Annotated in this window: 63 protein-coding genes, 2 tRNA genes and 1 pseudogene (2 of these 66 running past the window's edge); 60 read left to right on the forward strand and 6 right to left on the reverse strand. The window is 61.8% G+C overall.

The features are described from left to right. The 57 genes from CHEID_RS02205 to CHEID_RS02480 form a co-directional block, all read left to right on the forward strand. On the forward strand, window positions 1-290 hold the 3' portion of the coding sequence (locus CHEID_RS02205; RefSeq protein ID WP_112768599.1) for a hypothetical protein. The gene continues 61 nt to the left of window position 1, outside the view; only the last 290 of its 351 coding nucleotides appear in the window; its start codon lies beyond the left edge, outside the window; it ends in the stop codon at window positions 288-290. 73 nt (window positions 291-363) lie between these two features. Continuing rightward, window positions 364-732 (forward strand): HNH endonuclease, encoded by a 369-nt coding sequence (locus tag CHEID_RS02210; protein WP_146743799.1) that lies wholly within the window; start codon window positions 364-366, stop codon window positions 730-732. Further along, window positions 716-949, forward strand: coding sequence for a hypothetical protein (locus CHEID_RS02215; protein ID WP_146743800.1), 234 nt, complete (start codon window positions 716-718; stop codon window positions 947-949). Before CHEID_RS02210 ends, CHEID_RS02215 begins: the two co-directional genes overlap by 17 nt. Further along, window positions 942-1,133 carry a hypothetical protein gene (locus CHEID_RS02220; RefSeq protein WP_112768602.1) on the forward strand — a complete coding sequence of 64 codons (192 nt, stop codon included), beginning with the start codon at window positions 942-944 and terminating at the stop codon, window positions 1,131-1,133. The genes CHEID_RS02215 and CHEID_RS02220 overlap by 8 nt, the downstream gene beginning before the upstream one ends. After that, entirely contained in the window at window positions 1,130-1,672 is a 543-nt protein-coding gene (locus CHEID_RS02225; RefSeq protein ID WP_146743801.1) for a hypothetical protein, read from the forward strand. Before CHEID_RS02220 ends, CHEID_RS02225 begins: the two co-directional genes overlap by 4 nt. Window positions 1,673-1,859: 187 nt before the next feature. Further along, window positions 1,860-2,060 (forward strand): hypothetical protein, encoded by a 201-nt coding sequence (locus CHEID_RS02230; RefSeq protein ID WP_112768604.1) that lies wholly within the window; start codon window positions 1,860-1,862, stop codon window positions 2,058-2,060. Then, complete coding sequence (locus CHEID_RS02235; protein WP_112768605.1) at window positions 2,057-2,344, forward strand: hypothetical protein; 288 nt, start codon at window positions 2,057-2,059, stop codon at window positions 2,342-2,344. The genes CHEID_RS02230 and CHEID_RS02235 overlap by 4 nt, the downstream gene beginning before the upstream one ends. Further along, window positions 2,341-3,138, forward strand: coding sequence for a helix-turn-helix domain-containing protein (locus tag CHEID_RS02240; protein WP_112768606.1), 798 nt, complete (start codon window positions 2,341-2,343; stop codon window positions 3,136-3,138). The genes CHEID_RS02235 and CHEID_RS02240 overlap by 4 nt, the downstream gene beginning before the upstream one ends. Beyond that, complete coding sequence (locus tag CHEID_RS02245) at window positions 3,131-3,505, forward strand: hypothetical protein (protein ID WP_112768607.1); 375 nt, start codon at window positions 3,131-3,133, stop codon at window positions 3,503-3,505. Before CHEID_RS02240 ends, CHEID_RS02245 begins: the two co-directional genes overlap by 8 nt. Window positions 3,506-3,627: 122 nt before the next feature. Continuing rightward, complete coding sequence (locus tag CHEID_RS02250) at window positions 3,628-4,065, forward strand: single-stranded DNA-binding protein (protein ID WP_181645838.1); 438 nt, start codon at window positions 3,628-3,630, stop codon at window positions 4,063-4,065. Between the two features lie 35 nt (window positions 4,066-4,100). Then, the gene (locus CHEID_RS02255; RefSeq protein WP_112768609.1) at window positions 4,101-4,361 is read left to right on the forward strand and encodes a glutaredoxin family protein; all 261 of its coding nucleotides are present in this window, start codon (window positions 4,101-4,103) and stop codon (window positions 4,359-4,361) included. A 10-nt stretch (window positions 4,362-4,371) separates the two neighbouring features. Further along, window positions 4,372-4,728, forward strand: coding sequence for a hypothetical protein (locus CHEID_RS02260; RefSeq protein ID WP_112768610.1), 357 nt, complete (start codon window positions 4,372-4,374; stop codon window positions 4,726-4,728). Next, window positions 4,725-4,991: a hypothetical protein gene (locus CHEID_RS02265; protein WP_112768611.1), complete on the forward strand. Its 267-nt coding sequence runs from the start codon at window positions 4,725-4,727 to the stop codon at window positions 4,989-4,991. Before CHEID_RS02260 ends, CHEID_RS02265 begins: the two co-directional genes overlap by 4 nt. Window positions 4,992-5,070: 79 nt before the next feature. Continuing rightward, a complete protein-coding gene (locus CHEID_RS02270) occupies window positions 5,071-6,369 on the forward strand; it encodes a DnaB-like helicase C-terminal domain-containing protein (RefSeq protein WP_112768612.1) in 1,299 nt (432 codons plus the stop codon). Between the two features lie 19 nt (window positions 6,370-6,388). Then, window positions 6,389-6,814 (forward strand): dUTP diphosphatase, encoded by a 426-nt coding sequence (gene dut / locus CHEID_RS02275; protein WP_238599214.1) that lies wholly within the window; start codon window positions 6,389-6,391, stop codon window positions 6,812-6,814. A 236-nt stretch (window positions 6,815-7,050) separates the two neighbouring features. Further along, window positions 7,051-7,656: a hypothetical protein gene (locus CHEID_RS02280; protein ID WP_112768615.1), complete on the forward strand. Its 606-nt coding sequence runs from the start codon at window positions 7,051-7,053 to the stop codon at window positions 7,654-7,656. Beyond that, the gene (locus tag CHEID_RS02285; RefSeq protein WP_112768616.1) at window positions 7,653-7,874 is read left to right on the forward strand and encodes a hypothetical protein; all 222 of its coding nucleotides are present in this window, start codon (window positions 7,653-7,655) and stop codon (window positions 7,872-7,874) included. Before CHEID_RS02280 ends, CHEID_RS02285 begins: the two co-directional genes overlap by 4 nt. Then, window positions 7,871-8,974 carry a metallophosphoesterase gene (locus CHEID_RS02290; protein ID WP_112768617.1) on the forward strand — a complete coding sequence of 368 codons (1,104 nt, stop codon included), beginning with the start codon at window positions 7,871-7,873 and terminating at the stop codon, window positions 8,972-8,974. Before CHEID_RS02285 ends, CHEID_RS02290 begins: the two co-directional genes overlap by 4 nt. After that, window positions 8,975-9,190 carry a DUF3310 domain-containing protein gene (locus CHEID_RS02295; protein WP_112768618.1) on the forward strand — a complete coding sequence of 72 codons (216 nt, stop codon included), beginning with the start codon at window positions 8,975-8,977 and terminating at the stop codon, window positions 9,188-9,190. Further along, complete coding sequence (gene thyX, locus CHEID_RS02300; RefSeq protein WP_238599215.1) at window positions 9,177-9,911, forward strand: FAD-dependent thymidylate synthase; 735 nt, start codon at window positions 9,177-9,179, stop codon at window positions 9,909-9,911. Before CHEID_RS02295 ends, thyX begins: the two co-directional genes overlap by 14 nt. Next, a complete protein-coding gene (locus tag CHEID_RS02305; protein ID WP_146743803.1) occupies window positions 9,904-10,152 on the forward strand; it encodes a hypothetical protein in 249 nt (82 codons plus the stop codon). Before thyX ends, CHEID_RS02305 begins: the two co-directional genes overlap by 8 nt. A 419-nt stretch (window positions 10,153-10,571) precedes the next feature. Next, complete coding sequence (locus CHEID_RS02310) at window positions 10,572-10,829, forward strand: hypothetical protein (protein ID WP_112768620.1); 258 nt, start codon at window positions 10,572-10,574, stop codon at window positions 10,827-10,829. Beyond that, entirely contained in the window at window positions 10,816-11,238 is a 423-nt protein-coding gene (locus CHEID_RS02315; protein WP_112768621.1) for a RusA family crossover junction endodeoxyribonuclease, read from the forward strand. The genes CHEID_RS02310 and CHEID_RS02315 overlap by 14 nt, the downstream gene beginning before the upstream one ends. A gap of 8 nt (window positions 11,239-11,246) precedes the next feature. Then, complete coding sequence (locus CHEID_RS02320; RefSeq protein ID WP_112768622.1) at window positions 11,247-14,339, forward strand: ribonucleotide reductase N-terminal alpha domain-containing protein; 3,093 nt, start codon at window positions 11,247-11,249, stop codon at window positions 14,337-14,339. 10 nt (window positions 14,340-14,349) lie between these two features. Then, complete coding sequence (locus CHEID_RS02325) at window positions 14,350-15,021, forward strand: helix-turn-helix domain-containing protein (protein WP_112768623.1); 672 nt, start codon at window positions 14,350-14,352, stop codon at window positions 15,019-15,021. Window positions 15,022-15,356: 335 nt separating this feature from the next. Further along, window positions 15,357-15,430: transfer RNA gene (locus CHEID_RS02330), tRNA-Trp, on the forward strand. 272 nt (window positions 15,431-15,702) lie between these two features. Next, window positions 15,703-16,002: a DUF2283 domain-containing protein gene (locus tag CHEID_RS02335; protein ID WP_112768624.1), complete on the forward strand. Its 300-nt coding sequence runs from the start codon at window positions 15,703-15,705 to the stop codon at window positions 16,000-16,002. Window positions 16,003-16,589: 587 nt separating this feature from the next. Beyond that, window positions 16,590-17,021, forward strand: coding sequence for an ImmA/IrrE family metallo-endopeptidase (locus CHEID_RS10530; RefSeq protein WP_369126445.1), 432 nt, complete (start codon window positions 16,590-16,592; stop codon window positions 17,019-17,021). 318 nt (window positions 17,022-17,339) lie between these two features. Beyond that, the gene (nrdI, locus tag CHEID_RS02340) at window positions 17,340-17,750 is read left to right on the forward strand and encodes a class Ib ribonucleoside-diphosphate reductase assembly flavoprotein NrdI (RefSeq protein WP_181645840.1); all 411 of its coding nucleotides are present in this window, start codon (window positions 17,340-17,342) and stop codon (window positions 17,748-17,750) included. Between the two features lie 19 nt (window positions 17,751-17,769). Next, window positions 17,770-17,955, forward strand: coding sequence for a hypothetical protein (locus CHEID_RS02345; RefSeq protein ID WP_112768627.1), 186 nt, complete (start codon window positions 17,770-17,772; stop codon window positions 17,953-17,955). Then, window positions 17,952-18,365, forward strand: coding sequence for a hypothetical protein (locus CHEID_RS02350; protein WP_112768628.1), 414 nt, complete (start codon window positions 17,952-17,954; stop codon window positions 18,363-18,365). Before CHEID_RS02345 ends, CHEID_RS02350 begins: the two co-directional genes overlap by 4 nt. Before the next feature lie 852 nt (window positions 18,366-19,217). After that, window positions 19,218-19,562, forward strand: coding sequence for a hypothetical protein (locus CHEID_RS02355; RefSeq protein WP_112768629.1), 345 nt, complete (start codon window positions 19,218-19,220; stop codon window positions 19,560-19,562). Between the two features lie 97 nt (window positions 19,563-19,659). Then, the gene (locus tag CHEID_RS02360) at window positions 19,660-21,048 is read left to right on the forward strand and encodes a hypothetical protein (protein ID WP_146743805.1); all 1,389 of its coding nucleotides are present in this window, start codon (window positions 19,660-19,662) and stop codon (window positions 21,046-21,048) included. A 12-nt stretch (window positions 21,049-21,060) separates the two neighbouring features. Next, complete coding sequence (locus tag CHEID_RS02365; protein ID WP_112768631.1) at window positions 21,061-22,326, forward strand: phage portal protein family protein; 1,266 nt, start codon at window positions 21,061-21,063, stop codon at window positions 22,324-22,326. Continuing rightward, window positions 22,301-23,452: a head maturation protease, ClpP-related gene (locus tag CHEID_RS02370; RefSeq protein ID WP_181645841.1), complete on the forward strand. Its 1,152-nt coding sequence runs from the start codon at window positions 22,301-22,303 to the stop codon at window positions 23,450-23,452. Before CHEID_RS02365 ends, CHEID_RS02370 begins: the two co-directional genes overlap by 26 nt. A 24-nt stretch (window positions 23,453-23,476) precedes the next feature. Then, window positions 23,477-23,872: a DUF2190 family protein gene (locus CHEID_RS02375; protein WP_146743806.1), complete on the forward strand. Its 396-nt coding sequence runs from the start codon at window positions 23,477-23,479 to the stop codon at window positions 23,870-23,872. Between the two features lie 22 nt (window positions 23,873-23,894). Continuing rightward, window positions 23,895-24,818: a phage major capsid protein gene (locus CHEID_RS02380; RefSeq protein WP_112768634.1), complete on the forward strand. Its 924-nt coding sequence runs from the start codon at window positions 23,895-23,897 to the stop codon at window positions 24,816-24,818. Window positions 24,819-24,820: 2 nt separating this feature from the next. After that, complete coding sequence (locus tag CHEID_RS02385; RefSeq protein ID WP_112768635.1) at window positions 24,821-25,021, forward strand: hypothetical protein; 201 nt, start codon at window positions 24,821-24,823, stop codon at window positions 25,019-25,021. Between the two features lie 15 nt (window positions 25,022-25,036). Continuing rightward, a complete protein-coding gene (locus tag CHEID_RS02390; protein WP_238599216.1) occupies window positions 25,037-25,462 on the forward strand; it encodes a Gp19/Gp15/Gp42 family protein in 426 nt (141 codons plus the stop codon). Beyond that, entirely contained in the window at window positions 25,459-25,794 is a 336-nt protein-coding gene (locus CHEID_RS02395) for a hypothetical protein (protein WP_146743807.1), read from the forward strand. The genes CHEID_RS02390 and CHEID_RS02395 overlap by 4 nt, the downstream gene beginning before the upstream one ends. Beyond that, the gene (locus tag CHEID_RS02400; protein WP_112768637.1) at window positions 25,794-26,063 is read left to right on the forward strand and encodes a hypothetical protein; all 270 of its coding nucleotides are present in this window, start codon (window positions 25,794-25,796) and stop codon (window positions 26,061-26,063) included. Before CHEID_RS02395 ends, CHEID_RS02400 begins: the two co-directional genes overlap by 1 nt. 1 nt (window position 26,064) lies before the next feature. Next, complete coding sequence (locus tag CHEID_RS02405; protein ID WP_112768638.1) at window positions 26,065-26,442, forward strand: hypothetical protein; 378 nt, start codon at window positions 26,065-26,067, stop codon at window positions 26,440-26,442. Beyond that, window positions 26,442-27,074 (forward strand): hypothetical protein, encoded by a 633-nt coding sequence (locus CHEID_RS02410; RefSeq protein ID WP_112768639.1) that lies wholly within the window; start codon window positions 26,442-26,444, stop codon window positions 27,072-27,074. Before CHEID_RS02405 ends, CHEID_RS02410 begins: the two co-directional genes overlap by 1 nt. A 148-nt stretch (window positions 27,075-27,222) precedes the next feature. After that, window positions 27,223-27,537: a hypothetical protein gene (locus CHEID_RS02415; protein WP_112768640.1), complete on the forward strand. Its 315-nt coding sequence runs from the start codon at window positions 27,223-27,225 to the stop codon at window positions 27,535-27,537. Then, window positions 27,507-27,932 (forward strand): hypothetical protein, encoded by a 426-nt coding sequence (locus CHEID_RS02420; RefSeq protein WP_112768641.1) that lies wholly within the window; start codon window positions 27,507-27,509, stop codon window positions 27,930-27,932. Before CHEID_RS02415 ends, CHEID_RS02420 begins: the two co-directional genes overlap by 31 nt. A gap of 8 nt (window positions 27,933-27,940) precedes the next feature. Further along, window positions 27,941-32,731: a phage tail tape measure protein gene (locus CHEID_RS02425; RefSeq protein ID WP_112768642.1), complete on the forward strand. Its 4,791-nt coding sequence runs from the start codon at window positions 27,941-27,943 to the stop codon at window positions 32,729-32,731. A gap of 3 nt (window positions 32,732-32,734) precedes the next feature. Then, a complete protein-coding gene (locus CHEID_RS02430; RefSeq protein WP_146743808.1) occupies window positions 32,735-33,865 on the forward strand; it encodes a phage tail family protein in 1,131 nt (376 codons plus the stop codon). After that, on the forward strand, window positions 33,850-35,511 hold the full coding sequence (locus tag CHEID_RS02435) for a Gp37-like protein (RefSeq protein ID WP_112768644.1): 1,662 nt from the start codon (window positions 33,850-33,852) through the stop codon (window positions 35,509-35,511). Before CHEID_RS02430 ends, CHEID_RS02435 begins: the two co-directional genes overlap by 16 nt. Continuing rightward, window positions 35,511-35,894: a phage gene 29 protein family protein gene (locus CHEID_RS02440; protein ID WP_112768645.1), complete on the forward strand. Its 384-nt coding sequence runs from the start codon at window positions 35,511-35,513 to the stop codon at window positions 35,892-35,894. Before CHEID_RS02435 ends, CHEID_RS02440 begins: the two co-directional genes overlap by 1 nt. Beyond that, the gene (locus tag CHEID_RS02445) at window positions 35,869-36,693 is read left to right on the forward strand and encodes a hypothetical protein (protein ID WP_112768646.1); all 825 of its coding nucleotides are present in this window, start codon (window positions 35,869-35,871) and stop codon (window positions 36,691-36,693) included. The genes CHEID_RS02440 and CHEID_RS02445 overlap by 26 nt, the downstream gene beginning before the upstream one ends. Window positions 36,694-37,012: 319 nt before the next feature. Continuing rightward, window positions 37,013-38,713, forward strand: a complete 1,701-nt coding sequence (locus CHEID_RS02450) for a hypothetical protein (RefSeq protein WP_273661223.1) — start codon at window positions 37,013-37,015, stop codon at window positions 38,711-38,713. Between the two features lie 11 nt (window positions 38,714-38,724). Next, the gene (locus CHEID_RS02455) at window positions 38,725-39,777 is read left to right on the forward strand and encodes a hypothetical protein (protein WP_112768650.1); all 1,053 of its coding nucleotides are present in this window, start codon (window positions 38,725-38,727) and stop codon (window positions 39,775-39,777) included. After that, entirely contained in the window at window positions 39,778-40,872 is a 1,095-nt protein-coding gene (locus CHEID_RS02460) for a pyroglutamyl-peptidase I (RefSeq protein WP_112768651.1), read from the forward strand. It begins immediately after the preceding gene. A 20-nt stretch (window positions 40,873-40,892) separates the two neighbouring features. After that, window positions 40,893-42,254: a C39 family peptidase gene (locus CHEID_RS02465; RefSeq protein ID WP_238599217.1), complete on the forward strand. Its 1,362-nt coding sequence runs from the start codon at window positions 40,893-40,895 to the stop codon at window positions 42,252-42,254. Then, a complete protein-coding gene (locus CHEID_RS02470) occupies window positions 42,254-42,607 on the forward strand; it encodes a hypothetical protein (protein WP_112768652.1) in 354 nt (117 codons plus the stop codon). The genes CHEID_RS02465 and CHEID_RS02470 overlap by 1 nt, the downstream gene beginning before the upstream one ends. Before the next feature lie 3 nt (window positions 42,608-42,610). Continuing rightward, a complete protein-coding gene (locus CHEID_RS02475; RefSeq protein WP_112768653.1) occupies window positions 42,611-43,147 on the forward strand; it encodes a hypothetical protein in 537 nt (178 codons plus the stop codon). Next, window positions 43,119-43,553, forward strand: a complete 435-nt coding sequence (locus tag CHEID_RS02480) for a hypothetical protein (protein WP_112768654.1) — start codon at window positions 43,119-43,121, stop codon at window positions 43,551-43,553. The genes CHEID_RS02475 and CHEID_RS02480 overlap by 29 nt, the downstream gene beginning before the upstream one ends. A gap of 269 nt (window positions 43,554-43,822) precedes the next feature. Here the strand turns inward: CHEID_RS02480 and CHEID_RS02485 are convergent. The 5 genes and pseudogenes from CHEID_RS02485 to CHEID_RS02505 form a co-directional block, all read right to left on the reverse strand. Beyond that, a tRNA-Arg gene (locus CHEID_RS02485) sits at window positions 43,823-43,895 on the reverse strand. Window positions 43,896-44,112: 217 nt separating this feature from the next. After that, window positions 44,113-44,652 (reverse strand): annotated as a pseudogene (locus CHEID_RS02490) (sodium:solute symporter family transporter); the annotation flags it as partial. Between the two features lie 12 nt (window positions 44,653-44,664). Continuing rightward, window positions 44,665-45,327 carry a dihydrofolate reductase gene (locus CHEID_RS02495; protein ID WP_112768655.1) on the reverse strand — a complete coding sequence of 221 codons (663 nt, stop codon included), beginning with the start codon at window positions 45,325-45,327 and terminating at the stop codon, window positions 44,665-44,667. A 27-nt stretch (window positions 45,328-45,354) separates the two neighbouring features. After that, window positions 45,355-46,194 (reverse strand): thymidylate synthase, encoded by an 840-nt coding sequence (locus CHEID_RS02500; protein ID WP_112768656.1) that lies wholly within the window; start codon window positions 46,192-46,194, stop codon window positions 45,355-45,357. Between the two features lie 164 nt (window positions 46,195-46,358). Next, window positions 46,359-47,123 (reverse strand): 3'(2'),5'-bisphosphate nucleotidase CysQ, encoded by a 765-nt coding sequence (locus CHEID_RS02505; RefSeq protein WP_112768657.1) that lies wholly within the window; start codon window positions 47,121-47,123, stop codon window positions 46,359-46,361. 188 nt (window positions 47,124-47,311) lie between these two features. Here CHEID_RS02505 and CHEID_RS02510 point away from each other — a divergent pair, with 188 nt between their 5' ends. Continuing rightward, entirely contained in the window at window positions 47,312-52,558 is a 5,247-nt protein-coding gene (locus CHEID_RS02510; RefSeq protein WP_273661225.1) for a DEAD/DEAH box helicase, read from the forward strand. An 85-nt stretch (window positions 52,559-52,643) separates the two neighbouring features. After that, window positions 52,644-53,528, forward strand: a complete 885-nt coding sequence (locus tag CHEID_RS02515) for a DNA-formamidopyrimidine glycosylase family protein (protein WP_273661226.1) — start codon at window positions 52,644-52,646, stop codon at window positions 53,526-53,528. A gap of 8 nt (window positions 53,529-53,536) precedes the next feature. Here CHEID_RS02515 and pgi read toward each other — a convergent pair whose 3' ends face one another. Beyond that, window positions 53,537-55,237, reverse strand: a complete 1,701-nt coding sequence (gene pgi / locus CHEID_RS02520; protein WP_112770328.1) for a glucose-6-phosphate isomerase — start codon at window positions 55,235-55,237, stop codon at window positions 53,537-53,539. Between the two features lie 185 nt (window positions 55,238-55,422). Here pgi and CHEID_RS02525 point away from each other — a divergent pair, with 185 nt between their 5' ends. Next, a protein-coding gene (locus CHEID_RS02525; RefSeq protein ID WP_112770329.1) for an NAD-dependent succinate-semialdehyde dehydrogenase crosses the window boundary here: on the forward strand, window positions 55,423-56,484 show its 5' portion. It continues 615 nt past the right edge of the window; the window shows 1,062 of its 1,677 coding nt (coding positions 1-1,062); it begins with the start codon at window positions 55,423-55,425; its stop codon lies beyond the right edge, outside the window.

Below are 56,484 nucleotides of genomic sequence, written 5' to 3' on the forward strand. Positions count from 1 at the left end.
TCGCTAAGGGGATCGGTGTTTTCTCGAAGCGCTATGCGGCTTTCTTAGAGGCTGACCGCGCATTCGACCGGGCCTATGCGCAGAATTACAAGGATGCTGAGGGGTCAATCAAGGACCGTGAGTATGAGGCGGACTTATTGACGATGGGCGAGCGCGAAGCGAGGGACGTTGCGGATATCGCATTCAAGCACGCGGACAAGCTTCTGAAGGCGCTTGACTTGGAGTTGCGGGCGTATCAGTCAATCGGCGCGTCTGTTCGTGCAATGTATGGCAACGCGGGGAGGACATGAATGCTTGACCTGCTAGCTATCTGGTTTGGGGCCGCCGCTGTTATGGTGGCCCTTTTGCATTGGCGGGATGAGGATGACTAAACGCCCATTCCCTAAGCACGTGTATGAGGCGGTGCGTGAGCGCGCGAGTGATTACGGTGAGCCGTCGTGCGAGGTGATGATCGCCCCTGGCTGTACGGGGTGGGGGACTGATTGGCATCACCGGCAGATGAAGTCGCAGGGCGGCCAGGACACTATCCCCAACGGATTGTTTTGCTGCCGCCATTGTCATTTAGTCGGCATTCACAAAGACCCCAAACGCGCCTACGAAAACGGGTGGCTGGTTCATGGCTGGGATAACCCAGACCAGCAACCGGTGCTACGCCGTGGCCGCTGGGTACTACTAGACGAAATCGGCGGGTTTACCGCCTACAACAAGGAGAACTATGACAACGAAAACTGAGCGCCCTCACGTGGGCAGGATGCCCGTGACGTGGCCTAATGCGCGTGGCGCTGTGCAGGCTGGGTGGATGGATATGCATGTGGGTTTTGAGCCGCATGATCGTTCGTTTAGCTTGCATACGGATAGCGCGAAGATTTACATCCCGGAGGACGTGTTTCATTTGCTGGTTGCTGCTGTGGATGAGGCGCAGGAGTTGTGGGGGTGGGAGCGTGAGTGACCCGCATTTGGATGAGGTGGACCGCTACATGGACCCGAAGATGAATTACTACTGGGTATCTTTTTCGGGAGGAATGAGTGTGCAGGCGGTGGACAGGGAGACAGCTATTGATGCAGCGGCGGAGTGTATCTGCGATGACCCGGGAACATTCCTTGTTTTCGACACTGAAATGGATGGTGAGTGATGGAGACGTACACAGCGGATCGTATCCGAGAGGTGCTGGGCGAGGAAGCCCTTGCCAAACTCATCACACCGACTAAATGGGTGCCGCGCCATGTTGAGGGCGCGTGGGCGTCTGAGTACGCGGTTCCGGGTGTGGTTGTGCAGGACGTATTCGGCCATCGTGCTCGCTTTGAGAGCACGGACGATAGGCCTTTCCCTCATTGGGAATGCGACGGCAGGAACCCAAAGGTGGACCACATGGAGAACTTCACGGTCTTGGAGTGGCCGGGCGCGGAGATTCGGGACATCATCCCGGACGGCCCGCAGCCCATTGAGCCGGAGAAAACGAGGCCCTACATTGGGCAGATCATCACCACTGCAGAGGAATTGAAGGCATTGCCGGAGAACACTCGGATAGGCGGCGATGAAGCCATTGCGTTTCGTAAGAAAAAGGGCGGTAAGTGGATTAGTCCTCTTAACGGGCCGATTTGTGACGCCACAGTGCTTGAAGAGGTAGGTGGCACCGCCGTTATTACGGCACTACTAGCGGACTACGAATGAGCGGCACGGGTATTTGGGTGCACCGCGTGCGGAACCGGTTTTACGTGTGCACCACACCGAACCGACCACGCAACGGTTCCCTGCCTGAGATAGCGCGGTGCGGGATTCATTTCGATTGCGGGAGCCGTGAGATGGCTGATGCCACTGCCCGGCGGCCACACGAAGCACGAATAAAGGAGAACCCCAAATGAACATCACTCCGGAGCAGATGGAAGGAATGCGGTGGGAATACGCCGTGCAACTGAAAAGTGAACCAGATGAGGAGTGGCGCACAGTCACGAAGTGGTGTCCGAACGTGGACGGTATGCTGCTGCCCGAAGGCCGCGCATTAGCCCCCCATGAGCGCATCATCCGACGCCTCGTCACCGAACCGGAGGTAGTCGAATGAGTGACGATGACACGCTTCTGGGCATGTCTCCGGAGGAGCGGGAGCAGTGCGTTGGGATGCGCGCCATAGTGCCGGGAACCGGACTGTGCGCGGTTATTCTTCGGATCCTTGATGATGATGGGGTGGAGTTGCAATTCCCCGAAGAGCGGAACGCGCGGCTTTATTACCCCCATTGCGAGGTTATCCCTGATTTCAGTGTGCCCCGCGCGTGGATGCCGGATGGTTCGCCCCCTGATGCCCACGTGGTGCGCCGTTTGGTGAGTAAGCCGGAGGTGGAGCCATGAGCCTGAGGGCAATGCTGTGGGCGCTGGATGAAGCCCCAGTGGATAGCCAAGGCCAACTCGTAACCCTCATCGCCCTAGCAGACCACGCCAGCGACAACGGAACGGGCGCGTGGCCCTCGCAAGCCAGCATCGCTGAGCGCGCCCGGTGCTCACCCCGCACAGTCCGCAGATACCTCAACGAGCTGGAGCAGTCCGGCCTCATCCGCCGGGGGGATCAGCAGCACGTTGCGCACCTCCGCAAGGACGTGCGCCCGGTGGTGTGGGACCTGTGTCTGGAGGCCCGGAAGGGACGGGCGGACAATTTGACCGGGCGGTCATTTGGTGCAGAACGGGCGGACAACTCGTGCACAACGGGCGGTCATTTCGTGCATGACGGGCGGTCATCTCGTGCACTACCCCCGGACACTGGTGTCCTACAAACCATCCATAACCCCCCTGAACCATCAAGGAACCATCCTGAACCACATTCGGGCGGCTTCGATGAGTTCTGGCGGGTGTATCCACGGCGCACGGGAAAGAAGAAAGCCCGTGAGGCTTGGGACAAGGCGGTGACTGATACTGACCCCTCGGTGATCATCGACGGGGCACGCCGCTACGCGCAGCACATCGAAGCTGAGCAGACGGAGCAGCGGTTCATCAAGTGGCCGCAAGGCTGGCTGAACGACAAGCGCTGGGAGGACGATCTGGTCCCGTCGAAGCCAGCACCGCAGTCGAAAGCTGATGCTTGGCTAGCCCTCGCTGACGGGAACTGCCAAGCGGAGTTCGTTGACGGGGAGGTGGTGGAGGTTGAGTGACCCCGCCTATCTGAAGCTCGCCACGCAGATCCTCGCTAAGGCCGCGGACCTGTGCCCTGATCGTTGCCCTAAGCCCAGTCGTCAGCGCGCTGAGGCGTGGGCTGAGGTGCTTGCTTCCATGCAGGTGCCGGATGAGGTGTGGTCTGAGGCTGTCACCTGGTGGTCGCTGAACGGGGATCTGTCGCATCAGATCAACCCGCAGGAGATGAAGCGTGCTGCTTTGGCTGTGCGTGACAGGTGGGAGCAGGATCCGGTGAAGCGCCGGTGGTTGGAGGCTGCGCGTGAGCAGAAGCGGTTGGAGCGTGATGCGCTTATCCAGCCGGTGTTGGAGCAGAAGCGTAAGGAGGTGAGGGCGATAGGCCCTTAACCGTGTCAGAATCGCGCCCGTTGGGGGCGTAGACCGAGTTTTACCCCGTTGCCGCGTACTGGGTGGCGGGGTTCTTTTTCATGCCCGCAAACGGGCTTACAACAAGTTTCAAGGAGAACAGCATGTCCCTGCCCAACATTTCCGGCATCGGCAACCTCGTCGCAGACCCCGAACTGCGCTACGCACAAAACGGGAAAGCCATTCTCAATCTACGGATCGCCTTCAATCGTCGCCGCAAGACCGACAGCGGCCAGTGGGAGGACGCAGACTCCGCATACGTGAGCGCCGCCCTCTTCGACCAGCAAGCGGAACGCATGGCACAGCACCTCACTAAGGGCGACAAGGTAGCCGTCATGGGCCAACTGAAGCATCGCGAATACGAAACCAAGGAGGGTCAGAAACGAACCTCCACGGAAGTCCAATTCCCCATCGTGGAGAAGATCGAGAAGGCACCACAGGCCGGGGGGAATGGCGGCGGATGGTCGCAGAACCAGCAACCCCAGCAGCAGCCGCAGCAGCAAGGTTTCGGCGGGTTCGGCAACGATGAACCCCCATTCTGAATCAACCATTTAGCAACAAACGAAAAGGACAAACAATGCGAGACGGATTAACCATTTACACCCAGCCGGGATGCTCACACTGCACCGCAGTGAAGCGCATGTTCACTAAGGCTGGAGCGCCATACGATGAGCTGCGGATCACCGATGAGGTGAGGGAGTGGGCGATTAGCGAGGGGCTTACGGTAGCCCCGATTGTGACCGCGAAGAACGGTGATAAGGAGTACCGGTTCTGTGGTTCCCGGCCCGGTGATGTGGCGCACGCTATCGACGTGATTGAGGGTGATCACGGTGACTAGGCCACGGACGTTGAGCGGCACCTCAGACTACGAGCGGCCCGTACCTGAAGGAACCATCGCCGCAGCACCCGGGGCGGCACCGATCTGGTCCAGCAACGAGCAGTGGTGGCAGGCGGGCCACAACGGCCCACTCACCCCACAGCAGCTAGGCCCCACCACGCGGTACATCCTCCGCTGGGGGCAGGACGAACAACCCCGTGAAGAGTTCATCGCCGAATGGCAGGAGCCAGGCAGCGACAAATGGATGCGGGCCGGGATGCCAGTGCCCCGCTGCCAGGACGCGCTAGTGCCCAGCTTCATCGCGGGCAGCGGAAGCGAACAACGAATCATGCGGCGAACAATCACAGAATGGGAGCAAGTGAAATGACAGAACACAACCGCACACTCCTGGACATGACCCCGGAGGAGCGGGAGCAGTGTGTTGGCATGTGGGTAAATGCAACATGCGGATTAGGGATCCTGAAGAGCAGCACCATATCCGACGAGCGCTTCAAGGGGTTCGCCTACGTCGAATACACAGATGACTGTGACGAGGCTGCCGAAGAGCCGTATCGCGTTCTGGCCCCACGCTTCGACCTCCCCCGCGCCTGGAACCCGGATGGCACCCCACCATCACCGAGCCGGAGGTAGTCGAATGAGAATGCTAAGCAAACTGATTGATCTCATCACGCGCCCCCGCACTGGCCCCTGGACCTACCTGAGATAACCAATGGCGGGAGACAGTGAGAAAGCAATCCTCGGATGCCTACTCAACTCACCCGCCACAATCCCAACCACAGTAGAAACACTCAAACCCACAGACCTCCTTAAGCCCTCACACGCGGCGATCTACCAAGCCATCATCACCCTCTGGAGAGACGGCAACCCGGTAGACCCCATCACCACAGCCAGCGAGCTAGACCGGCGCGGCGACCTCGACCGCGTAGGCGGGGCACTCTACCTCCACGACCTCACGGTCACAGCGTGCATGCCCGCATCCATCGACTACCACACCCGGCTAGTCGTGGAAGCAGCACGCCGCTGGAGGCTGAAGCAAGCGGGGGCGCGGATAGCGCAGCTCGCGGACTCTGACGCGCCCCTATCGGAGATTGACCACATCATCCAGCAGCAGCTCCTAGAGAGCGCTGAGGATGACGTGGACTCCCCGCGCCTCATCACCGAGGGGATAGACGAACTCCTAGACGGGCTGAGCGACGGTGCCACGGCACGCGGCCTCCCGTCTGGGTTCGCGGAGCTGGATGACATCACCGGCGGGTTCAGGCCTGGGCAGATGGTGATCATGGCGGCGCGGCCCGGCGTGGGTAAATCGACCTTGGCCGTGGACATCATGCGGGAACTATCCCTACGGGGCAGAATCCCCACCCTCCTGTTCAGTCTGGAGATGAGCAGGGCTGAGGTGCAGGAGCGGATCATCTCCGCTGAGTCCGACGTGCTGCTGTCGAAGCTGCGCGGAACCATGCCGCTCGATGAGGGCGACTGGGAGAGGATCGGCGACCACCGGGACAAGCTGACTGACGCGCCCATGCTGATCGACGACTCACCCCGGCTGACGATGTTGGACATCATCGCGAAGTCCCGCGCCGCAGTGCAGTGCAACGGGGTGCAGTTGATCGTCGTGGACTACCTGCAGCTGTTGAAGAGCGGCACGAAAGCTGAGTCGCGGCAGGCGGAGGTCAGTGAGATCAGCCGCCAGCTGAAGCTCCTCGCCAAGCAACTGAAGGTCCCGATCATTGCGATTGCTCAGCTCAACCGTGGCGTGGAGTCTCGTGGCGACGATGCGCTACCCCGCGCTAGTGATCTGCGCGAGTCGGGGTCGTTGGAGCAGGACGCTGACATGGTGCTGCTGATTCACCGCCCGGATGCGACGAATCCGGATCATGAGCGGGCTGGTGAGGCTGATGTGATTGTGGCGAAGAATCGTGGCGGGCGTGTTTCTACTGCGACTGTGGCTAATCAGCTGCATTTCGCACGGTTTAGTGATTATAGGGCACCGAGTTTTAGGTATTAGCGAAAGGTTTTAGATGAACATGCGAATGAAAATTGTTATTGACGATGGCGGTTTTGTCCCTTCTCGTTCCCATGATGGGGACGCGGGATTGGACCTGAGGGCTAGCGAGTATGCGGTGGTCCCGATCCGGGGCCGCCGGTTGGTGCGCACTGGGGTGCATGTGGAGATACCGCACGGCTATGTGGGCTTGGTGTGTCCGCGTAGTGGTTTGGCGGCGAAGTACGGCGTGAGCGTGCTGAATGCGCCTGGTGTGGTGGATCACGGGTACACGGGCGAGGTGCTTGTCAACCTGCACAACAGCGGCAGTGAGCAGTTCCGCATCGAGCCGGGTGACCGTATCGCGCAGCTGGTGGTGCAGCCGGTAGCGCTCCCGGATCTAGAGACCGTGGACGCGCTGGACGACACGGAGCGGGGGGATGGTGGGCATGGCAGCACGGGCGTATAGCCCCCACATGTCCCGGCCTAGCGGGCCTGCTTTTCTCGGCCCAGAGGGCTAGGGGTGGACGGCGCTGAGTACGCCGTCATGGATGCACTAGCAGACGGTGAGGAACATTCCCTCACCGTCCTCAAAGCGTGCGTCGTGACGGATCATAAGCCCCTCGTTGAGCCGCTAATGGAGCGGCTGAAAGGCGATGGGGCGGTTATTGAAACGCGAAAGCATAGATACAGAATGGTGAATAAATGACCACAGTTAAAGTCAACGAGTTCTACCACAACATGAATGAGGCTCTGAAGCACGTAGGCCAATCCTACGAGCAGTTGGACCGTGTATTCCTCACCGGTCGGGATGGAAAGCTCTACATCCAAACCACGGACAGATTAGTGATGGCAACCGCAGTCATCGACGCGCCCGGAATCGCCGACACCACGGTGAACGTGGGCGCTACGCAGATAAAGCAGGCGTTGGCCATGCTGCGAGTATCGGGCAGGGCAAGAAAGACGGACGCTAGCCCGCTGGAGGTCACGCTGGACGCGGAGGCTCTGACCATCGAGGGGGTGCCGCCCATGAAGTCCGAAGATCACGCGCTCACTCCGAAAGCTCTGTCGAAGATCGTGCGAGACCTCGTTATCAACGATGTTTCCGTCACTTTCCCGGCTGAGCGTATCGGCGGGCCTAAGGGGTGGAGCGTCGTGGTCTACCCCACGGGCGAACACCTCAGCCCATTGGTCACCTTCTGCAACAAGGCCCCGCTCAACGTGTGGGTGTATGGGCAGTGCTCGAAGATGCCAACGGGTAAGCGGAACGAGCTAAGCAATATCGCCGACGCGCTGAAGGGGGAGCAGTGACCACACTCGCAGACCTACCCACCACCTTCGAACCGCGCAGCACGAAGGAATGGATCATGTCGTTCAGCCCGGAGGAGCGGGACATCATCCACCAAGCGCTCCGGGTAAGCCCCCCATCCGTCGTCTACCAGACCATCACGAAGCTAGATGAGAACCCCTACCGGTTCTCCCTATCGGCTCTGCAGGACTACGCCAGGGCGCTGAAGGGGGCCGTATGAACAACCTCGATGCGCTGAGAGCGCTGACCACACCCCCGGAATGGCGGGCCGGGTGCGACGTCACCGACACCGGAGGGCACGTCACCACCCCGGCCTACTCCGACGGGGAAGAACCGGACTGGCAGCACGTGCTGGAGGCGATGGACCTTGACCCCGATAGGTGGCAGGTCGATGGCGCTGTGCGGCATTCCGCGTGGGAGGTGCCCGGTCATGGCACGAAGCACGCATACCGCGCACGGATCGTCCCCCGCATCCCCCGCTCGTTCGACGTGGAGGACTTGATCGACTCGATCTACGAGGACATCGAACCCCCCAGCGAACACCGCGCGGGCTGGCGCACACTCCAGATCGGCGACACCCACATCGGCAAGGGCGAGGGTGACGGCGGCGGCACGGAAAAGATCATGGAGCGGTGGCGGGCCTCCGTCACAGCAGCCCTGGATGGGGCGTGGGAGGGCGTACACCTCGCTTTCCTCGGTGACCTCATCGAGGGGCAAGTGTCGCAGAACGGCAAGAACATCGCCGGGATGGACTGCACTCTCACGGAGCAACTGCGTATCGCCCGGCACCTGGTGTCGTGGACGGTGCAAGAGGCGCTTCACGCGGGGCAGCGGGTGATCGTGTCCGCTATCCCCGGTAACCACGGGGAGACCACCCGCGTGCAGGGCCGTCCGCTGACGGACTCGTTCGACGTGGACATCGTGAACGCGGTGCAGCAGTCGTTCGATGAGTTCGGCAACTACCCGGTGACGTGGTACTACCCGCGCCCCCATGAAGGGCACGTCACCTACGAGGTTGGCGACACAACGTTCACCAGCGTCCACGGGCACTACTTCTCCGGGAAGATGACCGGCGCTGAGAAGTGGTGGTCCGGTATGGCGGTGCATGGCCGCGCCCCCGGCCGTGCGCAGGTGATGATGTGCGGGCATTTCCACTCCATGCAGGTGAGTAATTTCACGGCGGATAAGTGGATCATGTTCGGGCCAAGCCTGGAGACGCAATCAACGTGGTTCGCGGAGAAGAGCGGGGCGTCGTCGAAGCCGGGGATTCTCGCATACGACACGATCAATGGTGTGCCAACGAACATCGGGGTGGTGTGATTGAGCGACCCGGTAAACCCTGACCATTACAAGACCAACGGCCTCGAGGCGATTGACGTTATCGAGGCCTTTTTCATGCACTCACCCCACCTAGCCAACGTCTTCAAGTACACGGCCAGGGCGGGGAAGAAAGACAACGAACTTCAGGACCTCCGCAAAGCGCAGTGGTACCTGAACCGATGGATCGACCTGAAGGAGCGAGATGAAGACAGTTGAACCGGAGGTGATGCTGGTCGCATCAACCGCCATCAACGACGCGGACATGGCTTACCGTGGCCCGTTCTGCACAAGCGTCATGGATCGCGGCGAAGGCACCGATGCAGAATACCTAACCGAATTCGCGGGCCGTGCTTGCTATGAGTCGTTCCACCGGCCTAACCCGTCAACCGCTGACACGCGGGATTACGTGCGCGCCACCTTGTTCGAGAAGGGGCATTGGTCCATCGCGGAGCACGCCACCGCGACCCTCTATTTCACGGGGGTGAGCCGCGCTTTCACCCATGAGCTAATCCGCCACCGGCATTTGTCTTACTCGCAGCTCTCACAACGGTTCGTGGATGAGTCTGAGGCAAACATCGTTTTGCCACCGGCGCTTAGAAAGCCTCCCAGGGCGCCTGAAGAGCTGGAAGCTAGGTCCGCAGCGTCGAATGCGCTGGATGCCTATGACTACATCGTGGACGCTCTCGTGTATGACCAATTGGTCGGGGCAGCCCAGCTACTACGGAAGCAGGCCCGTGAAGCGGCCCGCGCCGTGCTACCCAACATGATCGAAACGAAAATCGTGGTCACCGGCAACCTACGCGCATGGCACGAAGTTATTCAACGCCGCTCAGCACCAGACGCGGACGCGGAAATGCAGGAAGTCATGGCACTAGCCAAAGACCGGCTAGCGACCGTAGCCCCAACCATCTTCGGGGAGGGGGCGAAAGTTGCCTAGCCCACTCGATGAAGCCAGCGACGCCACCGCAGCACACAGCATGTACATCGAACTGCCCGGCGCAATAGTCAAGCTCCACACCACGACAGACGGCTACTACAGCGTCAACATCGAGGCCTCGATGATCGTGGGCATCGAAGACGCGCAAGCCCTAGCCATCGCCATAGATCACGTGGCAGACCGCGCACAGCAGCTCAACGAAGGGGTGGAACATCGCAAGGAAGCGGGAATTATCCCCTGAGGAAATAGACCGCAAGCAAGTCAAAGAAGCCCGCAAGAACGCCCTGGCATGGGCTAGGGAATGGGCAACCTACTGGGTCGGCTCGTTCACCCGCATAGGCCACGATCCACCACAACACTTCCTAGAGAAGGACTACCCCACCGTGTACTTCCTCACATGGTGGGGTCTTTTCTCGCAATGCCACGAAACGGGCCTCGATGTCAGATCGGTGCCAACGGTCGTCCGCGACAAGCTACGCAACCCCATGTGGGGGACACCGGCCACGGATGCGGAGCTGCTGGCAATGGCGCGGCATCACCCTGGGGAGTGGAAAACCTTGGGAGATTCGATTCTTGCGGTACGTGGACTGAGGTACAGGCCACGTGAGGAATTAGAGGGCCTACTGACAGCAGCGGGCCGCATGATGAGAGAGGACACGCATGTTTCCTAGACCACTCGGATACGGACAGGTTGCCTTCGGGGATCCTGTACGAGACGGAGACGAATACGACGAGAAGCAGGGCTTTGCCCGTGGCTCAATCGTGGAGACCGACCAGTTCGTCCGCGTCACGGACGACGAAGGGATCACTATCCACATCCCGGCGCACAGCGTGGATGCGATGGTCACTGCCAAAGACAAGGCGACGTTCGAGTCGTACCTGATGCACGCGGAGCTGAGCCAGCATGACACTGACTGAGATGAAGGTGTTCGTGCCCGGGGTGCCCGCGCCGCAGGGATCAAAAAGCGGGTTCGTGCGCGGCGGCAGGTGCGTGCTCGTTGAGTCCAGCAAGAAAGTCTCGCCGTGGCGCGCTGCAGTGGCCAGAGCATTCACCGGCGAACCCGCCACCGGGCCACTACGCCTGTTCGTGGAGTTCGTCATGCCCCGGCCCAAAAACCTCGGAGACAAGACCGCGCCACCAATGGACGTGCGGCCAGACCTCGATAAGCTGCTGCGCTCCACGTGCGACGGGATGACCGGCGCGGCCTATGCGGATGATTCGCAGGTGGTGCACATCATCGCGCATAAGCGGCGCGCTAGACCAGGTGAGACGACAGGTGCTCACATACGACTAACCCCCGCAACTAGCGGGGGTTCTTCTAGTTAGGGAATGAATTGACCGAAACGTATATCGACCTGAATAGCCAAGTGAACATCCTCGATGAAAACGGGAACCTACAACTCGATAAAGACAAAGAAGCGGCCCGCGCTTACCACCTAGAGCACGTCAACGAGAACACTCAGTTCTTCCACAGCTTGGAGGAGAAGACCCGCTACCTCCTGGAGAACAACCTCTGGGATAAAGCCACGGTTGAGACGTTCCCGTTCGACCAATTCAAAGCACTGTTCCAACGCGCATACGGCTACAAGTTCCGGTTCCAATCCTTCCTCGGAGCCAGGAAGTTCTACAGTCAGTACGCGCTCCGCAACAAGGACGGCAATCGCTACTCCGAGAGGTTCGAAGACCGGGTTGTGATGTGCGCCATTGATCTATCCGGCGGCGACTACCAACTAGCCCAGGACCTCATCGACATCATCATCGGCGGGTGCTTCCAGCCAGCCACACCCACGTTCCTCAACGCCGGGCGTGCCCAGGGAGGGGAGAGGGTGTCGTGCTTCCTCATCCGCCTAGACGACAACATGGAGTCCATCGGGCGCGCCATCACGAACAGCCTGCAGCTCTCGAAGCGTGGCGGCGGGGTGGGGCTCAACCTCACCAACCTCCGCGAATCCGGCGCACCAATCAAGGAGGTGCCCAACACCTCCAGTGGTGTCATCCCCGTGATGAAGATTCTGGAGGACACGTTCAGCTACGCCAATCAGCTAGGCCAACGCCAAGGCGCGGGGGCCGTGTACCTCAACGCACACCACCCCGACATCATGCGGTTCCTCGACACCAAGCGGGAAAACGCGGATGAGAAGATCCGCATCAAGACTCTCTCCCTGGGCGTGATCATCCCGGACATCACGTTTACCCTGGCGAAGGAGAACAAGGACATGTATTTGTTCTCCCCCTACGACGTGGAGCGTGTGGAGGGTAAGCCTTTCAGCGACCTGTCCGTGACCGAGCACTACAAGTCCTGGGTTGAGGACGACCGGATCAGCAAGACGAAGATCAACGCCCGCGTGTTCTTCCAGACCCTCTCGCAGATCCAGTTCGAATCCGGCTACCCATACGTCGTGTTCGAGGACACGGTGAACCGGTCGCACCCGATGGGGCATGTGGCGCGGGTGCAGATGAGCAACCTGTGTGTAGCGCCGGAAACGAAACTGCTCACAGACAAGGGGTACTTCGAGATCAAGGACCTAGCAGGGCAACACGTCAACGCCTGGAACGGGCAAGAGTTCTCCCGCTCCTACGTCGCCCAAACCGGGGAGAACAAGCCGCTCCTCACGGTGGACTTCACCAACGGGGCAAGCATGGACGTGACCCCCTACCACAAGTTCTACGTCAAGAGTGGATACGGGAACCGCAAAGTAGTCGAAACGCAGGCATGCGACCTGAAGCCAGGGGACATGCTCGAAAAGTTCCGACTACCCGTAGTGGACAACCCAGATGCGCCAGACTTCCCGCAGGCATACACGGCCGGCCTGCACACCGCAGACGGCACGTACACGCCAGACGGAACACCGGTGCTCCGTCTTTATCCAGGTAAAACCCATCTGGGAGAGCACATCGAGTACAAGACAAGCTCGCTGAAGCCGGACGCTACCGGGCGTGTGTCCTACACGTTGCACAGCTCTGTGCCGCGCAAGTTCACCGTGCCTATCGAGTACAGCTTCCAAAGCCGCCTCCAGTGGCTCGCTGGGCTTATCGACGGGGACGGTTGGGGAGATGGCCGCGCTGGCATCCAGATCGGATCCATTCACCCCGGCTTCCTCGAAGAGGTACGCCTGCTACTCACCACACTTGGGGTGGAAGCCAAGTGGTCCAAGGTGCGCGATGCCGGGATGACGAAGTTCAAGGAAGGGCAGAAGGCTTACCCAACCAAGGTGGCGTACCGACTCATCATCAGCGGGTCTGAGACGCAGAAGCTCAGGGATCTCGGGCTGCCGACAAAGCGTGTGGTGATTGAGAAGGTTCGCGGAAACCGAGCGGCTAACGGTTACATCCGCGTTGAAAGCGTGACCAATGAGGGCCGTGTGGATGACACCTACTGCCTGAACGAACCGAAGCTCCACAAGGTTGTGTTCAACGGCATCAGGACTGGCAACTGCTCGGAGATCCTTCAGCTGCAAACCCCGTCGAAGCTCAACGATGACTTGTCGTTCGATGAGACGGGCGCGGACATTAGCTGCAATCTCGGCAGCTTGAACGTGAAGCGGATGCTTGACTTGGACACGGCCTCATTCGTGAACACCGTCATGGTCGCTGTTCGCGCCCTGGATCGGGTCAGCCGCTCCACGAACATCACCGCAGCGCCGACCGTGAAGGCCGGTAACGACCGGTCGCACAGCATCGGGCTGGGGCAGATGAACCTGCACGGGGCGTTAGCTCACCACGGCATCGAGTACGGCAGTGAGGAAGCGCTACGCCTCTGGGACCGGTACATGGCGCTGGTGACGTGGGCGGCGATGCTGGCGAGCGTTGAGCTGGCGAAGGAGCACGGCCCACACGCCTACTTCGACGGCAGCGAGTACGACACCGGGGCGTGGTTCGACCGGGTAGTGGAACCCTGGCTGGAAGAAGTGGGGGATGATCCGACGATCCTGGGTGACATCACCGCCCCCAACCGGGAACAGTGGCAGCACCTAAGAGAAGAAGTGCAACGACACGGCATGGCCAACGCCTACCTCCAGGCCATCCCGCCAACCGGGTCGATCAGCTACATCAACCACGCCACCGCCAGCATCCACCCCATCGCCGCGCCCGTCGAAATCCGCAAGGAGGGGAAGTTAGGCCGCGTCTACTACCCGGCCCCGCACCTCAACGAGGACAACGTTGCGATGTACCACGACGCGTACAAGATCGGCCCGTACAAGCTGATCGACACCTATGCGGTGTCGCAACGCTGGGTGGATCAGGGTCAGTCCTGCACCCTGTTCTTCAACGCGGATGCGACCACGCGGGAGCTGGACCGGGCACGGATCTATGCGTGGCGTAAGGGCATTAAGACGCTGTACTACATCCGTCTACGTCAGGCGGCGCTATCGGGCACTCAGTTGGAGAACACGGCCGCTGGGTACTGCGAAGCGTGCCAACTCTAAGGGGGCGCTTGTGGATGCTGAGCAGTTACGTGAGCACCTGGCCGCAACCCCGGACCTGATACGCCGCCACCGCGCCCGGATGATGCCCGGCAACGTGGGCTACTCGGACGTGCCAGTGTTCGGCGGGTTCGGGCCGTCAACCCCCATCAGTGTGCACGCGCTGGAGATGGGCGACATGGAGGCCGCTGGGGTCGGCACCCTGGCCCGCTACTGCATGGCGGTGGGGTCCATACCTCCGCAGCCGATACGCGGGTTCTGGTGGGTCAACGGCGAATGCAAAGGCCTTGGTGCTTTGGGTATGGATGAAGATGAGTTCGACCTATGGGGCAACCCCAATGGGCACGACTACCTGGAGCCGATACGGCCCACTATCGCACACCTGCGGGCCTATGCCGGTGAGGTCGTGCTCACTGAGGGTGTGGAGCCAATTCTCCGGGCGATGGAGGATGTGCGGTGGTATTCGCTGAAGATGTTCCCGAATGAGTCCGAGGAATGGGTGAGTGAGGAACAGGCGCGGGAAATATCCGGCAGGTCTGAAAGGACACTCCGTGAGTGGAGGAATAGTGGAGTGGTGCGGCACATCAAGTGCGGTCATGGGTTCGAGTATTCGAAGGAGGATCTGCTGACCATGATGCAGGTGAAAATGCAGAACCGGAATAGAGGGAAAACACTACCGGGCTAACCTTCTGCCGGTGGGGCATATAATAGATATGTGAGGTTGTTTCGGCGGGGGATTCATGGGCTGAAACGTAAAGATTGGGGTCCTTGCATCCGGGGGAAGACTGAGCAGACACAGGATGAACGATTGTGACCGCCTGCTCACTTCTCAGTCACCCCGGCGCTGGCTTGCATCCTACTGCCCCTGGCTCGCACCCTACTGCTTAAAGATCCGGCGTTATTGGGATCGTGTAAAGGTTCCATGCTTCCGATAAGAACCCCTGGGTTCTTCCGTTATTCGGATAGGTTGCGTGGTCGCGCCGTTCATAGGAGGAACCCCCATACCTCCTGGCGTTCTATATGCCCGTAGCTCAATTTGGCAGAGCAACTGTTTCCAAAGCAGGCGGTTGCAGGTTCGAGTCCTGCCGGGCGTGCAAAGGTTGATCTGGGTTCCCGAATGGGAGTAGGGCTAACGCCTGAGAAATCCTTTGTTCGACCTTAGGGGTAGCTCCCCGACCTATGCCACTTCCTGAGCTGGAGAGGACTTGGCATTAAGCGATCCAGCGCAACTAAGTGACACTCCCACTGGTAAACCGCCATGAGCGGGGAGTGTCACCCCGCCGCACCGAAGTCCCGGTGACGTGCTAGGAAAGCGACTTATGGCGAGCGAGTACAAGGGCAAAAAACTTGAAGGAGATGCGCAGCCGTGAAGGTCGTTGAAGATCAAGAAACTGGTGTCGCCTACATTTACCTAACGGATCGCAGGGTATACGAAACCGTGCAAGTCAGCCCATTGGTCAACGTTGACCTGGATGGGAACGGTAAAGCCGTCGGTGTCGAAATCCTTACGTCCGACTATCACATCGCGATCAACCGTACCCCTCAGGCCGAAAAGCCGTGGCAAATAGGTTTTGCCGCGCCGGACACCTGCTGCCTGCTTAGCAAAGGTGAGACATACCGTGAGGCTGTTGACGGCTGGATCGAGAGGCTGATTGGGGAGCGCTAATGGCATACGCCCTGGTTCGAGTCCAGGGGGCGCACGGGGCGTGGCAAGGATAACCACGCGGCGGGCAGCGGCATTCACACTGGGCTGAGCCTCCCGCAAAACCGTCAGAGTGTGAAACTAGCGGTGAAAAACCTGTAACGCAGGGTGATCGTCGAAGGGCTGGTGTACTGGCCCTGGTAAATCGGAATGGTGCGACACCCTCCGGTAAGAAGGAGACCGGTTGTAGCAAGCGAACTAGGCCGCAGGCGAACGTGGTCCTAGCGCAAGAATCCGCAGCCCTAGCCACGGGTGCTACGCAATAGGTGGCAGCGCGAGTGAGTTTCCCACCCGGGTTCGAGGCCCGGGCGCGCACGAAAGCCCCGGAGAGATCCCTGCCTAGCGCACATCGCCGGGGTTACTGACATCTACTAAATTCGACGGTAGTCAGGCAGGTGGGCATGATAGTAAAGAAAGGTTCAGACGGGGAGGCGCATGAACTCAGAACCTTCGGAGACCTTCGTGATCATGCTCGCCGCGATGCCGACAACATCTTAAGTTTTTATTGGGATGACTCTATCCCCGTTGATCCGGTGGCCTTGGCCCGCAAAATGGGCCCCAGCGTGTTTCTGGCCCAGCTTGATGGCGATACATACGGCATGGTTATCGGGACGTCAACAGGTGCTGAGATCTACGTAAGCCGGAGCCAATCGAAAACTCGTTCGCGGTTCACTTGCGCCCATGAGCTAGGCCACTTCGTAGATTGTGTGCAAAACGATGGCGGACTGAGTAATGGTGTTGGATATGTGGACAAAAGGTCGGACAATGACCGGGGGAGAGCATATGAAGTCTATGCCAATGAATTCGCCGCTTCGATCCTAATGCCTGAAGAAGCGGTTAGGCGGTTTATTGGTGATGGGCTTTCGCTCTACCAGATGGCTGACAGGTTCGACGTTCCCATAGATTCCATGTCCCGGAGGCTTCACACTTTGCGAGTTCGCACTAGCGATCCTGCGAGTACCGCTGGAGAGATCCCTGACTAGCGCACATCTACCAGGTGCCGACACATCTACCACATCTAACAACTTCGGGAGGTGGCATGAGCCGCGACTACCGCGACCAACGGGGAGGGCACCGCTGGATCTACCCGTGCAAACGGAAGACTGCCACCTGGTTCATGCGTGACTGCAGGCGCACCGGTAGGCGCAAAGCGAAGCAGGACCTGAAGCACGGGCGCGAGCCGCAGCCTATCTACCCCGTAGAAAGACGATGGCTGGAATAGATGGCCCAGCAGCATGGAGAGGCCAAGAGAGACGGGGGTGGCGTGGTGTACGACGATGAACCCATCGAGCTGGTCCACGATGAGCCATGAGCACACACCCCTGGCCTACTACTGGTCATCCCCCAGCGGGAACACTAAAGCCCTAGCCGACAAGCTGCAGTGCGAGACGCGCCCAATAGGGGAAGGCGCGACTGCACCCTACATCCTCATCACCCCCACCTACGAGCAACCACGGGCGGGCAACACGATCCCGCCACAGGTAGCGCGCTGGCTCGAGAACAACCACAGCCTACTGGTTGGGGTGATAGGCACAGGGAACAGGAACTTCGGCGGGCTGTTCTGCCGGGCTGCTGTGGACGTGAGCACCACCTACCGCGTGCCCGTGCTACACCGCTGTGAACTACGCGGCACGGACGCTGACACGCGCACCATCGACGCGGGCATAGCCCAACACTTCGACACACTCACACGACTCAGGGGGATCACGTGACCACCTGGAGGGAGGACCCATGACCAACATAATCGCGGGCGCAATGATCGGAGTGGGCACAGCACTATCGTTCGTGTCTATCGCTATGTTCTCAGACGACCTGATCGAAGGAAGACTGTCCACCCGGAAGAAGGTTATCTGGGCCATAACGCTGTGCATAGGCCCGGCGATGATCGGAGCGGGCATAGGGATGGTGAACAATTGAGTGAACGAATCGGCACGTGGAACCTTGCAGAGCTAGGCCGCAGCATTAAGCAGTTCAAGCGCGACCATGCAGCCATTGAGTCCAACATCCGCACGCTCGAAGCAGACGGTGCAGAGCAAGACGTGATCCTCCGCGAGAAGGTACGCCTGGCACGGCACATCAACGATTACGTGTGGAACTTCCAGCGCATGCGTGAGGACGTTGAGCTACAGCTCGAAGGCCACCCCCTGCAAACCATCGCCTACCTCGTTGCCCGGCGCGTGAGGCTCTACCCACTGGACCGCTACTGGAAGAAGCACCGCGTTGTCGGCCAGCTGAAGGAAGGTATGCGGATAGGGGGTAACGAGTGGATTTGGCTACCGGGACCGGCAGTGAAGCCGGAGTTCAACCATGACTGCGCCGAGGCGTAGCGCCTACCTATCCCCGCACAGCCAACCGATAACGACTATGAGACAAGACAACCAAGGACATACACCATGACCACACGACACACACGGGTAGACGCAGCACCCGTCCACACCCACTACACCACAGCCATACTCAACTCAGGCGTACACATCACCGTATGCGAGGGCACCCTAGACCAATGCAGAGAAGCAGCACAACAGTGCATTAGTAGCGAGCTAGAGGACACCCCGCTCATCTCAACCAGCAGCGCGCCCGGCTCCGACCTCGCCTACATCAAACGCTCACAGATAGCGGCAGTGACCATCGGCCACTAGCCCCAACCCCAAGGGAGGTAGACACCCGTGGCACCCACCACCACTACCACCCGAAGAGGCTACGGCAACAGACACCAACAACAACGGGCACGACTCATCCGCAACCACATCGACGGCACACCATGCCAATGGTGCGGACAACCCATGTACAAACAAGCACACAAGAACTTCGATGAAGCACCACTCGAAGCAGACCACGAGGAACCACTAGCGGACAACCGCACACGGAGGAACCTCGCAACCCGCTTGTTGCACCGCCGCTGCAACCGACAACGCGGGGCGGGAAGGACACCGCCAGTGAGAAATATGCAGACCCATGAGAAAACTGCGCATGACGTGCAACGAACCAGGCCCGAAAGCTGCCTCAACTGGTGAAGGCGAAAACCCCCTCTGACCTGCGACGATAGAATCTTGAGGGGGTTGGTCAGATGACTCCGCCCCGCCGCTGGAAGGCAACCTTTTTTACGCGGTGCAAAAGTTACGCATTCTCGCAGGTCAGGGGGCTGGGTCTTATTCACGTTTTATTCAGGGGGTGGGCCGTTGTCGTGGTCTGAGGGAGACGAGTTCAACGAGGGCGGTAAGGCACTGTTTGGCTCATTGTGTCGCGAGTCTGATTCCGCTGCTACGCGGGCGTTGATTGTGGAGGCTGCGCGGGCGAAGGACAGGCTTGATCGGCTGCATCTGGTGGTCCGTGGTGATGTGGACTCGTGGACGCGGGTGTTCCGCTCTGGGGATGCTGGGGAGCTTGTGTTGAAGCTGGATACGGCAGTGTCGGAGCAGAGGCAGTTGGCGACGGTGTTTAGGCAGTTGCTCAACGAGATCAGGGAGAGGCAGGGTGAGGACGTTGGGGATGATGAGCCAGACGGCCTCGCCGGTTTGTCCTGAGTGGCCGTCGTTGACGGGGCGGCAGGAGCCTGAGCATCTGCGGTTCGTTGAGGGGGACACCTCGCGCGGTGATTCTGCTGTGGAGTTGGCTAGGCGCGTGGGTTCTAGGCCGATGCCGTGGCAGGAGGACATGGTGCGGTACATGAGCATGACGGATGAGCGTGGCCGGTGGCGGCATTCGGATTGCGTGCTGGTGTGTCCGCGTCAGAACGGCAAGTCGGAGATCATGGCGATCATTGTGCTGTACCGGATTTTCGTGCTGCATCACACGGTGATTTTCACGGCGCAGCAGTGGAAGACTGCGGAGGATCTGTATAAGCGCACGTTTGCGATGGTGAAGGCCCGCCGTTTTTTGCTGAAGCGGGTTGAGAAGACCAGGTGTTCGCAGGGGCGTGGCGAGATTTTCCTCCGTGATGGTGGTGGGGTGACGTTCACTACCCGCTCGCAGGATGCTGGCCGTGGTTTGTCGAAGATCGATTTGGTCATCTACGACGAGGCGTACAACCTCACGGAGGGCGAGACTGCGGCGCTAAACCCGACTCAGCTTGCCGCTGAGGACCCTCAGACGATCTACACGTCTAGCGCGGTGAACAAGTTCAAGCACGCTAATGGTGAGCTGTTGAGCGCGTTGCGTAGGGATGGTTTGGAGGGCACGGACCCGTCACTGTTCTTCGCTGAGTTCATGGCCCCTGATGGTGCTGACCGTTTGGAGCCTGAGACGTGGCGGCTGGCTAACCCTTCGTTCGGGGCGATCATGGATGAGGGGAAGGTCGCTAAGCTGATGCGCGGCATGTCCACGGAGGACGGGCGTGTGGCGTTCGATGTGGAGGCGCTGGGCCGGGGTGAGTGGTTCGAGGACTTGTCTGAGGATGAGTTCACGCCGGTTCTTGATCCGGAGGTCGTGGAGGCCGCGTTTGTTGCGGACCCGGATCTGCGCGAGCACAAGGTTTTCGCGGTGGATGCGTCACCCGATGGCGCGTGGTTGTCTATCGCCGCTGGGGTGAAGGTCCCGGCGGGTGTTCATGGCACTGTCGGTTATCACGGCCGGTTTGACACGGATGAGTGCGTGGCGTTCCTGAAGGGCGCTGTGGAAAAGAACAATCCGGCTGCGGTGATTATCGACCCGAAGTCTGCGGCGAACACTCTGATTATCCCGCTGGAGCGGGCTGGGGTGCGTGTCACGACGATCAACTTCTCGCAGGCGCAGCAGGCGTATGGGTCGTTTGTGTCCCGATTGTCGGAGCATAAGTGGACGATGGACCGGAACGCGGATGTGGTTGAGGCTTTTGGTTACGCACAGCCGCGCGTGATGCAGTCCGGTTCGATGTGGGATCGCTATTCGGGGGATGTGACCGTGTTGTGCGCGCTGTCGTTCGCCATGTGGGGGTGTGAGGCGTTTGAGCCTAAACGCCGACCCCGGCAAAAGGTGAGCGTGGGCGCTGTTGATTCTGCGCAGGTTTCGTCCTGGCAGATGCTTAATTTCTAAGGGGGTGGTTGTGTGGCTGAGATTGGTCATGCGTATTCGGCTGCTAATTCCCCGTTGGCTGAGTCCAACTGGGATTTGAAGTGGCCTCAGTCTGTGCGCACGTTTGCGAAGATGCTGCGTGAGGATGCGCAGGTCCGTTCGGTGCATAAGGCTGTGACGTTGCCTATTCAGCGCACGACGTGGCGTATCGACCCGAATGGTGCTGCGGATAATGTGACGCGGCTTGTGGCGGAAGATGTGCGCCTGCCGATTTTGGGTGATGATGGGTCGAACCCGTTGGCTAACACTGGGGGGCACTTCAGTTTCCAGCAGCATTTGTATTGGGCGCTTCATTCGTTGACGTATGGGGCGATGTATTTCGAGAAGGTCTACGAGGTCGTGGACGGCAGGGATCGCCTGCGTAAATTGGCACCTCGTTTGCCTGATTCGATTACGGCTATCAATGTGGCCCCTGATGGTGGTTTGGAGGGGATTGAGCAGCGCCCGTTGCCGGGTGAGCGGGGCCGTGGTGTTGAGCCTGTGGTGATCCCGGTGGAGCACCTTGTGGCGTATGTGCATGACCCGGTGTTGATGGATTGGCGGGGCACTAGTTTGTTCCGGCCGGCCTACAAGCATTGGGTGCTGAAGGACCAGCTTTTGCGCTTGGAGGCGCAGGTGTTGGAGCGTAACGGCATGGGTGTGCCGGTGTATACCACGAGTGATGATTCGATCACTGGCATGGATCTGCAGGATGAGATCAGGCAGGGGTTGGATATTGCGACGGGGCTGCGGTCTGGCGCTACTGCTGGCGCGGCTATCCCGCATACCGCGTCATTGTCTGTGGAGGGCACGAAGGGGCAGCTTGTGTCGCCGCGTGAGGCGATTGCTTACCAGGATTCACAGATTGGTAAGTCTGCGCTGGCGCACTTCCTGAATTTGGAGGGTAAGGGCGGTTCGTATTCGCTTGCGGAGGTACAGGCGAATATCTTCGTCCAGTCGTTGCAGACGGTGGCGGAGACGATTACGGACACGTTCAATCGTTTCGTGATTGAGCCGTTGGTTGATCTGGCTTTCGATTCGTCTGGCGGGCCTTACCCGAAGCTGGTGTGCGATCCGATTGGCACGAAGACTGATCTCACTGCGGAGTCGCTGGCGACTTTGGTGAGTAATGGGATCATTCTGCCGGATCGTGACCTGGAGGAAGAGATGCGTAGGCGGGGGAGCCTGCCGCCGAAAAGGCCGCTAGATAAGCCGGTGAATAATGGGGGAGCTAATGCTGCAGATCAAAAACCTCAGTGAGTCGAAAGCTGAGCTGTTTGTGTATGGGGAGATCGGCTGGGAGACGGATGCTTACGCAATCGCCCGTGAGGTTTCCTCGCTCGATGTGAGTGAGTTGTCTGTCCGTATCCACTCGCCAGGCGGCGACGTGTACGACGGGTTGGCGATCATGAACGCGCTGAAGGCGCACCCGGCGCATGTCACCGCTGTGGTTGAGGGGCTGGCGGCTTCCGCCGCGTCGTTCATCGCTGTGGGTGGTGCGGATCGTGTGGTGATGCGGCCCGGCTCGGAGTTGATGATCCATGACGCTATGACCATCGCCCTCGGTAACGCTGAGGATCTTGGTAAGGCGCTGGGTGATCTTGATCGTGTGTCGAACACACTGGCTGAGATTTATGCGGCGAAGGCTGGCACGCCTGCTGATATGTGGCGTGAGGCGATGCGCGCGGAGACGTGGTTCACGGCTGACGAGGCGGTGGAGGCTGGTCTGGCTGATGAGGTTTCGTCCGTGGATGAGCCGCTACCGGCTGTCGCGTTGGCTCGTGGCCGCGTGATGAATGTTTTTTCAGGTCGGCGGGGAAAGCCCCCGCGCGAGCTTCTGAACCATGAGGTTCGGGGAGGGGATTCTGGTATGGCCGATGAGGTCAAGAATGAAGAAGTGATTGAGCCTACGGAGGCTGTCCAGCCCGCTGAGTCGGAGGCTGGGGAGGTTTCTGAGGCTGTGGAGGATCAGGCTGCGGTCACCTCCGAGGATGGGGAGGCTAGCGAGTCTGAGTCTGCCGAGTCTGCTGGTGGTGAGGCTTCCGATGGTGAGGCTGAGGCATCTGAGGAGACTGTGGTGACTTTGGACCGCGCCCGCTATGAGGAGCTGTTGGCCCAGCTCGCTGAGGGGCAGGAAGCCCTGAAGGTGGTGGCGCGCCGCGAGGCTGAGGATTTCGTGGATCGCGCTATCAGCGAGGGCCGGTTGGGCGCTGCTTCCCGTGACCGGGAGGTGTCGAACTACCTGGTGGATGCGGGTGAGACGCGGGCGCGTATTGAGGCGCTTGCGGTTGGCCGTATCCCCCGCTCTGAGAAGGGGCATTCGGTCCCGGATGAGGGCGTGTCGGTGACCAATAAGCGACCGCGTGGGCCGATTCCGCGCGTCTAAGACCTGAAGAAAGAGGTTTGAGTTTTGTCTAATCCTGTGTTCCGCCAGGGGCCTATCACCTTCGATGTGACCGCCCCGGTTGAGAAGTTCCGTTTCGTGAAGCTGGAAGAGAATGGCGTGTCTCACGCCGCTGCTTCTGATGCTGTGTTCGGCGCTGTTTCGTCCGCTGCTGTGAATGGTGCTGCGGGCGAGTGGCGCACCAATGGGGATTTGCGCCCCACCAATGTTGCGGTGCATTTCGGCCCCGCTTCTGTGCTGATTGAAGCCGCTGATTCCGAGGAGTTCGCTGTTGGCTCCCCGGTGTACGCCGCCGCTGATGGCAAGGCCGCTGCGTCTGGCACGACTGCCGCTGGTGTTGCTATCCGACCCGTTGAGAACGGTCTTGTGACTGTTCTGCTGACCGGCCCGGCTGTGGCCTAAATCCTAGAGGGGGAGAAAACCTATGGCTAACATTTTCACCGCGTCTTATGACGCTAACACCATTCCGGTGTCTGAGATGGTGAAGGACCCTACCTTCATCCCTGAGCAGACCCTGGAATACCTGGATGGTTCTTTCTTGGAGAACCTTCTGTTCCGCGATGGTGGTTCTAACGCTGGCGCTGTTGCGTACCGTGAGGCCGCTGCCCCGTTCCTGATGCATGATGCTGAGAACGTTGCTGAGGGCGCGGAGATTCCGGTTGCTGGCCTGCAGATTGGTGAGGCTAAGACCGCTATTGCTCAGAAGAACGCGCTGGCTATCCGCGTGTCTCTGGAGATGATCCGCCGTAATTCGGTGGATATGGTCACCAAGCAGCAGACCGCGCTGCAGAACACGATGGTGTCCACTGGTGTGAAGGCTACCCTGAACGCTTTCAACTCCGCTCCGATCCAGACCCTCGCTGCTTCTGCCGCGTGGGGTGCGCAGGGTTCCGATCCTGTGAAGGATGTGCTGGATGCTGTGGAGCTGGTGCAGGGCGCTACCGCTGACCGTTCCGGGGTGGAGGGGCTGTTCAACTACAACCCGTCTCACCTTGTGTTGCACCCGAAGAAGCTGACCGCGCTGCTGCGTAACGAGCAGGTGCAGCGGTTCTACGTGGGTGACAATGCCGCCGATAACCCGGTTTACCGTGGCGTGCAGAACGTGTCCCTGTTCGGCTTGACCGTGGCCACCTCCCGGTGGATGAACCCGGAAGACGTGTACGTCCTGGAGTCCGGCGTGGCTGGCTTCATCTCCACCGAGATGCCGCTGCAGATGACCCCCCTCTATGAAGAGGGCGGCGCTTCCGGCTCCGGTGGCCCGCAGCAGACTTGGCGCACTGACGCTTTCCGCAGCCGTGTTATCGCTGTCGATAACCCGAAGGCTGTCGTGAAGATCACGGGGGCCTAGTCGTGAAGATTCGCCTGCTGGTTGACCAGTGGGACGAGCCGACTGAGGGCGGTTACCTGACCCACGTCAAGGGGGATGTGGTGGATGCTGGTGAGGCTGACGCTGCGCGCTTGGTGGGTGCGGGGGCTGCTGTTGGTGTCCCTGTGGAGTCTGAGAAGAAGGAGGCCCCTAAGCGCCGTGTGAGGCGTGGGGGCGATAAGTAGAAGGGGGGTGGGCGCGTGGCTTATGTGACCGTGGAGGCACTGGAGGCGCGCCTACCGCGCCCGCTGGACCTGGTTGAGCGTGGTCGTGCGGAGACGCTGCTGGGCGATGCCGAGGATCGTGTGCGCGAGGAGCTTGGCCGTGTGGGCCGGGACTTGGATTCGGAGTATTTCTCCCGTCCTGGGTTCGGGTACACGGTGGATCGGGTGATCCGCGAGATGGTGGCTGCGGCTGTCCTGATCGGCGTGAATGCTGGCTACAGGTCGGTTGCTTCTACTACCGGCGCGGAGTCTGATTCGGCGACGTTCGCTGGGGATAATCCCGGCTGGGGCAACGTGTATTTGACGGAGGAGCATAAGCGCGATCTGGGTTTGCCTGGCGCTGCGCGCCCGTCCGGACGGTTCCCTATGCCGTGGGTGTGGCCGGAGCGTGATGTGTGGTGAAGTACACGGAGCCTGTTGAGCTGATCGAGCCGCGCGCCGTGGATGACGATGGGCTTCCCGTGTCTGGTGGTGGTGGCCGCGTTGTGGTGAATGCCCGCGTGCAGCCGCTTGTGCTGGATGAGGACGCGGGCCGTGATCGTTCCGGCACGTACACGGAGCTTCGGGTGTTCGCACCTGCTGGTACTCGTGTCGTGGAGGGGATGATGGCGGTGATCCGTGGCGAGGTGTTCCGCGTGGAGGAGCCGTCGTGGGATTGGTCGCGGTTCCGCCGCCCCGTGTTCGCGGCGCATTCCCCGTCTGTGGTGTTCGTCGTGAAGCGGGGTGAGGGCTAGTGCGGATCAAGCTGCCTGAGTCCTGGTTTGAGAAGACGTGGAACATCGTGGAGCCTCAGCTTCAGCAGAAGGTGGATGCCGCATCGAAGAGTGTGCCCGCTGATTTTGAGGTGGCGTTGACCCCGAAGCGTGACCGGAATAACCGGCCTGTTGTGCTGATGGTGATGAAGGGGCCGCACGCTTTCGCTTCGGAGGTGAAGCACGGGCACATGATGCGCGCCGTGGCCCAGCAGGGCTGCGATGTGCACCGCTACGTGGGGGAGGTGTGACATGTACGTTCAGCGCAACGCCGCGTTGGAGATACGCCGCCAGATAAGGGCGCACTTCCGTTCCATCCCGGTGCTGTCACACGTCCCTGACAATGCCCCCGACGCGGGGGTTTTCGTCACTGTGGCGGACAACGGCACGTCTACGAACACCCGCCTGTGGGCGCGGGAAAATATCCGGGTTGTTGCGTACTCGGATGTTGAGATTGATTCACGCAACCTGGCTGCGCTGTTGGATGCGTGGCTACTCGATCCTGCCAATGTGGCGGGGTATCAGATCCTCCCCGGGGCCGGTTTGGTGACCGCCTGGGATGAGAAGTTGGGTCTGTGGATCACAGCCGTCACGGTGGCGGCGATCACTACTAAGAGGGGGATTTCCTGATGGCTGATGCTGCCAAGAATGTGAACATTTGGAAGGACGCGCGGGTCTGGATCGCTGATAGCGAGACCGCGAAGGTCGGCACGAACGGCGAGTTCGGCGACGATTGGGTGAGCGTGGGTGTGCTCGCCGAGGGGTCGTCTATCGGCCAGGAGCCGGAGACTGACCGCGTTGAGATCAAGGCGTTTGGTGGTTCTCTGATCACCACCGACCAGAAGTTCTCGAAGGATGTGCGCACGTTCACTGCCCTGGAGGATAACGACACTACGTTCTCCTTGATCTGGCCGAACGCGTACAAGTCTGCGAACGGTTCGTTCATCCTGCGGAAGCCGACCGACGCTCTGAAGATCGTGGCGTTTGAGACCACGAATCAGCGCGGCGAGAAGGTTGTGGACGTGACCCGCCAGAAGGCGAACGTTTACCCGTCCAGCATGGAGAAGTCCGACGATGGTGCGTCCACTGTGGAGTTCACTGTGGAGGTCCGCGCGGATGACAAGGACACGCTGTACGAGCGTCACACTTTCGATGGGTCTGCTGTCCCTGCGGATGTTGATTTCATCCGCTTCGAGGTTGATGCTTCGCAGCCTGATCCGGTGGGGACTGTGAACGAGTCCGACACTGGTGAGACGGTCTAGCTTTCGGACCGGCCCCGTGGGTGGTGGGGCGGTATAAGTAGCCAACCGTTTTCGGGGTGGTGGGGGTTTCGTGTGTCGGCTCCCGCCGCCCCCCTGTTTTAGCGAGTTTATAGACACACCATTTTTCGACAAAAGAGGAGACACACACATGGCTGATAAGAAGACGGTGAAGGCCGCTAACGAGGCTAAAGCGCTGGTGCGTGAGGCTACCGGCGATTACCCGGACCCGATTGACGTGACGTTCGAGGTGCGGGGTCAGGAGGTGACGGTTCAGTGCCCCCCGACGATTGAGGACGCGCCGTTTGAGGTGCCGATGCTGATTGAGGATGAGAAGCCGATGAAAGCTTTCATGCTCATGGCGGGCGATGAGGGCCGTCAGCGTATGCGTGAGGCCGGGGCGACGGTGAAGGATTTCACCCGGTTTATCGAGGCGTGGCAGGAGGCTGCTGGCCTGGGAAACTAATCGCCGATCTGCCCCAGATTAAGCAGCATTCGCCGGAGGTTGAGGCGGATCTGCTGCGGTTCTATGGGGTGGATTACCGGGACAGGTGGCGGGGCAGGTTGTCTATCCGTCGCCTGTTGGTGCTTGTGCGTGGATTGCCTGATGATTCGGCGTACAAGTCCGCTGTTGGTGGGGTGTTCCCCATCAGCCCGGAGACGATGGTGCTGATGGACCTGTTTCACGCTGTGTCGGGGCAGAGGCATTGGTATAGGACCGCGAAGGCTGATACGGACAAGCGGCAGCGTTTGGCGCGTGAGCGTGAGGCTAGCCGCGCCCGCGTGGCGAAGATGCGTCGTGAGGCGCGTGAGCATAACGCGCGGGTGTTGGCCCGTCGTGCTGCTGAGGCGAACAACTAGGGGGACTTATGGCGGGGGCAACAGGCTACGCGGTTTTGCCGGTAACGGTGTCTTTGAAGGGCATCACGCAGCAGCTGAATAGTCAGCTGGAGCAACCGGCGAAGGCGGCCGCTAAGCGGGCTTCGGATTCGATTAATAAGCAGCTCGCTAGCGGGGCTACTGCTGCCGCCGCTGAGGTTGAGAAGGCCCGTAAGCGGGAAGAGTCGGCGACGAAAGCTGTTGTTGATGCTGAGGCTAGGCTGCAGAAGGCCCGGTCGGATTCGGAACAGAAGGCTAAGGCGGTTGAGTCTGCTGAGCTGAAGCTGAAGTCCGCGCGTGATGGTGCGGATGCGAAGGTTTCTGAGGCTGAGCGGAAGCTCGCGGATCTGCGGGCGAGTGGTAAGGCTTCTGCGGATCAGGTTGCTGAGGCTGAGAAGCGCCTGGAGTCTGTGCGCGCGGGGCAGGGCGCGAAGGTTCTTGATAAGGAGAACCAGCTTGCTAAGGCCCGCGACAATGCGAAGTCTTCGTCGGATCGTGTGAAGTCTGCCGAGGATCAGTTGAAGGGCGCGCGGGCTGGCGCGCAGGATGCTACGGACAATCTCACTGCCGCGAATAAGCGCCTTGATGATTCGAACCTGAAGGCTGAGAAGTCCGGCATGTCTTTGGCCGAGGTGGGCCATAAGCTGAAGGGCGCGTTCGTTGTCGGCGCTGGCGCTGTTGGCGCTGCTGGCGCTGCCCTGTTCAAGGTCGGTAAGGACTTCGATGAGGGGTTCGATTCGATCCGTGTTGGTACTGGCGCTTCTGGTGAGGCGTTTGATCGGCTGAAGGAGTCGGCCCGCGCGGTGTACAAGGAGGTACCTGCTGGCGCTGATGGTTTCGCCGGGGTTGCTTCCACGCTCGCTGACCTGAACACCCGTCTTGGCCTGACGGGTAAGCCGTTGGAGACGGTGACTGAGCAGTTCGTTCAGCTGAAGAACCTGGGCATCGACGCTGACATCAACGCGGTGTCGCAGGCCATGAACGGGTTCGGCGTTGAGACGCAGGACATGCCGAAGTTCATGGATGAGCTGTTCCAGGTGTCTCAGGCCACGGGCGTGAGCGTCACTGATCTTGCGAACAGCGTTGTCAAGGCCGGACCGCAGTTGCGCGCCTTCGGGTTCAATGCGAAGGACTCTGCCGCACTGGTTGGCCTGATGGACAAGTCCGGTATGGACGCGGACAAGACGCTGCAGTCTATGCAGCGGGCGTTGGCGAATTTCGCTAAGGACGGTAAGGACGCTCCGAAGGCGTTGCGGGAAACGATTGATGAGATTGACCGCCTAATCAAGTCCGGCGATGAGTCGGGTGCGGTGAACCTGGCTAGTAGCATCTTCGGCACCCGTGGTGCTGCGCAGTTCGTGGATGCCGTGAAGCTCGGTACGGTCAACGTCGAAGACTTCATGAAGGCGACGGGGGCCACGAGTGACACGATTCTTGGTGTTGCTAAGGAGACTGAGGATTTCGCTGAGAAGTGGGATCTGTTTAAGCAGCGCGCTATTGCTGCTTTGGAGCCGGTGGCGGCGAAGGTTTTTGACGCTATGGTTCCGGCCTTGGAGAAAGCATGGGATGCGCTGACGAAGGCTGTTGGCGCTATCAAGGCATTTGGCGAGTGGGTGCAGCGCAATAACACGTGGCTCGGCCCGCTGGCCGCGTCGTTCAGCGTTGTCGCTGGCGCTGTTGGCTTGTACGTGCTGCAGATGAAGATCGCGGCGTTCTGGTCGAAGGTCATGGCCGCTGGTGGTCTGATCAAGTACTTGAAGACGCTCACGTCTGTGACGAAGATCCAGACGGCTGCACAGGCCGCGATGAATGCGGTGATGAACGCTAACCCGATCTTCCTGGTCATCACTGCTATTGCAGCGCTTGTCGCCGGTCTCGTTTACTTCTTCACGAAGACGGAGACGGGCAAGCGCGTGTGGGCTGCGCTCGTTGAGAAGTTCAAGGAGGCGTGGGGCTGGATTAAGGACAAGATGGCCCCGGTGTTCCAGTGGATTGGGGATGTAGCCGCTGCTGCGTGGGAGCTGATCAAGCTCGGGTGGGACAACCTTGTCCACTCGATGCAGTGGGCTTGGGAGAACATCCTGAAGCCGGTGTGGGATGGGTTGTCCATCGCGGTGATGTGGTTGTGGAACAACGTGTTGAAGCCCACGTTCGATCTGATTAAGGGCGATTGGACCGTCCTTGTTGGCGTGATGAAGTGGGCGTGGGAGAACATCTTGAAGCCCGCTTGGGATGCGATAGCTACCGCTGCGCAATGGCTATGGACCAACGTTCTCATGCCTGTGTTCCAGTGGATCAAGGACTCCTGGACTGGCTGGACCATCGCGGCTAAGTGGGCATGGGAGAACATCCTGAAGCCAGCCTGGGATGCTGTTTCGTTGGCAGCTCAGTGGTTGTGGACGAATGTGCTCATGCCGGTATTCAACGCTATTCGTGGCGCGTGGGACGCGCTACTGAATGCGATGAAGTGGGCGTGGGAGAACATACTCAAACCCACGTGGGACATCCTCCAGGCCGCTGCGTGGTGGCTGTGGAATAACGTTCTGATGCCCGTGTTCGGGTTTATCCGTGGCGGCTGGGATGGACTGATCAACGCCATGAAGTGGGCGTATGACAATATCCTGAAGCCGACGTGGGACGCTTTGGGCGCGGCCCTCCAGTGGTTGAATGACAACGTTATCCAGCCGATCCTTGGGTGGATTCAGGACCGCTGGAACCAGATGGCTGAGGGCATCCGCTGGGTGCGGGATAACGTGATCCAGCCGGTGTTCGATGCTGTCGGGCAGGGCCTCGATACGCTGCAGGGCTGGTTTGGCCGCGCGGTGGATGCGATTGGGCGGACGTGGGACACGATCCGGGATAAGACCGCCGCCCCGATCCGGTGGGTTGTGGATACGGTCTACAACAACGGTATCAAGAAGGCCTGGGACAGTATTGCGAAGTTCATTGGCTTGGACCCGCTGGACCCGGTTGAGCTGAAGTTCGCCCGTGGTGGCGTGATGCCCGGTTACACTCCTGGCCGCGATGTGCACAACTTCGTGTCGCCGACGGGTGGCCGTCTCGCGCTGTCTGGCGGTGAGGCGATCATGCGCCCGGAGTGGACGCGGGCTGTGGGCGGGCCGAGGGCCGTGGAGGCGATGAACTCCGCTGCCCGCAAGGGCCAGCTGTTCACCCCGGATAAGCGCCAGCAGCAGGACAACAAGCGGATCGCTAACGCTCATGCCCTGGGCGGGATCATGAAGTTTGCTGCCGGTGGTGTGGTGGAGGCGATGACCTCCATCGTGCAGAAGAAGTACCCGATGATTCAGATGACCTCGGGGTACCGTAACTCGAACGACTACCACGGGGCGGGCCTGGCTGGTGACTTCTCTAACGGGTTCTCGAACACCCCGGAGATGCTGGCGTTGGCTAACGACATCGCCGATACGTACCCGGGTTCTCTCGAGCTGATCCACGAGGCCCCCGGGTTCGACCGGCAGATCAAGAACGGCCAGTTCGTTGGTGGCGGTGGCGGTTCGTGGGGCTTCTACGCGGGCGCTGGCGATCACGCTAACCACGTGCACTGGGCTATGAACACCCCGCCGACGATGGACTTCGGTGGCGGCGTGTTCAAGGGCGGTTCCAGTGGTTCCAGTGGTGTGGGGGGTTACCTCCGCAGCAAGGCTAAGGGCATCTGGGATGCTGCCGTGGGGAAGTTGGCGGACTCGATGCCGCAGCTCCCTGGCCTTGTGGGCAAGCTGCCGAAGGCGGCGCTAGACACGTTCACTAGTAAGGCGTGGGAGTTCCTTAGCTCGAAGCTACCGATGGGCGGTGGTGGCGGTTCTGGCCCCAACGCCGCGTGGGATGCGTCCGCTGGCGCTGAGCAGTGGCGCGGCATGTTGATCGAAGCGTTCAAGAATCAGGGCGAGGACCCGCGCCCCGATTTGGTGGATGCTTTGGTGCGGCAGATCGACTCTGAGTCTCATGGCGACCCGAATGTGGCGCAGCAGATTGTGGACCAAAACGGGACCGGCGAGTCCGCTGGTGTTGGTTTGTCGCAGGTCATCCCCACCACGTGGGCGGCGTACCGTGACCCGGCGTTGCCGGATAACCGGCGTGACCCGTGGGCGCACACCAACTTTATGGTGCGTTATTTCCGCGACCGGCACGGCTACGACACTGGTTTCGTCGGTCAGGGCCACGGGTGGAAAACCGGCGGTGTTTTGCCGATGAACCTTCCCGCCGCCCTGTACGACCAGGGGGGTTACCTCCAGCCGGGGCAGATGGGCGTGAACCTATCCACGAAACCGGAACCCGTGTTCACCGGGGACCAGTGGCAAGTGCTGCGGGATGGCCTGGCGAAGTCCGGCGAGGTCCTGAAGGTGTTCAGCGACGCTTTCACGAAGGGGCAGTTAGATGATGCGCGGAACGTTTTCGGCCTGCCTGATTGGGATTCCATCCCTCTGGTGAAGTTCCAGAAGGAGTGGGCTGGCCTGGTGGAGAAGCAGGGCGCTGATGCGTCGCAGACTGCGGTGAATACCGCGCGGACTGCTGATGCGACTGAGGCGCTTGCTGGTGAACCTGCCCAGGCGGTGACCGCTCAGGGCCAGGTTGGCGCGGCTGGGATGCAGGCTGCTGGTGGTGCTGCCGCTGCTGGTGGTATGGCTGCGCAGTTCGGTGGTGTTCCGGGTGCCGCTGCTATTGGGCAGACGGTGCAGATCGTCACGGCTGACATGGCTCAGGCGTGGCAGAAGTTCAGGACGATGCAGGCCCAGGGGGCTGCGGGACTCATGGGGGTGTAGTGGATGTTTAGGCACACAGCGGATATCGCTCTGGAGGGGGTGGACGGTTCTGTTTGGAATTTGTCTGGCCCGTTGGCGTGGGGGTCGCCGGTGCAGTTGGAGGAGGGGAATATCCCCGCCTTGTTTGATGCGCCGGTGGAGACCACGTACAAGGAGCGGGTCGGTCAGGCGGGTTCCACCTACCTGGGGCACCGTTTCTTGGCGCGGGTGTTGGCGCTGAACCTGACGGTGTTCTCGGATGACAAGGACCCCTACGATTGGGCGCGGGTGGACTCCGAGTTCCGCAAGGCCTTGTCGTATGACCGTGATGCTGTGCTGCGCGTGTCCACGGAGATGAGTGGCGATCGGTGGCTGAAGGTTCGTTTGCAGGAGGCCCCGGCTTTCCGTGGCGACCGTGACCCGCATGATTCCTCGATCTCCCAGTACACGGTGACGCTGGTTGCCTACGACCCGTGGTGGCATTCCGGGGAGGACCGGGACAGGTTCGTTTTCGATGGCTTGAACTGGCATGGCGGTGGGGTGACGGTGAGTAACCCGACTGATGTGCCGTGTTGGCCCCGGTGGGTGCTGACCGCCCCGGCGAAGTTCCAGCTCCCGGACGTGTCGTTCCGCGACGATGAGGAGAAAGATCGTCAGATCGTCCTCCCGTTCCAGCCGTTGGGCCGCGAGGTGTTGGTGGATACTGACCCGCTGCAGGAGATGATCGTCGCTAACGACGACACCCTGTTGTGGGCTGAGATGGGTGGCCAGTTTTTCCGCAACCCTATCCCCCCGTACACGCCGGAGACGTTCGTGCCGGTGAGTGTGGACCCGCTGCCGAACCTGCCGCTGGTGTTGCCTGATGGGTGGCGTGAGTGGATCGCTGACCGGATCAAGGAGTGGGCTGTTGCTTTGGGGCAGGAGGAGGTTTTCCGCCGCACCCCGGAGGATGTGGCCCGTGAGATTCGTAAGACGATCACGAATGCGCCCCCACCGTTCCTTCGTCCGTTGTCGGACCCGATCCTAGAGTTCCTGAATATTGATTTCATTGCGCAGCGTATCGCTGAGGCGTGGGGCAGTGTGAACAACATGGCTGGCGCTACGGCGCAGATTCGGATGGAGCGGAGGTGGTCTCGTCCGTGGGGGTTGGAGTAGATGATAAACGCCTGGAGGGGATCTATCAGGCCGCGCTGGGCCGTCGTGAGCGTCGCGAGCGGCTGCGGCGTGAGGCCCCGCTGGTGCGTCTGTGGGATGGTGACTGGAACCTCCGTGGCCGGGTGAAGGGCGAGTATTCCTCATCGTTTGAGTGGAAGCTGAACGACACTGGGGCCGGGCAGATTGACCTTCCGTATGACCACCATTTGGCCCGGTGGGCTGGGGAGTACTGGAACCGGAAGAAGCAGAACATCCATGTGACTGTGGATAAGGATGGGGCGCGCTGGTCGGGTCGGTGCCGCGAGGTGACGACCACGATGGACGCGGCTGGTGTGCGCACTGTGACGCTGCATTTCCTTCATGACTATGAGGAGTTGAAGCACATCAGTGTGTGGCCGAATCCTTTCACCCCTGCGGTGGTTCAGTTCCCGAAGATTTTCATGCTGGCTGGCCCGTCGATCACGGTGCTGAAGATCGCCCTATTCCTGAACTTGTTCAGGCTGCAGGGGAACTTGTGGCGCTTGCCGGATGACCCTTTGAGCTTCAAGGGGTGGACGCAGGGACTGAACTACAAGGAATGGCCCATCTTGGTGAAGCCTTCATCGGTTGTGCTTGATGATTCGCAGTGGACGGTTATTGCGTCCCGCATGAAAACATGGCACGACATGGCTCAGGTCACCCTGGGTGATGGTCAGTTGGCGGTGGAGTGCCGCCGCTGGCTACCGGGTGATGAGCAGCCGTGGTTCGGCGCTGGCTTGTACCGGCCCGGTCAGCTTGTGGTGGACATTGTGGACAAGTCCGGGTGGTGGTCGCAGACCGCTGTCGGCGGCACCATCGCCGGGGGGTTGGTGCGCACTGGCCTGACCGTGGCCGACAACCTTGTGGATGAGGCCCGGTTCGCTTTGGAGCAGGTCAGCGAGTCCCCGGAGTACGGGGTGAGCGGTTTCCTTGGCGTGTCCCCGAAGAACCCGTGGGTGGTGTACCGCACGGAGGGGGAGCAGCGCACTGCGGAGACCACCTCGTTCACGTGGAAGCCCGCGACGGTGGGGCAGATCACGGTGGGCGGTAAGTCGATGCCGGGGGTGAATGAGGGCATCAGCGCGGCGGTGCAGTTGTCGTTCGACACGATGGCGAACTTCCTGTTCCTCCCGGCAGCGGGCGGCGCGGTCGATTCGCTACTGAAGCCCCTGTACGAGGACGTGCTGATGGCGTTCATGTCGCTGAAGTCGCCGCTGCGGACGATGAGCCTTGGGTGGTCGCACTACTACGAGGACTTCTCGGAGGGCAGTTCGTCGGCGTGGACACTATCGGCGATCATCGCGCTGCGCACGGGGTTCTACAACACCCGTCAGCAAACCAGCCATTCGTTCACGGTCGGCGATGGTGCCCCCTACCTGATCGGGGACAAGGGCCAGGGGCACTTCTTCCTCGGTGATCGGGTCGGTGCCGAGGTGCCGGGTGCCCGCGCTGGCCGCGTTGTTGTTGACCAGTGCACCGGGCTGCGGCTGTCGTGGGATGCGTCGAAGCCGCACGAGTGGGAGATCACGATAGGCCAGGCCACGTCCGTTGTGGATGACCCGCTGGCGCACGCTCTGGAGAGGATCAAGGACATGAACAAAAACCTGCATGATTTGGGGGTGTTCTAGTGGGTATCCCGTTGCAGCACCAGATGGACATGGATAAGCCGGAGGAGCATCTGCTGTGGGGGCTGGTGAACATCGGTGGCCTGGCTGGTGTGCCGCTCCTGCTGGATGAGCGGTTCATGCGGATCTGGTCGAAGCACCTGTACCGCTGCGGGTTCCGCCACCACCCGGAGCTACAAGAGTTGTGGTACAAGCCGCCGACTGATGATGCGACCCTGTTTCAGGGGATAGGCGGCGAGTGGGTGGAGTCGGAGCCGGGTGTGATGCCCGCACTGTACTCGAAGGATGAGATTCTGCAGAAGATGGTGACCTCGATGTCAGATGATGACAAGCTGCGGTTGGCGGAGTTGTTGGGGGGCGATGATGGCGGTCATTCCGGGGAGTAGTGATATTCCCGCTGGCGCATATTCTGCGGCTGGGTTGCAGTCGTTGCAGGATGTGACTGAGCAGTCTGTGAAGGATAGTGTTCGGGCGCAGGTGATGCCGTCGGTGAATCGTGCTAAGGACTCGCTTTTCGGGAACTTGTTGAATGGCGTTTTCGGCGGGTTCTTGGATGTGATCCGTGGCGGTATTCCCCCGTTGTGGCTGCCGTCGAATGCTTATGCTGCTGCGGCGCAGATTCGTGATGGTCAGCAGGACTTGAATGATCGCGCTGATCTGTTGAGTCCGTTGATGGATTACTGCTCTGCTTTCGCGCCGCCTGACAACAATGGTCACGCACGTTTCGGGATTGGGCTGATCCCTTTCACATCGCAGATCGGCCCGGCGAGGAACGTGCGGATTCGTGACGACGGTAGGTTCGAGCTGCTAGATAAGGGCTTGTGGGATATCCGTGCGCATGTGGTCCCGTCGTGGACGGGTGTCACGGTGCCGAATATCTCGGTGTCGATCAGGGTTTACTCGCCGTATGGTGACACGTATGAGACCGCATCGAGGCTGTTTTCCGAGCAAACTTCGATTGAGAAAACGTCGAATGTTACAAGCTTCAGCCTTGTGTCCTCGGTGGTGGTGGATAAGCCGGGTTATATAGCTGGCGTGTATGTCGATGATGCTAATAACGGGCGCGGCATTTTGGGCGGTCCGCGTTTCTCCCGCTTCACGGTGCAGCATATTAGCCGTGATGTGGTGAATAAGACTGGCGGGGAGGATTCCACTCCCACGCCTACTACTACTGGGCCGGAATAGGCCCTAGGGGGTTTTCGTGACGGTTATTCGTGGCGAGGTGCGGAATGTCGCTGGTGTTCCGCTTGAGGGTGTTGTGAGTGTCGCTTCTGTGGAGTGGCGACCTGGTTCTGATGCGGTGATCACTACTGATTCGGAGACGTATCGTGTGGTGGGGGGCCGGTTTGAGACGGGGGATTTGGCCCCTGGTGAGGCGCAGTTTGACTTCCGCCCTGATCCTGGGTTTGGCCGTCGGTATCGGCTTGTGGTGTCGGTGCCGGATGCTGAGTCTGCGGTGTTCCGTGATGTGTTGTCTGCGTCGTTTGAGTATCCGGAGCCTGTGGTGTCTCGTGCTGAGACTGCTGCTAGGGATGCTGAGGCTGCGGTGGCTGCGGTGTCTGCGGCACGTGATGAGGCTGTTGCTGCTGCTGGTCGTGTGGGTTCTGCTGAGGCTGTGACACTGGCGGTTGAGGAGGTGTCGGGGTTCCGGGATGAGGCGGTGGCTGCGCGTGATGAGGCTGTTGCGGCTTCTGGGCGGGCTGTTGCTGCTGATGAGTCGGCTGGCGTTTCGGCTGCTTTCGCTGCTGATATGGCGGGTCTTGCTGAGGGTTCTTCTGCGCGTGCCGAGGCGGCGCGTGATGAGGCTGTCGCTTCGGCGGGGCGTGCTGGGGAGTCTGAGTCGAAGGCGTTGGCGGCTGAGGGCGGGGCTGTTGCGGCGCGTGATGCGGCGGCTGGTTCCGCGTCTGCTGCTGCGGGGTCTGCTGATGTTGCTGCGGGGTCGGCTTCGTCCGCGTCTGATTCTGCTGATCGTGCGGAGTCGGCGGCGCAGACTGCGGAGAGTGGCGCGCCTGATGCGACTGCCTCGGTGAAGGGGCTTGTGCAGCTCTCCGGGGATTTGGGGGGTACGGCTGATGCGCCGACTGTCCCTGGTCTGGCAGGGAAGGCGGATTTGGTTGGTGGGCATGTGCCGACCTCGCAGCTCCCGGCTGTGGCGCTGACGAAGCCTACTGCGGTGAGTGATCGTGCTGGGATGCTGGCGCTGGATGCGCAGGAGGGTGATGTGGCGGTCATCGCGGCTGGTGATGATCGTGGCACGTACATGCTTGGCGAGGGGCCTGCTAGCGAGTTTGATTCGTGGATGCGTTTGGCTGCGGCTGATGCTGCTGTGTCCTCGGTGAATGGGCAGACGGGTGTGGTTAATCTTGGCCCGGCTGATGTGGGTGCTGCGGGTGAGTCGCATACGCACACGATTGGGCAGGTGGATGGCCTGCGCTCTGAGCTGGATGGGAAGTTCACTGCCGCTGATGCTTCTGCGGAGGTTGTGGGTGGGGGTATCCCGCGCAGGCGGTCGAATGGGAACCTTGATGTGCCTACTGATCCGGTGGCTAATGCTCATGCCACGTCGAAGGCGTATGTGGATAATGCGGTGGCTGGCCGTGCCCCTGCATCGCACCGGCACGCCACCAACGAGATCGACGGCTTCAGCGATGACGCAGCGTCAGCCGCCCTCACCGCTTCGCTACCTATACCTGCGCTTGAAGATACCCTGGTGAGGTATGGGTCTGACATCCGCTTCTCCGTGCTCAATCCTGTAGAACCGGACCACCCAGCAACGAAAGCGTATGTCGATAGTGGGGATATTCCCCTAATGGTGCGGGACGCGATCTTGTGGCGCTCTGATCTGAAGGGCGCGGCTAGCACGAAACCGCAAAGCGCTAACTGGGGTACCTGCGAGCTGGGGTTGGAGACCGAGGACCGGCTGAACACGGACCCCGTGTGGGACGCGAACCACCTGTTCATCCAGCACCCGGGCACGTACCGGCTTTCGCTGTCTGGTTCTCGCGGCGGCGGGGCCGGGAAGGTCAGCCTGTGCACGTCGTTTGCTGGTAAGGAGACCGAGCAGGTCGTTATCCAGGATACGACGGCCTACACCTCGAAGACCGTGGACGTGTGGCTGGATAAGACCACGATGATCTTGTGCCGTTGGAACGGTTATTCCGGCAACAATTTCAGCTACCGCGTTCAGTTCGAGCTGATTCGGTAAGGGGGGGGCAGATGGTTAACGCAACGTGGTGCTGCGTGTACGGCGGGTTGTCAGCCGTTGTCGCGGGTACCGACACGAATGGCGATACCCTCCCCGCTGTTGATCTGGAGGGGTCGGTGACGTTCACTCCCTTGGTCAGTGGCGGTGGGTTGCTCTCTGGTCTTGCGGATACTGTCGTGGATGATGTGGCCTACGCGGTGGCTGCGGTGACCGTGCCTGTCGTCGATGGCCGGTTGAGCATTGGCGGGCAGGATGGGGTGTTCCTCCTCGCTAGCTGCGGGAGTGTTGGCCCGTTGTGTTGGCAGGTGCGGTTCAACAACCTGCGCGACGGGCAGGGCACGTCGTATCGCCCTGAGCCGTTTGTGCTGCGGACGGTGCCGGGCGGCGAGGTGTCGCTAGCGCGTGTCGCCCCGGTCACGGCGCTGGTCCCTGCGGGGACGGCGGCTACGGGTGGGGGTGTGGTTGTTGGCCCCCCCGGCCCCCCTGGCCCTCCTGGGAGACCAGGTGAACCCGGCCCGCCGGGGTTACCTGGACGGCCCGGCGATAAGGGCGATCCTGGGGAACCAGGGCCGCCGGGAGACCCAGGGGTTCGTGGGTCCCGCTGGTTCTCAGGCGACGACCCGCCGGTGTTCGTGGATGGGGCGCTGGATGGGGACTGGTATCTAGCCACGTTGAGCGGTCAGGCGTATGAGCTGACTGCCGACGGGTGGCAGTACCGTGTGGACCTGCGCGGCCCGGCTGGTAGCGATGCGGCAGCAGGGGCGGGGGTTGTCCTGGGGGCCTGTACGCTCCCGGCGATCACCACGACTGATCGGGTATATGCGATGAGCACGGCCCAGGCAGCGGCGTATCAGGCGGTAGTGGAGCTACACGGCGGGGACCGTACGGCCGCTAACCGCCTCCTCGCCACCGGAGTGGGGAACATGGTGGGCGCATCGTCGGTGGACCCGTCCCTGACGCTCTCCCCACAGTGGACGAAAGCGGCGACCGCTGCTGCTGCGACACCGGAGTTCGCGCCAACGCGGCGGCTCATCGCCCTGCACTACGACAACCTGGAGGCATAGATGGCAACGATCCTTCTCACGGGGTTCGCCCCGTTCAGCGGGAAAAAGACCAACCCGTCATGGGAGGCGATCAAGGACCTGCCGGACCGTTACGCGGGCACGCACCGTGTGGTGAAAGTTGAGCTGCCGGTGACGTGGGAGGGCGCGGGGGAGATGCTGGAGCGCGTTGCCCAAGAGTGCAAGGCCGATGCCATTTTGTCGTTCGGCCTGTCCGGCGCGGTATCGAACCTTCTGTTCGAGACGCAGGCGTTCAACTACGGCGGCAATTACGCAGACGAAGACGGGCTGAAGTGGGACCGGCCCTACATCCCGGACCCTAAAGCACCGTCACGCGTCACACCCAGCATCACCTATACGCAGGCGCAGAACTGGATCGGGAGCACGGCGACGCTGGACCAGTCCACGAACGCCGGGGCCTTCATCTGCGAGAGTGTGCTGTACCGGCTAGGGGCGAAGTTCCCGAAGATTCCGCACCTGTTTGTCCACTTCCCAGCGGATTCCGGCAACTCGGAGTTCTCCTCCTACCAGGGGAAGATGCCCTTATCCACGATGCGGGCTGCTGTGGTGCTGCTGGTGCAGGGGGTCTTCCAGAATTTGCTGGGGGTCGGTTATACCCCGTGGGGTGACCGCAGTATTTTGCCCACCCCAACGCTGACCGTCATGCGCCCCGACCCGCCCCGGAATTTCTGGCCGAGCGCGACAACGGACACGATCATGTTTAGCACGTTCGCGCGGTTCAGCTCAGTACCCCCGGTCGCTGGTCTCCAGATACCGACCAGTGAGACACCAGTGTCGCTGCCCGAGGACGTACTCACGGGCCGGTGCTACTCCGCGAGCGGAGAGCCGCTACACGCCTCTACCACTGTCATGGCACGAACATGGCGAACCTACTACGGCTCTGATGGCCTACTGCAAATAAAGCTCAACAAGGTGGGGGACTACACGTTCCCGCTGCGGTTCGAGCTGTACGGGGTGACCACCGGCGGGTACCGCTTCGTGCAGCGGTTCCACCTCCACTACGACCGCGACGCCACTGGTGTCATACCGCCCACGCAGCTGGGGGTGTACCGCACATCGGTGGAGCTACTCGTTTAACGAAAAAGAAAGGGGGGCAAATGGACGCTAGGACGCTTGGTGAAGCGATGGGGTGGGCGCTGTCGGAGGAACGTTACCGGCAGCTCTTGCCCGCGTATGAGCGGTTCATGGCCGCCGCGCAGATCAACACCCCAGCGAGGGCGGCGATGGCTGCTGCACAGTTGGGGCATGAGTCCGTGGGGCTGAAGTACCAGAACGAGATCGCGGACGGGTCCGCCTATGAGGGCCGCGCTGACCTGGGGAATATGAACCCCGGCGATGGGCGCAGGTTCAAGGGCCACGGCTGGGTGCAGGTCACCGGGCGGCACAACCACGCCGCTGCGAGCCGGTGGGCGCACGAACGAGGCCTATGCCCATCTCCGACGTTCTTCGTGGATAATCCCGAAGCTCTGGGGTCGGATGAGTACTGCTGGGTGGGGCCTGCTTACTACTGGGATACCCACCCGAACCTGAACGTGTGCGCCGATAACGGGTGGGTCTGGGACGCGACCCGGATCATCAACGGCGGCACGAACGGGATAGATGACCGCATTAGCCGCTACGAGCGGTGCAAGGCATTGGGCACACGCCTGATGCCGGGGGAGGTGAAGACCGTGGAGAAGGTACTGCCGTACTCACGGGACCAAGTGACGCAGGACACCGGCTACTGGTGCGGGCCTGCGTCGACGCAGACGATTGTGTGGGCCGCTACCGGAAAGTTAATCGCGGAGTCTGATCTGGCCGGGCGGCTGGGCACCACGACGGACGGGACGAGCAACATTGATGCTTTCCCCCGCGTGCTGAACAACCTGGTGCCGGGCGCGGATTACCGCAGCGTGTGGATGCCGAATGATCCCCCGACAGGGGATCAGAAGGAGCGCATGTGGCGGGATATCAAGAACTCGATTGACGCGGGGTTCGGTGTGGTTGGCAACCTTGTCGCGCCACCGTCGAACTACCCGCGTGCTGTGGCCCCGTCCGACATCGACCCGGCTTACGGCGGCGGTGTGGTGTACCACTACATCGCGCTGATGGGCTACGGGGAGGACGGAGGGGGCCGACGAATCTGGGTCGCCGATAGTGGCTTCAGGCCCTACGGCTACTGGATCAGCTTCGACCAGCTCGCCACGCTGCTACCCCCAATGGGGTACGTGGCCGCTTTCGCGCCAGCTAAGGCGCTACCACAAGATCAAGGGGGAGACGTGACCAGAGAACAAGCAGACCAGATCCTACGGATGCTGGAGGCCATACTCATCCAGCTCGCGGGGGACCCGCAGAAGAACGGCGGTAAGCCGTTCGGCGGGTGGCCGCAGGGCGGGGGCCGCACCATGTACGACCTCCTCGCCGCAACTGCATCCGTCGCTGGAGTGAAGAACGCTAAAGACATCAAGGGGGAGAAGTAATGAAGAAGAATTTCGCAGCGCCGTGGTTCATCCGCCGCGCACTGTACCTGGTGGTCGGTGCCGTCCTGCTGGGGCTGGCAGCTTTCGGGGTCATCAGCGAGGCGCAGATCGACTCGATCAGCGCGCAGGTGACTGGCATTGTCGGCCCTCTGCTGGGTGCACTGGTGTCTGGCTGGGCCGCGTCCAAGACACATGAGGGGTCCGACTCTACTGTGACCGTGGATGATGTTGAGCGGGCTGCTAATGCGAACATCACTGACAAGGTGATTGATGTGATTGCGCAGATCGACACTGCCACGGGTGGGAAGCACGCCGCTGAGGTCGCTTCCTACCGCGATATTTTCAGGGGGTAAGTTATGCACGGTCGGGAGCGATGGTCGCCCGGTATCCCGTCTAACGTCTCCCGGCTGATAATCCTCGCGCTGGCTATCCAGGCAGTGATTCGCGGATTCGATTACCTGCTGGGGGACAGGACTACTACGACCTCGGCGCTGGCCGTGGCTGAGGAAGCACTGCCGCTCCCCGTGTGGGGTGCGATCTTCATCGTAGGCGGTTCGCTGGTGCTCGTTGGTCTGCGTGTCCGAAGGGCGGGGTGGATCGTTTCTGGGTCTGTCTGGCTTTTCGCCGCGTATGGGGCAGTCGGGTGGTCGCTTGTTCTGCGCATCTTCGAGCAGGCAACCTCGTGGGGCCTGTTTTGGGGGGTGTTTTCCCACCCGCATCTGACTTTGCAGTGGGCCTCGCAGTCTGCGGAGGCTTTCCCTCTCGATGGGTGGCGTGTGCCGTCTAGCTTCTTCGCGGCGATGGTGATGTGGGCCGCTATCGGGTGGGGTACGCAGATCAGTTCTAGGGCGTGGGAGGTGACGCATGGATCCGATCATCGCGCTGCTTCCTAAGGGTGGCGGCTGGTCTGTTGTCGCGGTGTTGCTGATGCTGACGTTCGGTTCGCAGCAGATTTTCTCGAAGGAGGGCGCGGGCCGGTTCTGGCTGTTCGGGCGTATCGCGGACAAGATCGCGCACCGCAAGGAGCATGCCATTGAGCGGGAGGCGACGATTGAGCGCACTAGGTCTGATTACTTGGAGCGGATGATTGGCGATATTCGCCGTGACCTGGATGATGAGCGTGAGCGTTCTCGGTGTGCCGAGAAGCAGTTGCGCTCTGATCTGGATGATGCGTGGGGGTATGTGCGTTACGCCACGGATTGGTCGCGGGCTGTGTTGCAGATGAGTGTGGAGCATGGGTGGAGGCCGCCGTTGCCGGAGTGGTTGACTCCGGATCAGTGGCGGTCGCGTAAGAGGTAATTTGTTTGGCTTGCCGTTGTTGCGGTGGGTTCCCTCGCTGGGGTTTGTTCCCTGGCGGGGGTCTTTTTTTGTGCCTGTTTTCTGGCGCGAACGAGTGTTCTGATTGCTGGGGGCGTTTCGCCTCTTAATCGCACGACATCCGCACGACATCCGCACGACAATTGGGGGTAAAACAGGGGCAATTGGAAGCAGTTAGCGCATGTGATACACCGATCCGAAACGCCCCATGAGCTGCTAAAACGCCTGGTCGGTAGCATGGCAGAAAAAAGTGCCCCAGAGAGGAATCGAACCTCCGACACCGGCTTTAGGAGAGCCGTGCTCTATCCACTGAGCTACTAGGGCCGCCGCGCGCCGACACTCGCATCCGCCGCGCTCACCGGCAGATTCTACAAGGGCGCCCACGCCGCCGATCGATAAGGTGCACACAGGGGGGTCATCTGGCCCCGGCGGATTATTCTCGGCATTGTTGTGGACGTCCCGTGAGCGCGCTGTCTTTGACGTCCCAGAGTGGGGGTGGGGCACTGGGGCTGTCGTTCGGGTGCGCGCTGCTCCGGGCGTCCGGAATGCTGACCGGCGCCGGATCCGTTAACGGGAACGACGCGAAATCCACCCCGGAGAAGATCGCGGTCTTGGAACCGGACGCGGCCGGGGAAAACACAATTGGAAGGAAGGTCGGCAGCAACCCGCCCCATAAGGAGACCACCGCGCCCGAGTTTTTTTATCCGCTTCCGGTACGGTTTGACCCGCTTCCAGTACAGCGAGGACAACATGGTCGGCACAGGCGCGGAGGCGGCGAGTGCGAAGGCCAGAGATACCGGGACTGCAACGTTCTACTCCATCGCGCCAATGCCCAGCGCAATCGCGACGCCCTCGATCTCCACGACCGTGATTCGCAGAACGCGGACCTGCTGTTCCTCCGTGGCATGGCCTCTCTGACGACGGGATTATTGACGTCCTAAGCCATCGACGCAGAAGCGTTGTTGGCTAAACCGGCGACCACTGCCAGGACCGTGCCGAAGGCGACTGCGGCGATCATGGCCACCAAGATGGGCCCAGCGACCCCCGAGGCGAGCAGAGGGGCCGCGGTGTTTGCCCCACCGCCTCTGGCCCGTCACCGACCCCGCCGGGTCCTTTCGACGATGCGGAAGCGCAGGCCCGGGCCCGCATCGATCGCGTGCCCCCGCTCAGATGTCCGCCACGGCCCCGCGGCACAGTCGAACATCGCATCCGAAATCTCCGGCGCGTACACCCCGAAACTTTCCGGCGCTTCCATGTCTACTTCGGTCACCACAATGCGGTCCGCGATTGACATGCATTGGGCATACACTTGCCCGCCGCCCAATATCCACACCATGGGTTGTTTCCCCTTGGCCGGTCCATCCTCATTCTGGGCGCGGATAGCCAATTGCGACGCGGCGTTGATGGCGTCCGGAATAGAGGAAAAGACGTCAGCGCCCGGCGCCTCAAAATCTTCCCGCCGAGTGATGACGAAGTTGTCGCGCCCGGGGAGGGGTTGGAATTGCTCGCCGAGGGCCTCCCATGACGTGCGTCCCATGACGACGGGATAGCCAATGGTAGACCGTTTAAAGTGCTCAAGGTCTTCCGGAAGATACCACGGCATATCGGTGCCATCGCCGATCACGCCGGCTGTTGTCTGGGCCCATATCATCGCAATCTCTACGCCGCCGGGAATGCCCAGTGTTCTGAGCTGTTCCTTGGATAGTTCGGGGTATTCCCCGTCGCGATAACCGGTCGGTCGGTTGACGCTGCTCATGTCCGGTGATTCTCCTATGTGCTGAGGTTAAACGGCGACCTGGGCGCGAATCGCGGGGTGGGGATCGTATCCCTCGAACTCCACATCATCGAGGTCGTAGCTGAACATATCCGCCGCTTTCCGTAGTTTCAGTTGCGGATAGGGCCTGGGGTGCCGGGATAGCTGCAGCTTGACCTGATCGACATGATTGTCGTAGATGTGGCAGTCACCGCCCGTCCAAATAAATTCGCCCACGTCTAGACTGGCCTGCTGTGCGAACATGTGCGTGAGCAAAGAATAACTGGCGATGTTAAACGGCACGCCGAGGAACATATCGGCACTGCGCTGGTAGAGCTGGCAGCTCAATTTCCCTTCCGCCACATATAGCTGGAATAGCAGGTGGCAAGGAGGGAGCGCCATATTGTGAAGTTCGCTGACGTTCCATGCAGTCACGATATTGCGCCGCGAATCGGGGTCGCTCTTCAGCAGGTCTAATGCCCCTTGAATCTGGTCGATGTGCTGGCCGTCCGGAGTCGGCCAACTGCGCCACTGTACGCCGTAAATGGGGCCGAGATCCCCATTCTCGTCTGCCCACTCATTCCATATTCGTATCCCACGTTCCTGCAACCACGTGACGTTGGAATCACCGCGGAGGAACCACAACAATTCGCCCACAACGGAGCGGATATGTACAGACTTAGTGGTGATCAACGGAAAGGAATCGCCCAAGTTAAAGCGAATCTGCTGGGCAAACAGCGAGCGAGTGCCCGTGCCAGTCCGGTCCTGTTTCTTCGTGCCATGCTGCAGAATTGTCCGTAGCAGGTCCTCATAAGGGGTCTGGACGCCATCTACCGCGCGCAAGCCAGCTTGGCCAGATGCTTCGTTCATGGGTGCCAGAGTAGTGCCCCGGTGTGGGCCGTCCACAGCGGCGGTGCGACTGGCTCTGTCCGACCGTTGAATCGGGAGAAGGCGGCGATCCGCTCAGCAAACCCCGGTGCGGCGATCCGCTCAGCCAACCCCGGCGCGGCGATCCGCACATCCCACCCCGGCGCTCAGAGGGAGAAGCCCCCGTGCTCGTCGTGGAATTTCTTCGCGCTGGCCAGGATCTTGTCTTTGACGTCCGGGCGGCACACCAGCATGTCCGGCAGGTAGGTGGACTCGTGGTTGTAGGTTAAGTCCGTGCCGTCGAGTCGGCTGGTGTGTAGACCAGCAGCTCGGGCCACACCCGCTGGGGCGGCGTTGTCCCACTCGTACTGCCCTCCGGCGTGTACGTAGGCGTCGTTGTCGCCGAGGACAACAGAGATGACTTTGGCGCCGCAGGAGCCCATGAGAACCAGTTCCATGCCGGTGTCCTCGGCGATGAATTCGGCGATGGCGGGAGCCGAGTTCTGGCTCACCACCAGTCGGTTTGTCTGGGGGCCACCGACGGCGTGGATGTCCCCGGTGTGAAAGACGTGGCCGAGGTCCGGCATCCCCACGGCAGCGTGGGTGATCACGCCGTTTTCGGCGAGAGCGACGTGGACGGCCCAGTCCTGGCGGCCGCTGGCGTATTCCTTTGTGCCATCGAGGGGGTCGATGATCCAGACCCGTTTGTTGGTAAGACGCTGCAGGTCGTCCGGTGCTTCTTCGGAAAGCACGGCGTCTTGGGGTCGGTGAACAGCCAGGGCCCGGGCGATCCAGTCTTGGGCGAGGGAGTCTCCGGCTTTACCCAGTTCTTGGCTTCGCAGCAGGCCAACGTTGCGAACTCCCTTAAGGATCTCGCCGCTGCCTTGCGCTAGACGCTTCACCAGCGTTGCGTCGTTCACGTCTGCAGTCATGGGGCCAACTCTAATCCATCTGGGGGTTGGCGGCAGTGGGGGAGACGTGCGGCCGGGTGGTATAGCGCGTGCAGCGTGACCCTCAATGTGTCTCGTTACCGGGTGACGGCCGGAATTCGGGTTGTGGTCGAAAATGTATTCGAATTGGGCGAATGGGTGATGACCCGGCCGTCTGGTTGGATTGAGGCATGCTGGACGACCCTCTGGAGCAGTTTTACCCGCCTGTTGCGGCGTGGTTTCGCGATGTCTTCGTGGAGCCGACTGTCGTGCAGTCCCAGGCGTGGTCGACCATCGCCGCTGGAAAGAACGCTCTTGTGGTCGCCCCCACGGGATCGGGCAAAACGTTGGCCGCCTTTTTGTGGTCACTGTCGCAGCTCACGCGCCAGGAGAATGCCCCGGAGGGTAAGGGGGCAGGTACGAAAGTCCTGTACATCTCCCCGTTGAAAGCTCTCGGCGTGGACGTGGACCGCAACTTGGCTGCGCCGTTGGCCGGGATCGCCCGTACCGCCGCCGCGATGGAAACGCACGTCGCCCCGGTTCGGGTGGGGGTGCGCTCTGGGGATACGCCGCAGTCCGAACGCTCACGGTTGCTGCGTACCCCTCCGGAGATTTTGATTACGACGCCAGAGTCCCTCTATCTCATGCTGACCTCAAAGGCCGCGGGGACGCTGCAGACAGTGGATACGGTGATCGTGGACGAGGTTCACGCGGTAGCCGGCACGAAGCGGGGGGCCCACCTGGCGCTGTCGTTGGAACGCCTAGAGATGATCACCCGGCAACCTGTGCAGCGCATCGGGCTGTCAGCCACCGTCAACCCGATCGACACGGTGGCCGCTTTCCTCGGGGGTGACCGTCCAGTGACGGTGGTGAACCCGAAGACCCACAAGGACTGGGACGTAAACGTCTGCAGTGTGGTCGAAGACTTCCAGGACCCGCCTGCGGCGGATGAAGGTGACGATCCGCCCGACGGGCAGGGCCCAGCCGAGGCAGGGGATGCCGCTGACGCGCCGGATCCGTCTGGCGTCGAGGCCCCATCCGCGCTGGTGGACGAGGCTTTGCTCGGCCCCTCGCTCATCGGGGAGGGGGTCAGCGAGGACCCAGGCGCGGGGGCGCGGGGGGAAGGTGGCGTCGAAAAGGAATCTGCCCTGCCGCAGCAGAGATCGGTCTGGCCGCACGTGCAGCGGGCCATCTACGACCAGGTGATGGAGAACCGAGCCACGCTGGTCTTCGTCAATTCGCGCCGGGCGGCAGAACGGTTGACGGGCGCGCTGAACGAATTGTGGGCCCGGGAGCATGACCCGGAATCGCTGGCGGCCTCCACACGCCGGGATCCCGCCCAGCTCATGGCGCGGTCGGAGCGGGTCACGGGGTCGGAGGCCGTCATCGCCCGCGCTCACCACGGCAGCGTGTCGAAGGATGAGCGGGCGGACATCGAAGCGGACCTGAAGTCCGGGGTGCTGCGCTGCGTGGTGGCGACGAGCTCACTGGAACTGGGCATTGACATGGGGCTGGTGGACCGGGTGATACAGGTGGGCGCGCCGCCGTCCGTCGCCGCGGCGGTGCAACGGTGTGGGCGCGCGGGGCACTCGGTGGGGGCGACGTCGCGGGCAACGATCTACCCGCTGCACAAGCAGGACGCCGAGAGCAGCGTCGTGGTCGTGGACCGGATGCTGAGAGGCGAGCTGGAGCCGCTACACGTTGTGACGAATGCCCTGGATATCCTCGCTCAGCAGACGGTGGCTTCCGCCGTGCAGGCAGACGTGACGGCCGGGCTCATCGGCAGCGGAGAGGACCGGGATACGAACCAGCAGGGTAGCGCGGAACCCAGCGGTGCCCAGACCATCCCCGACGGCGCCTTATCGGTCGAGGCTTGGTGGGGGGCGGTGCGGCGGGCCTACCCCTTCGCGGCCCTGCCCCGTGAGGCCTTCGACGCCACCCTCGAACTCATCAGCGGCCACTACCCCTCGACGGACTTCGCGGATCTCAAGCCCAGGGCCGTCTATGATGCCACCGCCGGGACCCTCGTGGCCCGGCCGGGGACCCAACGGGTGGCCGTGACCAGCGGCGGAACCATTCCAGATCGGGGCATGTTCGGCGTCTTCCTCGCCGCGGGGGAGGAGGCCGGGGCGCGCCGGGTCGGTGAGCTCGACGAGGAGATGGTCTACGAGTCGCGCGTGGGTGACATTTTCACGTTGGGGGCCTCCAGTTGGCGGATCCTGGAAATCAACCGCGACCAGGTGATCGTCGCCCCCGCGGCAGGCCACACCGGGCGGCTGCCGTTCTGGACCGGGGACGCCGAGGGCAGGCCCGTCGAATTGGGTCGGGCCATCGGCGAAAACCGTAGATCCTGGGGTTCTGGAGCGCCCGGGGACATTCGGAATCGGGATTTTGTGGACGCCAATACCCGGGCGAATCTCGATGCGTTCTACGCGAACCAGAAAGAGTCCGCGGGCATCATTCCCGACGAACGGACTATCCTGATAGAGCGATTCCGCGACGAGATTGGGGATTGGCGGGTCGTGGTTCACTCCCCCTTGGGCCGTGGGGTGAATGCGCCTTGGGCGATGGCGCTGGGAGCCCAGTTGCAGCGAGACACAGGCATCGACGCGATGGCCGTGGCCGGGGACGACGGCATGGTTCTCCGGTTGCCGTACTCGGAGGAGCCGCCGGGCGCTGACCTGCTGTTGGGCCGTGGCGGTGTTGGAGGCGACTCGTCCGTAGCGCAGATCTCGCCCACAGGGCACGCCGGGCATATAGGGTCTGCGGGGCACACCGGGCACAGTGGGTCTGCAGGCGTCGCGAATGGCACCGAGGATGGGTCCGACGACACGCAGGCCGTACTCCCGCAGCTCGACCTCGGCATGGGGGCCGGGGAGGATCCAGCGGACGGGGTACTGGCGGACGTGATGGACAACGTTGGGTCCTCCGCCCTGTTCGCCGGGCGTTTCCGCGAATGCGCTGCCCGATCCTTGCTGCTGCCCCGACGGAACCCGGGGAAACGCCAACCCCTCTGGCAACAGCGGCAGCGGGCAGCTCAGCTCCTCGATGTGGCGCGGCCTCACCCGGAGTTTCCGGTGATGGTGGAGACCATGCGGGAATGCCTCCACGACGTGTACGACCTGGACAGTTTGGGCGAGCTCATCCGCCAGCTCGGGCAGCGGGGCGCGATCAGGGTCGCCGAAGTGACTACGGAAGGGCCGGGCGCCTTCGCCGAGTCCCTGCTGTTCACCTACACCAGTGCATTCATGTACGAGGGAGACTCCGCCGAACGGGCCGCAGCTTTGGCGGTGGATCCGGCGCTGCTCGCGGCCGTACTCGGCAAATCTGGGGGCAACCTACTATTGGATCCCAAGATTGTCCGCCAGGTGGTGGAGACGGTGCAGTGGCTTGCCGAAGGCCGCAAAGCCGGCACGCTTGAGCAGGTAGTGGACATGCTGCGCTCACTTGGGCCGCTCACCCAGGAAGCCATCGCCCAACGCTTCGAACCCCGCGGCGTCGCAGCGGAGGACGTCCCGGAGCTACTCGACCGCGGCCTGAAGGAACTCATCCCGCACCGCCTGGCCCAGGTCAGCTTCGGCGGCAGGACGAAGATCGCCGTGGTGGAGGATGTGCCCCTCCTCCGCGATGGGCTCGGTGTGCCGGTGCCTCCCGGGGTTGCTGCCGATCCCACCACCATTCCGGATGCCATCGACCAGTTGCTTCTGCGGTGGATGCGTCACCAGGGTCCCATCGTGGCCCGCACTGCTGCAGAGGAGTTCGGCCTGGGAGTGGCGACCGCAGAGTCGATACTTCGCCGCTGGGTGCAGGAGCGGCGGCTGGAGGCTGGAACCTACCTCCCCGGCGGGACAACACAGATCCTCGGGGAGGCACCTGCTGCTGCGCCCACGGGCGAGGGCGGGTCCGATGAGGGGGAAGCCCAGTATGTGGACACCTCCCTGCTTCGGCGGCTTCGCTCGGCCACCCTTGCGGCAGCTCGTGGTGCCCTGGAGCCCGTGAGCCGATCGACTTACGCTCGCTTCCTCCAGGCCTGGCACGGGATTGGGGAGTCCGACCGGGCAGACCTCATGGGCATCATCGAACAGCTCGCCGGGATCTACCTACCCGCCAGCGCCTGGGAAACCCTGGTCCTGCCCGCACGTATCCCGGACTATCGACCCGGGGACCTCGATGAGCTGCTCAACACCGGGGAAGTCATCGCCGTCGGGGGTGGTTCCGCCGGTAGCAACGACGCTCTGGTCACCCTCCTGCCAGCCATCATCGCCCCCGCGCTGCTCGCTGGAGTGCACCCCGATGCCCAGGACCAGACCCTGGGCACCGTGGCGGCGAAGGTTCTCGATCACGTCCGGGCAGGTGGTGCTTTCCTCGCAGCTGAAATTGCCGCGGCAGTGAATGCTGCGCACACGGAGATCGACTCCGCCATGTGGGAACTGTTCGATGCCGGCCTGCTCAGCCCGGATTCTTTCGCGCCATTGCGCGCACGTCTCGTCAGTGCGGGGAACACGGGTAAGAGCGCCCATCGTGCACCCAGGCGGGACCGCGGTCGGGGGAGCACGCGGAAGCTGCGGATGGGGCGCAGCAGCTTCACTCAAACAGCCCGTAGCGAGGAAGCGCGCGCGAGGCGGGCGGCGATGAGCGCCTATTCCAACGTTCCTGGCAGATGGAGTGCAGTGCCCCAACCGCAGGGGATCAGCGACGCAGACCGTGCCGTCGCACTCGGGGAAGCATGGCTGGACCGCTACGGCGTGGTGACCCGGGGCTCGATCGTCGCCGAGAAGAGCGACGGCGGATTCGCCCAGGCCTACCGAACGCTTTCAGCGTGGGAAGATTCCGGAGCAGTCTTGCGCGGATACATCATCGACGGCTTGGGCGGCGCCCAGTTTGCTAGCCGCCCCGTCATCAATCAGCTTCGGCGCATGGACGCCCTCGTCCCAGACGAGAACGCAGCCCCCGAACCGACCCAGAACGCAGCTTCGGAACCGCGGCCCATCTTGCTGGCCGCGACGGATCCGGCAAACCCGTTCGGCGCGGCCCTGCCGTGGCCGTCCCCGAACGCGGAGGGGAACCCAGCGCCGCTGCAACCCGCATCGTCGCCCACCCCCACCTCCACCTCAACCCCGAACTCAACCCCCACCGCCACTCCCACGCGCAGCGCCGGAGCCCTCGTCGTCATCGCCGGTGGCCGTTGCCTGGCCCACCTAACCCGGGGCGGGCGCAGTATCACCCTCTTCCCATCCCTCAGCTTCGCGGACACCCCCACCGCCGATACCGGGGCCATTTCCGGTGTCCTCGATGCTCTGCGCGCAGCGATCCGCTCCGGACGCCTGTCCCCGGTGACCGTGGAGCGCATCAACGGCCAGCCGGTACTGGACGCAGATACCCGCCCCTGGGTTCAAGCCGGGGCGCGGTTGACGCCAAAAGGATTGACCGTGCGCTAGCGCCGGGTTGCTGGCGTCCAAAGGAAGAAATATCAGCACCCCACCGACGAACCAGAAAGACCACAGACCACGATAGGAGGTCACAATGCCCGAGGGTGATTCAGTTCTGCAGCTCTCCAACCGCCTCCAGTGGATGCCCGGGCGCACCATCACCCGCACGGACGTCCGCGTGCCCCGCTTCGCCACCGCCAACCTTGACGGGCAACTAGTCCACCGCGTGTGGCCCTACGGCAAACACCTGTTCATGCACGTCGGGGACACAATAATCCACACCCACTTGAAGATGGAGGGCGTCTGGTCCATCCACGCCGTCGGGCAACGATGGCGCCGCCAGGCCTACACCGCCCGCATCGTGCTGCGCCTCACCCCCCAACACCCAGGTGGCGCCGACATTGAGCTGGTCGGTCACGATCTCGGTTTCGTCCGGTTGTTCCCCCTATCTGATTACGACGCCACCGTCGCCCACCTCGGGCCAGACATCCTCGATCCGGAATTCCCCACCGCCCTCTTTCGAGACACCGGCCGCACCGGCCGCGACGAAACGATCCGCCGCATCATGCGCCGCCCGGAACGAGCGCTTGGCGCGGCCCTGCTAGACCAGAAAAACGTGGCCGGAATCGGGAACGAATACCGGGCAGAAATCATGTTCCTCATGGGGCTACATCCCGCCATCCCCGTCGGGGAAGCCGGTTTAAAGCGAGTGGAGCGGGCAGTGGATCTATCGCGGCGCGTGATGTGGGAGAACAGGCTCGGGCCGAAACGTGTCTTCACCGGGGACCGCCGCCCCGGCATGACAGCCTACGTTTTCGGGCGGGCCGGGCGGGCCTGTCGTCGGTGCGGGGCGGCGATCTGCAAATCGACCCTTGGGGGGAGGTGGGCCGGCGGTGATCCGGAGTTGGATTCCGCCGAACTCGAGCGGATCATCTGGTGGTGCCCCGAATGCCAGGTGGGGCGGGAGGACTGGGAGTAGCCGACGACCTACTGCCGGTGCTCGCGGTAGTAACCGATCAGGGCATCAGTGGAGGAATCCCCGGCATCCGAAACCCCCGCACCTCGAACGGCGGGGAGCAGATCGCTGGCCTGCTTCTTCCCCAGCTCCACCCCCCACTGGTCGAAGCTGTTGATGCCCCAGATCACTCCCTGAACGAACACGATGTGCTCGTAGAGGGCGATGAGCGCACCCAGCACCTCCGGCGTGAGCTTCTCCGCGAGGATGGTCGTGCTCGGCCGGTTGCCGGGCATCACCTTGTGCGCGATCAGCTTCGGGTCCACACCCTCCTCGGCGAGTTCTTCCGCGGTCTTGCCGAAAGCCAGCACGCGGGTCTGGGCGAAGAAGTTGCTCATGAGCATGTCGTGCATGCTGGTCTCGCCGTCGGAGGCAGTCACGTCGTCGTGGGGGTTGATGAAGCCGATGAAGTCCGCGGGGATGAGGTGGGTGCCCTGGTGCATGAGCTGGAAGAAGGCGTGCTGGCCGTTCGTACCCGGCTCGCCGAAATAGATCTCGCCGGTGGGCAGATCCACCGCTTGCCCATCCAGGCGGACGGACTTGCCGTTAGATTCCATTGTTAGCTGCTGGAGGTAGGCGGGGAAGCGGCGCAGATCCTCGCTGTACGGCAGGACTGCGTGGGTCTGGGCCCCGAGGATGTCGGTGTACCAGATTCCCAGCATGGCCATGAGTACAGGCACGTTCATTTCCAACGGCTCGGTGCGGAAGTGGTCGTCGACAGCGTAAAACCCCTCCAAGAACCGCATGAAGTCCTGCGGGCCGATCGCGGCCATCAGGCTGAGGCCGATCGCGGAGTCCACGGAGTACCGGCCGCCGACCCAGTCCCAGAAGCCGAACATGTTGGCCGTGTCGATGCCGAACTTGGACACTTCCTCCGCGTTCGTGGACACCGCGACGAAGTGCTTTTCCGTGATGGAGCGGCGGTCTTCCTCGCTGTCGGTGGGAACTCCGGCATCCCCGAGCTTCTCGAACAGCCAGGACTTGGCGGCGTTGGCGTTGGCGAGGGTTTCGGAGGTGGTGAAGGTCTTTGAGGAGACGACGAAGAGGGTGGATTCGGGGTCCAACCCGTCCAGGGTGGCGGTGACGTCCGCCGGGTCAATGTTGGCGATGAAGTGCGGTGTGATGCCGGAGGTCCGGTAGGCCCGCAGCGCCGTGGCTGCCATGACGGGGCCCAGGTCGGAACCGCCGATACCGATGTTGACCACGTTCTTGATGGTGTGCCCGGTGACACCCTGCCAGTTGCCGGAGCGCAGCTTCTTCACGAAGTCGCGCATGCGGCCGAGCACGTCATGCACATCCGCGGCGACATCCTGGTGGCCCGAGGACGTTTCGATGCTGAACTCCTTTTCCACGGGGATGCGCAGGGCAGTGTGGAGGACGGCGCGGTTCTCCGTGGTGTTAATACGCTGACCTTCGAACATTGCGGCACGGTATTCCTCGAGCCCCATGTCCTGGGCGAGGTCCAGCAACAACCGGGAAATTCTCCCATCGACAAGGTTTTTTGACAGGTCCACGTGGAGGGGCCCCACGTCGAAGGTCATGTCGCCCGCCCGCCCGGGTTGCTCCGCGAAGAGGGTGCGCAAGGTGGTGCCTTGAAACTGCTTTCCCCGTTCCACGAGTTCTTCCCAGGCGCGAGTGGTGGTTGCGGATTTGGGGTTTGCCGGGATGTTCACGGTGGTTTTTCCTCCAGTGTGGGAGAGCGGGTAGATGTTCGTTGTTAGCTGTTGGTGCCGGTCGGGTGCCTGCCAATCGGCGGTTTCGCACTTTCCACGGTAATGGTTTTTCGGCCCGGTCGTTCGGGTTAGGCCGAGTCCCTGCCCCGCTCCTCGTTGGGCCATTCGGTGGCAAAGTGGTTGGCATGACCGATCATGCCTCGACCACACCCACCGGCGGTCCCACCCACGGCGATACCGCCCCGACCGTCACCGTCCGCGCCGGGGAGCGCAGCATCAGGGTCCCAACGGGCTTGTTTATCGATGGTTCCTTCCGCCCCGGTGGGGATGGGGAAACTATTTCTGTTGTGGACGCCAGTACCGCGCGCCCGTTTGCGGACGTCGCCAGTGCAACAGAGGCCGACGCAACCGAGGCCCTGGACCATGCCGTCGCAGTGCAACAGGACTGGGCTGCCACCCCCACCAGGGAGCGGGCGGAAATCATGCGCCGGATTTTCGACCTCCTCATGGAGAACGCAGAGGACCTCGCGGCCCTGCAGTCTGTGGAGTTGGGCCGAGCCCTCCCGGATTCGAAGGGGGAGGTGACGTACGGCTCGGAGTACTTCCGCTGGTTCTCGGAGCGAGCCTGCGCCGTCCGGGGCGATTACCGCGCGGCCCCGGCCGGAAACGGTCGCATCGTGACGCATCACCGCCCGGTCGGCCCCGTCCTGGCTATCACGCCGTGGAACTTCCCGCTGGCCATGGTAACCCGCAAGCTTGCCCCCGCCCTGGCGGCGGGTTGCACGCTCATCGCCAAGCCGGCGCAGTTGACCCCGCTGACCATGCTTTTCGTCGCCGAACTGTGCCGACGCGCGGGCTTGCCGGACGGCGTTTTCCAGGTGCTGCCGACGAGTTCGGCGAAGCGCGTGTCCACGCTTCTCGAGGATGATCGCCTGCGGAAACTCACATTCACCGGTTCGACGGAGGTGGGTTTGAAGTTGGCGTCGACCGCGGCGGAGCGGGCGATCCGAACGTCTCTCGAACTCGGTGGCAATGCGCCGTTCGTCGTGTTGTCCCACGCGGATGTGGATCGGGCGGTGGAGGCGGCGATTGCGTCTAAGATGCGCGGCGGCGGCCAGGTGTGCATCGCCTCCAACCGCTTCATCGTGCACCGAGACGTGGCGGAGGCCTTTACGCGAGGCGTGGTGGAGCGGATGAGGCAGTTCGTGCTGGGGCCGGGAACGCACCCGAGGACGACGCTTGGGCCG

Origin of the sequence: Corynebacterium heidelbergense, assembly GCF_028609845.1 — a bacterium.
Classification (GTDB): domain Bacteria; phylum Actinomycetota; class Actinomycetes; order Mycobacteriales; family Mycobacteriaceae; genus Corynebacterium; species Corynebacterium heidelbergense.

Coding starts and splice junctions, on each gene's coding strand:
- CHEID_RS02210 (WP_146743799.1), top strand. CDS start 364: ATGACTAAACGCCCATTCCCTAAGCACGTGTATGAGGCGGTGCGTGAG.
- CHEID_RS02215 (WP_146743800.1), top strand. CDS start 716: ATGACAACGAAAACTGAGCGCCCTCACGTGGGCAGGATGCCCGTGACG.
- CHEID_RS02230 (WP_112768604.1), top strand. CDS start 1,860: ATGAACATCACTCCGGAGCAGATGGAAGGAATGCGGTGGGAATACGCC.
- CHEID_RS02235 (WP_112768605.1), top strand. CDS start 2,057: ATGAGTGACGATGACACGCTTCTGGGCATGTCTCCGGAGGAGCGGGAG.
- CHEID_RS02240 (WP_112768606.1), top strand. CDS start 2,341: ATGAGCCTGAGGGCAATGCTGTGGGCGCTGGATGAAGCCCCAGTGGAT.
- CHEID_RS02250 (WP_181645838.1), top strand. CDS start 3,628: ATGTCCCTGCCCAACATTTCCGGCATCGGCAACCTCGTCGCAGACCCC.
- CHEID_RS02255 (WP_112768609.1), top strand. CDS start 4,101: ATGCGAGACGGATTAACCATTTACACCCAGCCGGGATGCTCACACTGC.
- CHEID_RS02265 (WP_112768611.1), top strand. CDS start 4,725: ATGACAGAACACAACCGCACACTCCTGGACATGACCCCGGAGGAGCGG.
- CHEID_RS02270 (WP_112768612.1), top strand. CDS start 5,071: ATGGCGGGAGACAGTGAGAAAGCAATCCTCGGATGCCTACTCAACTCA.
- dut (WP_238599214.1), top strand. CDS start 6,389: ATGCGAATGAAAATTGTTATTGACGATGGCGGTTTTGTCCCTTCTCGT.
- CHEID_RS02280 (WP_112768615.1), top strand. CDS start 7,051: ATGACCACAGTTAAAGTCAACGAGTTCTACCACAACATGAATGAGGCT.
- CHEID_RS02290 (WP_112768617.1), top strand. CDS start 7,871: ATGAACAACCTCGATGCGCTGAGAGCGCTGACCACACCCCCGGAATGG.
- thyX (WP_238599215.1), top strand. CDS start 9,177: ATGAAGACAGTTGAACCGGAGGTGATGCTGGTCGCATCAACCGCCATC.
- CHEID_RS02310 (WP_112768620.1), top strand. CDS start 10,572: ATGTTTCCTAGACCACTCGGATACGGACAGGTTGCCTTCGGGGATCCT.
- CHEID_RS02315 (WP_112768621.1), top strand. CDS start 10,816: ATGACACTGACTGAGATGAAGGTGTTCGTGCCCGGGGTGCCCGCGCCG.
- CHEID_RS10530 (WP_369126445.1), top strand. CDS start 16,590: ATGGGCCCCAGCGTGTTTCTGGCCCAGCTTGATGGCGATACATACGGC.
- nrdI (WP_181645840.1), top strand. CDS start 17,340: ATGAGCCATGAGCACACACCCCTGGCCTACTACTGGTCATCCCCCAGC.
- CHEID_RS02345 (WP_112768627.1), top strand. CDS start 17,770: ATGACCAACATAATCGCGGGCGCAATGATCGGAGTGGGCACAGCACTA.
- CHEID_RS02370 (WP_181645841.1), top strand. CDS start 22,301: ATGCTGCAGATCAAAAACCTCAGTGAGTCGAAAGCTGAGCTGTTTGTG.
- CHEID_RS02380 (WP_112768634.1), top strand. CDS start 23,895: ATGGCTAACATTTTCACCGCGTCTTATGACGCTAACACCATTCCGGTG.
- CHEID_RS02405 (WP_112768638.1), top strand. CDS start 26,065: ATGTACGTTCAGCGCAACGCCGCGTTGGAGATACGCCGCCAGATAAGG.
- CHEID_RS02410 (WP_112768639.1), top strand. CDS start 26,442: ATGGCTGATGCTGCCAAGAATGTGAACATTTGGAAGGACGCGCGGGTC.
- CHEID_RS02415 (WP_112768640.1), top strand. CDS start 27,223: ATGGCTGATAAGAAGACGGTGAAGGCCGCTAACGAGGCTAAAGCGCTG.
- CHEID_RS02425 (WP_112768642.1), top strand. CDS start 27,941: ATGGCGGGGGCAACAGGCTACGCGGTTTTGCCGGTAACGGTGTCTTTG.
- CHEID_RS02430 (WP_146743808.1), top strand. CDS start 32,735: ATGTTTAGGCACACAGCGGATATCGCTCTGGAGGGGGTGGACGGTTCT.
- CHEID_RS02445 (WP_112768646.1), top strand. CDS start 35,869: ATGATGGCGGTCATTCCGGGGAGTAGTGATATTCCCGCTGGCGCATAT.
- CHEID_RS02455 (WP_112768650.1), top strand. CDS start 38,725: ATGGTTAACGCAACGTGGTGCTGCGTGTACGGCGGGTTGTCAGCCGTT.
- CHEID_RS02460 (WP_112768651.1), top strand. CDS start 39,778: ATGGCAACGATCCTTCTCACGGGGTTCGCCCCGTTCAGCGGGAAAAAG.
- CHEID_RS02465 (WP_238599217.1), top strand. CDS start 40,893: ATGGACGCTAGGACGCTTGGTGAAGCGATGGGGTGGGCGCTGTCGGAG.
- CHEID_RS02470 (WP_112768652.1), top strand. CDS start 42,254: ATGAAGAAGAATTTCGCAGCGCCGTGGTTCATCCGCCGCGCACTGTAC.
- CHEID_RS02475 (WP_112768653.1), top strand. CDS start 42,611: ATGCACGGTCGGGAGCGATGGTCGCCCGGTATCCCGTCTAACGTCTCC.
- CHEID_RS02480 (WP_112768654.1), top strand. CDS start 43,119: ATGGATCCGATCATCGCGCTGCTTCCTAAGGGTGGCGGCTGGTCTGTT.
- CHEID_RS02495 (WP_112768655.1), bottom strand. CDS start 45,327: ATGAGCAGCGTCAACCGACCGACCGGTTATCGCGACGGGGAATACCCC.
- CHEID_RS02500 (WP_112768656.1), bottom strand. CDS start 46,194: ATGAACGAAGCATCTGGCCAAGCTGGCTTGCGCGCGGTAGATGGCGTC.
- CHEID_RS02505 (WP_112768657.1), bottom strand. CDS start 47,123: ATGACTGCAGACGTGAACGACGCAACGCTGGTGAAGCGTCTAGCGCAA.
- CHEID_RS02510 (WP_273661225.1), top strand. CDS start 47,312: ATGCTGGACGACCCTCTGGAGCAGTTTTACCCGCCTGTTGCGGCGTGG.
- CHEID_RS02515 (WP_273661226.1), top strand. CDS start 52,644: ATGCCCGAGGGTGATTCAGTTCTGCAGCTCTCCAACCGCCTCCAGTGG.